Raw genomic sequence first — 57,671 nt, forward strand, 5'->3', positions numbered from 1 at the left:
CTGTTAGAAAAATTAACACCGCTACCGCTGCAAGCCTAATCGACGTTTCCATAACATATCCCCTTTGTATCATTGTTGGTGATGATAGCGTCACCATTTCTTATTTTACAGTAAATGAAGTTACTTTTCTATTTTTGTGATTAGTTTCAAAACTATTCAAGTATCGTAATTAAAGGATTTGTGAAGAGACGATATAAAAAAACACCCAGGGAATGGGTGCATCCTTCGTTCAATCGTTTATTATTCTTCCTCTTCGTTAAACCAAAGTGGGGAGTCGTTCTCAACCTCACCATTATAGTTAATGAAGATTTCTTCCCCTGCTTTAATATCTTTATACGCGTAGAAATCGAACGAGTCGTTCTCGAAGTTAACCCTGTAATCAGCATTAGGATGGTACGAATGGTTGAACATCATCCCATACCCTAAAAGAAATGCCGTGTGGTTACTTCCATACTCAAATGCGTAATCAGCAAGGTACGTTTTCTCAATATGCTTATGTTCCTCATTTGGATAAGGAAGCACTGGTGCTTCATGAATGAGTTCATTTTTTGCAATATCGCGAGTGGCGAATACGCCTTTATTTAATTCGTCATCAGTAATTGTGGAAGTTCTAACTTCTATCAATATTTCACCTTCATCCTCTTGTCAGTGTGTCTTTCGCTTTTTAGTTTGACAGGTTATAGGGAAGAAATCAATTGTCGCAATATTCGATTTGTAAGTTGGTTAACGCTAACTTCTTTGTTATCTCTTATAATCACTACTTAACGTCGTTCCATTTTTAGTGTAAATCGATGATCTTTTCTTAAAATTATACTACCAGAGGCTGAACTAGAAGGAGAAACGGCTGTTAATCTTGAATAGAGTTAGAACGATAACCAGTAGAGGAGTGGTTTTAAATGAGCGGGATTTGATAGAAAAAATGAACAAAGGGATACAACACTACCGGCCAATCGAAAAAAACTTTTATCTTCCATTGAAAAAGACCTATTACACGACGAAAATGTTGTGGCTTTATTTTATGGTGGTTCTCTTGGCAATGGGAACACCGATGTTTATTCTGATATCGACGTAAGAGTGGTTGTGAAACCTGAAAAGCTAAAGGAGTATATTTTGAACAAAGCGGTTCGACCCCAAAAATGGGGAAAAATCCTTTTTGTTGAAGACATAAACCCATCATCAATTTACACAGTTGCTCATTATGATTGCTTTATAAAAGTGGACACTTTTTATTATAAGCCAGAGGATATACAACCTTCAATTTGGTTGAAGAACATAAAAATAATGAAGGATACGGATGAACTAATGACACGTACTTTGGGTAAATCGATGGCTTTATATTATGAACCAACGATTGACGAAATAGAGTCTTGGAGAGTTAAGTTTTTTGCTTATTTACATGAAGCATACCGGAGAGTTATGAGAAAAGAGTACTATTATGCCATAAATTGTATTGATAAATTACGCTTATCAGTGGCAATGGGCTGGTACATGGAGAAAGGAATCCAGCCCAATAGTTTTGGAGATTGGGCAAAATATGAAGGAGAAAGAAGTAAATTAGATAATTGGCAGCAGACGCTTCTTAGTAATTGGGATTGCGGAAGAGATGGCTTAGAAATTTCAGATGTCATGAAAGGTATCGTTTGTGAGTTTAAAAAGGTTCATCATTCCCTTTGTAAGAAAGCTGGTTTGAAAGAAGACCGTGCCTGGATTAATAAAATAGTTGAGATGGTTTATTGATGAACAGTACTAAAAGTTCTTAAACAATGAATGGGCTAAAAAGCAGTCCATTCATTCTCTTATTTTCAACTGGCTTAAAAGTTATTGAAAGGAAGCGAATTCATGCGGCAGATTATTGCGTTAGGTGGCGGGGGCTTTTCGATGGAACCGGAAAACCCTTTGTTAGATACATATATATTACATCAAGTCAATAAAACAATCCCTAAGATATGTTTTATTCCTACCGCTAGTGGAGATTCAGATCATTACATAACAAGGTTTTATAACTTTTTTAAGAATCAATCGTGTGAACCTTCTCATCTTTCTTTATATAATCCACCTACTAGAGACTTAGAAACTTTTATTCTAGAGAAGGACATTATTTATGTTGGGGGAGGAAACACGAAAAACCTATTAGCTCTATGGAGAGAGTGGAAGCTGGATAACATGTTGAGACAAGCATGGAAACAAGGTATTGTCTTAGCCGGCATTAGTGCTGGATCTATTTGTTGGTTCGAGCAAGGAATAACAGACTCATACGGTACTGGTCTTGAACCGATTACATGTTTAGGGTTGCTAAAAGGTAGTAACTGTCCTCATTACGATGGAGAACCGGAAAGAAGAACGATGTACAAAAAATTTATTAAAGAGAAGAGGTTGCATGGGGGTATAGCTGCAGATGATGGAGTTGCTATTCATTATATTGATCAAGAAATAAATAAAGTTGTAAGTTCAAGGAAAAATGCTAAAGCTTATAGAGTTAACTCTGGTAGTGACAAGGTATTGCCAACACATTTTCTCGGCTCTAATTAGGCTTAACCCATACATCAACGGTTCTCCTGAGTTTTTCCTTTGTGGGAGGGAGAAAGAGAAGATATGAAGAAGGGGAAAATAATATTCTTTGGGGCCGAAATATGTATGCTCTGTGGAATTCTTATTGTATTTAATTATTTTTCTTTTGGAAACTACAATGTTCCTTTTGGGGTTAATATTGAAGATATGGAAAGTAGAATCATTATTGAAAGATATGACTGGAAAGGCAGTGTGTCCAGTCAATATATATTAAATGAATCACGCTTGGACATTCCTAACGATACACTAGTCGCAGCTAAGGTAATGGAATCTGAATTTAAAAAACGTTTGCTTCAGTAGTGGTTTTAGTTTTGGCTCTACTATTTAGCATTTGTTTAAAAGTTATCTCAGTGAAATTTGATATTCCACTCAAGCGTGTACATATATCAGCCACCTGGTCTCGGATATTTCTCATTTTAATAATGGTGGTCTTTGTGGCTATATCGGTTCGGACAGGAATTGATTATAAAAATATGATAGTGGAGAGTGGGAAGTTACTAAATGAACTAAAAACGTAATAGTTACTTTTGAAGCCGTCGCAAGTAAAGAGTAGAATTTTATTATCAAGGGCCGATGAGAGCTCACAATCGAACACTGCAAGCAAGGAATTTTTATGAAAGGGAGATGCCCATGGATACTACACAACACAACAGTAATGCTTGGGACAAGAAAGTTGAAGAAGGTGCGGCCTATACTAAACCTGTAAGCAGCGAAGTCATTGAAAAAAGTAAAGCTGGTGATTGGGAAATAACTGTAACAACGGAAAAATCAGTACCGAGAAATTGGTTTCCGAAATCATTAAATGGGTTGAAAATTCTTTGTCTGGCTTCAGGTGGTGGGCAACAAGCTCCGGTTCTAGCCGCTGCAGGTGCGGATGTTACTGTGACCGATATTTCTATCAAGCAGCTGGAGCAGGATGAAGAGGTTGCTAAGCGTGATCAGTTAACCTTGAAAACTGTTCAAGGGGATATGTCTGATTTGAGTGATTTTGATGATGAATATTTTGATCTCATCGTCCATCCAGTTTCTAATTTGTTTGTAAAAGATGTGTGTCCTGTCTGGAGAGAGGCGTCGAGAGTTTTAAAAAATAACGGAATACTGATTTCAGGGTTTACGAATCCTCTTCTATGGATTTTTGACGATAGCCAGGAGAGAAAAGGTATTCTTGATGTAAAACATCCTATCCCTTCATCTACGTTAGATTATTTGTTAGAAGAGGAGGTTCAGGAGTTTATTAATTCTGATCAAACCATTGAATATGCTCATACTTTGGAAGACCAACTTCAAGGTCAATTGGATGCAGGGTTTGTCATTTCGGGTTTTTACGAGGACGACTTTGGCGGAAGTAGGGTTTTGGATAAGTATATTAAAACGTTCATGGCAACAAGGGCAATAAAATTAGACCAGTAGTTGTGGCTCTAACAAAGAAATGAGCTTTACATGTAAGAATTCTAATGAGTTATGTCAGAATCATCGCCTCAACCACTCAATAATCAAACATCCACTCCAACTAGAGCTGAAGTGGATGTTTTTAAAATTACTCCATTGTCTCCTTCAATTCATACAAAGGAACTTCCTGATAAACGTTCGGCTGATCAACAGGATGAATGCGGGCGGTTTCGCTTCTTTCAATCACTTCTTCAATATAGATTTGGCGCTCCTCGTGAGTCACATCAATCATCTCAGGGGAGTGGAAGATTTCTTTGGCGCGTTCTTTGTTCATTAGTAAAAGTCCTCCTTTTGGTTTGAGGTTAATTTTTGCTTGAAGTGACATTTGTATGCACATAGTTTAGCGGCTTACCTTTTAACTAATCGATGTAGCGCTCAATTCGGATTGCTTCAAAGAAATGGTTATGAGCGTTATAATTTTTTACATAGAAAAAGGAGGTTGACGGTGTTGGATCGAACAGGTTTAGTATTAGAAGGAGGAGGAATGCGCGGGGCTTATACGGCGGGAGTTCTTGATTTTTTTCTTGATGAAGCCATCCATTTTCCTTATGTGGTAGGGGCTTCAGCAGGTGCTTGTAATGGCAGTTCTTATGTGGCTGCGCAGCGGGGCAGGAATTATGAAGTGATGGTAAATTATGGGGATCACCCCGAGTACATATCGTTCAAGCGAATGTTCACAGAGCGCCAGTTGTTTGGGATGGACTTTATTTTTGATAAGCTCCCTAATCAGCTTGTGCCGTTTGATTATGACGCCTTTTTATCCAGGACGACGGAGTTTGTAGTGGGTACGACGAATATGCGAACGGGTGAGCCGCAATTTTTCAACCATTTTCCTGACCGGACAAGCTTACTTAAAGTGATGAGGGCGTCAAGCTCGCTGCCGCTCTTAGCTCCAAGTATTTCTTATTTAGGGGAAGAGCTTATGGACGGTGGAATAGCTGATCCGATTCCGATCAATCCGTCAATTGAATCGGGAAATAAGAAGCATGTGATCGTGCTGACGAGGAATGACGGTTATATTAAAAAAAAGATGAAAATGGATTGGTATTTCACCCGCAAATACAAAAACTTCCCGAAGTTTGCCCATGCTTTACGAATTCGTCATCAAAAATACAATGCGACCTTGAGAAAAATTCAGCAGATGGAAGAAGCTGGCGAGGTGTTTGTATTACGCCCTCAATCCCCATTGCAAGTAAGCCGCATTGAGAAAAATAGACAGCGTCTGCATCAGCTTTATATGCAAGGCTACCAGGAGGCTGAGCAGCAAAGTGATCAGCTTGCAAAATTTATTCAAACGTAAATTAAGGAGGCTCATATGGAACAAACTCAACAGGTCAAGGCCGCGATTGTGAACGAATTTAAGGCTCATCGGAATCCTGGTCAACACGAGGCGATGGAGAAGTATATGAAAAATCAGTTCCCTTTTTACGGCATCAAGACACCGGAGCGCTCGAAGCTTGTGAAGCAATGGCTGAAATCTTATGCTTCAATCACCTATAGTGAACGTGTTGATACGGCTTTATTACTTTTTCAAGAAGAAGAAAGGGAATGTCATTATGCAGCTCTCGCGTTACTTGAAAAAGTCTCTAAACAGCCCTCTGTCTCAGCTATTGCGGTTTATAAGCAATTATTGACGTTAAAGCCCTGGTGGGACACGGTTGATATGATTTCCTCCAATTTGTGCGGAAACTATTTGCTGCATTATAGGGAGGAGTTACCAGCGATTACGGAAAGCTGGGCCAGCTCGGAGCATCTGTGGGTAAGAAGAGCGAGTCTGCTGAATCAACTTAAATTTAAGGATCAGACAGACGAGGAGCTGCTGTATCAAACGATCCATACATTAAAACATGAGAAGGAATTTTTCATTGAAAAAGCAATCGGGTGGATCTTGCGTGAGTACAGTAAAACAGCTCCAGAATCTGTGATTGCTTTTATCGAATCGACAGAGTTACGTCCTTTAAGCAGGAGAGAAGGGCTGAAGTGGATGAAAAATAAGGGATTATATCCTGTGGGTGAAAAGGTATAGATTGGAAACTCAACGATCATAATGGGGATAATTACACAAAAGTGAGGGTCCTATTATGAATCAATGGGTAGATGTTTCTTTCTTGGATCGAGTCATTCAATGGCTTGATCAGGACGTATTGCAAATATTTGGGTTGAACGGCTTGCATATTCAATTTGTCCTCGTCTTTCTGCTGACAGCCAGCATCATGTTTGTGATCAAACCGATTATGGAATGGCTGCTTGTTAAACAATGGTTCACGCTGCTCGGGTATAGCATCACGGCTGTTCTGGCATTTTGTTTTCTGCAAATGGTCGATCGATATGCGATGGGCACCGAATCAACCTTTCTGCCATCCTATTATTGGTCTGTCAGCTTGCTTGCGATCAGCAGTTACGGCGCGGTTCGAGTGATTGCTGGAATATCGAAGGTGATTATGGTGAGATGGAGAGTTCGCTCTAAGAAACGCGTGGCTTAAAAATATGACTTTTGCTGTGAAAATTCGTTCGTTCCTTTCTTTAGTTGTGGTATAATTTACCTAACTAGAAGTTTTATAGAGAGGGAAGGGAAGCGGATGCAGAAAGATCAAGGGATTTTATTAGAAAGTGGTACAAATGAACTGGAAATTGTAGAGTTCAGTGTCGCAGAAAGCCGGTTTGGGATCAATGTGATTAAGGTAAAGGAAATCTTAAATCCAGTACCGATTACGAAAATTCCTCACTCTCATCCAGCCGTTGAGGGGATCATTGATATTAGAGGTGAGGTTGTGCCGGTTGTGGACGTTGCTCACGCCCTAGGTTTTGAAGACTCTTTCAATCCACACCAGGACAAGTTTATTCTTGCTGAGTTTAATCAGACCAAAATCGTTTTTCACGTTCATACAGTTACACAAATTCATCGTATTTCCTGGGAATCGATTGAAAAGCCAGGAACAATGGGAACAATGTATCAAGGGTTAGAGACGGAAATTACCGGAGTCATTAAAAAAGAGGGCGACATGTTGCTGTTGCTGGATTTTGAGAAGATTGTGGCGGATATTAGTCCGGAATCAAGCTTAAACAAAGCTGATATTCGCGTCCTGGGTGCACGGGAGCGTTCTGACAAAAAGATTCTTATTGTCGAGGATTCAGGATTGCTGCGCGGGCTGCTGCAAGAAACGCTGGAGGAAGCTGGTTACATACATACGACATCATTTGAAGATGGAAAAGCTGCCTATGATCATCTGGCTGAAATGGCAGCTGACGGGAGGACGATACAGGAAGAGTATCAATTAGTGATCACAGACATTGAAATGCCGCGGATGGACGGTCACCATTTAACCCGTCGAATTAAGGAAGATCCGCAGCTTCAACAACTTCCGGTCGTCATTTTTTCTTCCTTAATTACGAATGACCTGAAGCATAAAGGGGAGATCGCAGGGGCCGATGCCCAGATCTCAAAACCGGAAATAGTGGAACTAATCAAGATCATTGACCAGCATATAAAATGAAAAGCCGCTCCACTTAGGAGCGGCTTTTTTCATTTTCCACCTTTTTAAACAGCGTATCATGCCAGTTGTAAGCTTGTTGAGTGATCGTTTCTGGTTCAGAGCCATACGGGTGAGATTCGCGGATGATGCTTTTCTCATGTTCTGTTAGATGTTCATAGGAAGATCTCAATTCCGTAGAATACTCCACATATTTATTAAGCTGATACAGAAAATCGTCCATAGGATTCATGGTCATAAATAATCACCCCTCCTAAAGGTACCTATACCTTATTTGGAAGGCCTTGAAACATGGGTCGTCAAAAGAAAAAAGAGAGTCAGGGCTGCTGCCTGGCTCTCTTTTTATCTCTAAGTTATCGTTTGGGACGCTGGTTCCACGGGGCAATATGCTGCTGTCCAAGCATGGACAGGTTAGGATGGGAGGAAGGTGAGTAAGAAGTGGGGGCCTTTTCGTGGTCCCAACCTAAATAGTTGTACAGCGTTCGCTTTGCTCTCGACAAGGAGAGTTTTGGTTTCGGATTGCGATACGATTGGTCTACCTTGCCAAGGTGCTTTAACTGATTGAAATCTTTCTTTTCAGCTGGAATGTGAAAATAGTATCCGCCGACCTCTATAAGAAGCGTGGAATGCTGTTTACTCAGTTTAGGATGGTCTGAAAAATGCAAACCAATTTTTTTCGCTCTTCGTTCCTTTAATAATTTAGTAATGGTTGATTTTTTAATTTCATAGAGATGTTTAGGCTCAGGGGCGGTCTTCGCGTGCCGATTGACGATAAATAGTGATTCGGCAATTTCACGGTTGGACAACTGTTTTTCTCTCATTCATGTTCTCCTTTCTAGACGTCTGCATGACCATTGTATGAATATCATGGCTGAATGGTCTATTTTGCAAAATGATCTATGACTTTAATTTCTTTAAATCTGCTATAATTTGATCGATCTCGGCCGCTTTCATCCCGCTGTACTGTTTAATCACGTCACCCTCAGGTGTGACTAAATAAAAGCTTGTCCCATGGGCCACTTGGTCAGAACCTTCCATCTTAGAGACTGGAGACTGGAACGATTTTATCGATAATTCCTTAACTTCATGGAATGTATAGCCGGTTAGAAAGCTCCACTGATCGTAATCGGGCTGATAGGCATCCGCAAACTCCTTGAGTTTCTCTTGAGTATCGTGCTTGGGATCAACGGAAAATGATACAAGTTTTACATCATCAAGATTTTCTTGTTTCAAACGCTGCTGTAAATGCGACATATTCCCTGTCATCGGCGGACATACGGTTTCACAACTTGTGAAAATAAAATCAGCTATCCAATAGTCGCCTTTTAGATCCTCGGGTAAGTTCATCTTTTCACCACTTTGCGTCGTAGCGGTAAATTCGCCTACTTCCCGGGACATATTTTCTTCAATTGGAGAGCCGCATGATGTTAGGAGCAACAGTCCTCCTAAAACACCGATCAATATGATATTCTTCATGATTTATCCTCCATCAACTGGTAGTTCTTTTATTCTATCATGTACCGAGCTTCTTTCAGGTAATGTCACAAAAATGTTAAAGCTTCGCTTGGAGGTGAAAAACTGAGTATTCAGGACGGCACATAAATCGATACGGCAGGCGGGTTGTTCCAATCCCCCTGCTTACGTAGAGCGTGAGAAGCTCACTGATCGTATATTTTCCTTCAATGTAGGTCTCTGCATAAGGCGGAGTTACGAGCGCTCCTACGAATGGAAGTTGAATCTGACCGCCATGACTATGGCCGGACAGCTGGATATCAATCCCATGTTGCTGCATTTGGTCTGCTACATCAGGCTCATGTACGAGCAGCATTGTAAAAGGATCCCCCTTAATTTGAGCAGTAGTTGCTGAAATATTGGGCGACCCAAGCATGACATCATCTAAACCCGCCAGTGCAAAGGTATCCTGGCCATTATCGACCATGGATACACTATTTTGCAGCAGTTGGAACCCTCCATCCTCCATAACTGCTTTGACTGTCTCTGTTCCATATCCACCATGATCATGGTTGCCGTAAATCCAGTACTTTCCATAACGTGTCTTCAATCTCCGAAGCAGCTGTGGAATCCTCTGGTCAAATCGATACGTGTGCGGCTTATCTACAAGGTCACCGGTAAAAACGATTAAATCTGCATTTTCAGCATTTATGGTATCAATTAATTGCTCAAACTCTGTTAAATCATAATTAAAACCAATATGAGTATCAGAAAATTGGACAATCTTAAAATTATTAAACGAACGCGGTATGTTTGAATGGCTGATCGTGTACTCTTTTCTATCAAGCATGTGTGGTTCAATATGACGGGCATAGTAATAGCTACCGCCGCTCAATCCGAGCAGCCCTAATCCGCTTACTAGAAATTTTTTTATGAAGCTGCGTCGTGTTAATTTCATGTGAAGAATCCCTTCATATAATACTCCCGCCATTATACCACGTTCCATTCTGTTCGATAAGAATTAATAATCACGTGAAGGGGTGGCGCTCACCGCCGGTCTCGCCCGGCGGTGAGCGCCGATAAAAATCATAAGAAAAACCGCTGCATGGCACAGCGGCTTTTAGCAAATTCACAGGATATATAGAAATACGGTGAAAAAATGAAGGATTGATCCGCTGAGCACCATTAAGTGCCAGACCATATGGTGATAGGTAAAGCCTCTCCATACGTAAAAGATCGCACCTATTGAATAAACGAGTCCGCCTAACACGAGGAGAAGAATCCCGGTGGAGGAGACAGCCTCTGTGAGCGGCTCCCAGGCGAGCACAATCAGCCAGCCCATGAGCACGTAAAATACAGTCGAAAGTACGACGAATCGTTTAACGAAGAAGATTTTGAAGATGACTCCCGCAAGCGCAATTCCCCATACCACTCCAAATAACGTCCATCCGAGTGTACCCCTTAGCGGTACGAGAAGAAGGGGAGTATAGGTCCCTGCAATAAATAGGTAAATCGCTGAGTGGTCAAAGATTTCAAACAGGTCTTTGAATTTTCCCGGTGGAAAGCTATGAACAAGAGTGGAAGAAACATAAAGTACGAGCATAGTAATTCCGTAAATCGTCACGGAAACGATCTCCCATGCATTTCCTCCTAAGCTGGCAAATACAATAAGCAGAGTGAGCATAGCTATACTTAATATGGCCCCAACACCGTGAGTGATGGCGTTTGCGATTTCTTCACGTTTTGAAAAAATGTGTGTGCCCATGGTCCGTTCATCCTTACTTAAAGTCATTTTTAATTAGTATAGACGCTTCAGCTTATTTTATAAAGTTAAATTAATTTTAAGGTTTACCTCTATAAGAATTCTGGGTAATTGAAGGGTGAGCAAATCATGTTGAAAAGGTCAAATAATGTCGAATATTGCGTTAGTTTGACTCTCGTATCTATGTTACTATTAGATTACATGCGTGTGAGCGTTATTTCTTGCTCCTTCAATTGTTTGCTAAAAAGGAGTGGTGTTTATGGTAAGTGTAGAAAGTAAAAAGCTTGAAATTCCATTAGTTGAAGAGTTAATGATTCCAGCAGAGAAAGTCGCTCATGTTCAGATAGGGAATCCGTTAGATCATGCTTTGCTCGTTTTGGTGAAAACCGGCTATTCGGCTGTACCTGTCGTCGATAAAATGTACAAATTCAAGGGGACCATCAGCAAGACAATCATCCTTGAAGAAACGCTCGGGCTCGAACAGTTTGAATTGAATCGATTGAATGATATGACAGTGAATGAAGTGGTCGATGAAAGTGTTCCGTGTTTGCATCGAAATGATACGATGATTGATGCTTTACACAAGTTGATTGATCATCCCTTTATTTGTGTTACAAATGGTGAAGGAGAATTTGACGGGATAATTACGAGGAGAACCATTTTAAAACAATTCAGCAAACATTATCATGAATCATGGAAAAGAATATAGCGAATAAACAACTCAAATATATGGAAGATGGCGCCTCTTGCAGGCGTCTTCTGTTTGTCTGGGGATGATGGCGTATGGAGGAAGTTCAGCAACTACAACAAAAGCAAAAGCGCGGGCTCGTACTAGCCTCAATTATGCTGGCGATGTTTCTGGCGGCGATTGAGGCAACGATCGTGTCTACAGCTATGCCCAGCATTGTAGCGGATCTAGGCGGATTTAGCTTGTACAGCTGGGTCTTCTCCGCTTATTTGCTTACGAATGCTGCTACGGTATTACTGTTCGGAAGGCTCGCCGATATTGTAGGCCGCAAGCCGATATTTCTGATCGGAATCGGATTGTTTCTGACGGGGTCCACGATGGCCGCACTGTCCCAGACGATGTTATTTTTAATTGCGGCGCGGTTGGTTCAGGGGCTTGGAGCTGGTGCTTTAATGCCGATTGCCACGACGATCGTTGGTGATTTGTACACGAAGGAAGAGCGCGCCAAAATTCAAGGTTATTTGTCCAGCGTCTGGGGGATTTCAGCTGTATCAGGACCGCTGCTAGGTGGTTTTTTTGTGGATGTATTAAGCTGGCCATACGTATTCTGGATGAATATTCCGCTTGGGTTACTTGCGATGATCGGGATTGTCTGGTTTTTTAAAGAAGACCGGACACAGGATAAACAATCGGTGGATTTAGTTGGTTCGTTGTTAACGATGGTCACAGTCAGTCTCTCCATGTTGATTCTGGTGGAAGGCGGCGTGGGCATTCCCTGGCTGTCCCGTGAAATGGGAATCTTAATCGTGCTGGCCATGAGCAGCTTTATCATCTTTTTGTTCCATGAAAAAAGGGCATCTTCGCCGATGATGCCCTTTGAAATTTGGCGGGTGCGTGCGATTAAATACGCCAATTTAACCTCACTGACTTCTGGAATGATCTTGATTGGCGTTTCCAGTTATTTGCCGGCCTTTGTGCAAGGTGTGATGGAGAAGTCGGCAACAGTGGCCGGGTTTACCCTGACGACGATGTCGATTGGCTGGCCGATTGCCTCAACATTAGCGGGAAGACTGGTCTTAACAATTGGTTTTCGGGCCACTTCTATTCTTGGAGGGGCTTCGCTCATTGTTGGCGGCGGGATTTTCTCCTTGTTGTCACCTGAACGAGGTCCGGTGTTTGCGGCCATGGGCTCCCTGTTTATTGGAATTGGGATGGGTCTTTCCACAACATCATTTATCGTTTCCATTCAGAATGCTGTGAAGTGGGAGATGCGAGGGATCGCTACTGCTACGAATATGTTTATGAGAACATTAGGCAGTGCGGTTGGAGCCGCGCTTTTAGGCGGGCTGCTCAATAACCGGATTCAGGCTGCTTTGAATGCCTCTCATTTAAATAATCAGTTCTCAGTGGATTCGACGAACTTGTTATTAAATCAGGAAAGCAGAAGGGAGTTAAGTGAACAGGCTTTGCACGTATTAAAAGAGGGACTGACGTCTGGTTTGCAGCTCGTCTATATCGGATTGCTCGTGTTAGCGATCATCAGCCTGATTTTAATTTTACAATTGCCAAAGGGAAATAAGACATAAATTCTTGTCACGATAACAGTGCTTTGATAAAGTAAAGAATGTAATTAACTACGTGCCTGAAGGAGGATACATATGAAACAAATGGATGCTAATGAGATTATCTCATTTATTTCAAATAGTGAAAAATCAACACCTGTTAAAGTTTATGTGAAAGGAAAGGACCTTTCGACACTGGATTTTGGCGAAGATGTACGAGACTTTATTACTGGTGATTCAGGGGTTCTTTTCGGAGAATGGAAAGCGATTGAACCGCTTCTTGAAAAATATAGTGATCAAATTGAGGATTACGTGCTTGAAAGTGACCGCCGAAACTCAGCGATTCCCTTGTTGGATACGAAAAAAGTAAACGCTCGTATTGAGCCGGGTGCTGTTATTCGTGACCAGGTGGAAATCGGTGACGGTGCGATCATCATGATTGGCGCTTCCATCAATATTGGTTCTGTCGTTGGAGAAGGAACGATGATCGATATGAACGTTGTTATGGGAGGTCGTGCAACTGTCGGAAAAGACTGCCATATTGGCGCTGGAGCTGTTTTAGCAGGCGTAATTGAACCACCTTCCGCACAACCTGTCGTAATAGAGGACGAAGTAGTCATCGGAGCTAACGCGGTCGTTCTTGAAGGAGTAACGGTTGGAAAAGGTTCAGTCGTTGCAGCCGGTGCGATTGTAACCGAAGACGTTCCTCCAAATACAGTAGTTGCCGGGACACCTGCTAAAGTCATTAAGAAGATTGATGATCAAACGAAATCCAAGACGGAGATTAAGAAGGAATTGCGAAAACTTGATCAGTAATTTTTTTAAGACCTTGCTCCTTAAAAAGCAAGGTCTTTCCTATAACAGGAGGCTTAGTGAATGTTAACAGAATCGGAACTCATCCAAATACGCAGAGATTTGCATCGAATCCCTGAGCTCGGCTTTCAAGAGGTGAAAACACAGACATACTTACTATCGTTTATAAACGAATTACCTCAAGAGCATATAACGGTGGAAACGTGGAAAACAGGTGTTTTTGTAAAAGTAGAAGGGCAGGCGCCGCAAAAAACAATCGGCTATCGTACTGACATCGATGGGCTGCCTCTAACAGAAGAAACAGGTTACCCCTATGCTTCCACTCACAATGGTCAGATGCATGCATGCGGCCATGATTTTCATATGACGATTGCACTGGCTGCTCTAGAATCGTTAGCTCATCAGCCTGCGGACCATCACGTTGTATTTATGTTTCAGCCGGCAGAGGAAGGCCCTGGCGGCGCAGAGCCGATGTTGCGTTCGGAACCAATGAAACGATTTAAGCCTGACGTTATATTTGCTCTTCATATCGCTCCAGAGCTGCCATCAGGAGTCGTTTCATCCAGGCCAGGCTTGCTGTTTGCCAACACGAGTGAATTGTTTATTGACTTAACAGGCAAAGGCGGACATGCGGCGTATCCGCATTTAACGAAGGATATGATCGTGGCCGGAAGTTTTCTCGTGACTCAGCTGCAGCAAATTGTTGCCCGCCGTGTTGATCCGCTCGATAGTGCTGTGATTACGGTCGGCAAAATTACGGGCGGCAGTGTGCAAAATATTATTGCCGAGCAGGCGAGGCTTGAAGGAACCGTCCGGACAATGTCACCGCAAGCTATGGAACGTGTAAAAGCTGAAATTGAAAAGGTTGTTCAGGGGATAGAGATAGCTCATGATTGTTCGGCCACGATTGACTATGGTTCGAACTATTATCAAGTCGAGAATGATCCTGATTACGTGGAAAAATTTGCAGCGATCGCAAACGATTCCGGCGTCACTTATCGAGAGGCGAGTGCAGCGATGACAGGGGAAGATTTCGGCTACATGTTAAAAGAGATTCCAGGTTTCATGTTCTGGCTCGGCGTGGATTCGCAGTCAGGCCTTCACACCTCACAATTGGCCCCTAAAGAAGAAGCGTTAGCAATTGGAGCGCGACTCGTAGTTAACGGACTGCGCCAATTATAAAAGCTGTGCATAATCCCGGTTCCTTTGGCAATAATAACCACGTGATTCTTATAAATAAGGAGGATTTCACGTGAAAAAAGTAGCCATTGAGGAAAATTTAAGTGACATTCGTTCTGCGCTGCAGCAAAAAGGGTATGACCTTGTGACCTTACAAAACAGTCAAGATGCTGAAGGCTGTGATTGCTGCGTGATCTCTGGACAAGATCGTGACGTTATGGGAATTCAGAACGCTGCCACAAATGGTGTGGTCATTGATGCCCGAGGCCGTACAGCCGATGATGTGTGTCAGGAAGTAGACAACTGTTTTTCATTATAACTATAGAGGGGAGACCCCTCTATACATAGAAAATCCCGGGCTCCTAAAGAGTCCGGGATTTTTATCTTAATTTGCTTTTGGCTGCTTGTCCACGTTGACTTGATGTGGATATGGAATATCAATGCCTGCTGCATCGAGTGCTTCTTTAATCGCTTTTCTCATATCTCGTTCCACGCCCCACTGTTCCATGTTGGCTGTTTTACCTAAGATTCTAAGGACGATATCAGATGAGCCGATGCTTTGGACCCCAAGTACGTCCGGGCCTTCTTTAAACCGAGGGTCCTCTGCAAAGTCTTCGGCCACTTTTGAAAGAACTTCAATGGCTTCGTCAATGTTGTCTTCGTAGCTGATGCCAATATCGACAAGTGCGCGCATATTTCCGCGTGAATGGTTGCTGACTCCTGCAATATTACGGTTTGGAATATAATGAAGTGTTCCGTCAAAGCCTCTAAGCTTCGTCGTACGAATTCCAACTTCCTCTACGATTCCATCATAACCCGCGGCGGTTACATAGTCATCCACTTCGATTTGACGTTCTAGTAGAATGAAGAAACCCGTAACGATATCTGAAACTAACCCTTGAGCTCCAAATCCAATCGCCAGTCCAACAATTCCAGCTCCAGCCAGAAGTGGTCCGATGTTAATGTTGATCGCACTTAATATCATAACGATTAGGACGAATAACAGCACATAGCTGAAGAGGTTTACTGAAATTTTCTCCAGTGTTTTCGTGCGTGATTCACTTAGTTTACGCTGCTTTCCCATTCTGCCAATCGCAGCTTCGATCGCTTTTTTTCCAATGGGACTAATGATTGCAAATGCAATCAGGATAACTAGAATCTCCAATCCGCCTGTAATTAGCCACTCCACTAATACAGAAGGATTGAATTTAAATCCTTCTTCAAACAAATTCATAAGCAAACTCCTTTCATGTGCATCCAGTTCTTTCTATATGATAGCGGAAAGTTACGAGTTGTTTCAATGATTTTCGTTTTTTACATGAGATTTTGTCGAAATACTAGATAAGCTTATTAGTTTACTTTCCTCAACAAATCATGTTTAATGAGAACTGTGAAGGCACATATTAGTAATATATGTCCTTTTATTGGAGATCTAAACTAGTTTAGATTTATTATTACTTTAGATTGACTCTAATGAAATATCTAGTTATACTATATTATGTGCTAGATAGCAGATCACTTATAACAATGCTATAAAACATTTTGGAGGGATTTACAATGGCAGAACGCATGGTAGCAAAACAAGCACCTCGCTTTGAAATGGATGCAGTACTACCGAACAAGGAATTTGGGAAAGTTTCACTAGAAGAAAACATGAAAAACGATAAGTGGACGGTTCTATTTTTCTATCCAATGGATTTCACATTCGTGTGCCCGACAGAAATTACAGCTGTTTCTGATCGCTTCGATGAATTCGAAGATCTTGATGCAGAAGTAGTAGGGGTTTCTACAGATACAATCCATACTCACCTGGCATGGATTAACACGTCTCGTGAAGACAATGGTCTTGGCGATCTAGAGTATTCTCTAGCAGCGGATACTAACCATCAGGTTGCGAAAGACTACGGAGTATTAATCGAAGAAGAAGGGGTTGCTCTTCGCGGTCTATTCATCATCAGCCCTGAAGGCGAACTTCAGTACCAAGTGGTGAACCACAACAACATCGGCCGTGACGTTGATGAAACACTTCGCGTCCTGCAAGCTCTTCAAACTGGCGGACTTTGCCCAGCAAACTGGAAGCCAGGTCAAGAAACGCTTTAAGTTGAAATAAGGTCAAAAAGGTCTAACTTAAGTGTTAGACCTTTTTCGATAAAAGTATAGATAGGAGGAAGAACAAATGCGCTTAAGAACACCTATGCCTGAACTTCCTGAAGCAACAGAGTGGTATAATAGTGATGCACTCACAAAGGAAGACTTAACAGGTGATAAACCGACATTGATTCACTTCTGGTCTGTAAGCTGCGGACTATGTAAAGAAGCAATGCCAAATGTGAACGAATTTAGAGATGAATACAGTGATGATTTAAATGTGATAGCTGTTCACATGCCTCGTTCTGAGAAAGACTTAGACCTTGAACAGATAAAAGAGGTCGCTGAAGAACATGGCATTACGCAGCCGATCTACGTGGATAATCAGCATGCTTTAACAGATGCTTTTGAAAATCAATATGTACCGGCTTATTACGTATTTGATGAAGAAGGCAACTTGAGACACTTTCAAGCAGGCGGCGGCGGTATGAAAATGCTGCGCAAGCGTGTGAACCGTGTGCTTGGCGTCAATCAGAAATAACTGTCATAATGAGCAATTCCCTTCGTAAAATGGGGAGTTGCTTTTTTATTGAGTTCATTACCAGAGCGAGTGCAATTCGGCCCAAGCATACGATTATTCTCCCCAAGCGAAAGAAGATTCGGCCCAAACTCTCGTGCATTCTCCCCAAACCAAAAAAGATTCGACCCCAACAGCTCCGTATTCATAGAATTACTTCAATTACTAGCAAACACCACTCTCCAGCCGAACAAAAAATTAAATTTGAAGAAATTTTTAAAAATTTCTTCAAATAGGTGGAAATTTATTTCGATTGCCGATATATTATTAATTACGTAAAAAAGAAAGGGAGGGACATCATGGAAACGTTTAAAAAGTTAAAGCAATTTTATTGGCCGTTTAAATCCTTCTTTTTATGGTCATTATTTGCCCTTCTATTTGTCACTGGCATAACCGTTGTTTATCCAATTGTGCTGCAAATTACAATTGATGAAGTCGTACGGGGAGAAAGGTATAATCTTATCCCGTATATCGGAGCTGCTTTTATTTTACTTATGATTGTAAAAGGTGTCGCGACATACTTTCACCAGTATCTTGGTGATTACTTCGGGATTAGGTCTGTTTATACGATGCGTGATGCACTTTATAAAAAACTGCAGCGTTTGTCGTTTAAGTACTATGACAACGCGAAGACAGGTGACATCATGTCACGATTGACAGCAGATGTAGAAGGATTTCGGTTCTTCCTATCGGTCGGCTTTTCCGAACTTATTCGCATTGTGTTGTTGATTTTAATCAGTCTAACTGTCATGTTTTATTACTCAGTTCCACTGGCTCTGGTCACGATGGCTGCTATGCCGTTTCTAACGGTTGTGGTGTTTAAGTTTGATAAGCAAGTTCATCCGGCTTTTCGTAAAATTAGAAAGTCATTTGGTAAGCTCAACACTCGTGTTCAGGAAAACATCAGTGGTATGAATACGGTGAAATCGCTTTCGAGAGAAGAGTTCGAAGTGGGGCGGTTCTTAAACCGCAGCGATGATTATCGGAAGAAATACATTGATACGTCTAATATTTGGTCGCGTTTCTTCCCTCTTATGGAATTCATCGGCAACGTGAGTGTTATAGCGCTGCTCGCTTATGGCGGCTATCTCGTCATCAATGGGTCCTTGCAATTAGGGGAGCTTGTCGCCTTCTTCAGCCTGGTTTGGTATATTTTAGGGCCATTAATGAATTTTGGCTTTGTCATTAACCTTTTTTCTCAATCAAAAGCCTCTGGAGAACGCTTGCTCGAGATTTTAGAAGCGAAGGAAGACATTACGGAACGAGATCAACCTCTTGTGCTCGATCGATTGCAGGGACATGTGACGTTTGATGATGTCACCCTTACGTACACAGAAGATGATGATTCGGCTTTGAAACATATTAGCTTTGATGCCCCTCCAGGAAAAACAATCGGACTTATTGGAGCAACCGGTTCTGGGAAAACGAGTATTACCCAGTTAATCACTCGCTTTTATGAACCGGAACAGGGATGCGTACTCGTTGATGGGAAACCAGTCGATGAGTATGGGTTAAAAACGTTACGTAAAAATATCGGCTTCGTACTGCAAGAGTCATTCTTATTTTCTACGTCCATTAAAGAAAACATTTCCTACGGTAACCCTGATGCAACCCTCGATGACGTAATGGCTGCAGCTAAAAGAGCGCAGGCCCATGAGTTTATTATGGATATGCCAGAAGGATATGACACTTTGCTTGGTGAAAGAGGAATGGGCTTATCTGGCGGACAGAAACAGCGAATTGCCATTGCCAGGGCCATTTTAATTGATCCAGCCATTCTCGTCCTTGATGATGCGACTTCGGCCGTTGATATGGAAACAGAGTTTAAGATTCAACAAGCATTGCGAGAGGTGATGGAAGGCCGCACGACATTCATCATTGCCCACCGGATTTCCTCTTTAAAACATGCTGATGAAATCATCGTGCTGGAAGACGGCCTCGTTAAAGAACGCGGCGTTCACGAGGACTTGCTTCTCAACGGGGGACCCTATCAACGAATTTACGATATTCAGTATCAAGATAAAGAGAAAATCTTAAATTCTTCCATTTCATAATCAGAATGTAAAACTACCTTTTTCAAAAGGAGGGGAGAGCATGGCTCGCAAACCCAAACATAGACCTGAAACGAATAAACATTTAAACCGGTTTAAATACACGCAGGACCAGGCGATTGAAAAACCGTTCAACTGGACGCAAATGCTTCGTTTACTCTCATACGTTAAGCCGTACACAAGGCGTCTGCTGCCGATATCGATTATTGCCATGTTAGTTTCGACGATCGTACGGCTAGTGGTTCCTATTTTAATTGGTAAAGTAGCCATCGATATCGCCATCGCAGAAAGCAATGTGAGTTTACTTATACAGCTCGTAGTCGGCATCGCCATTATGTACGTGCTCAGTTATATCGGTAATGCGTTACGAATTAAATATGTTAATATTTTGGGGCAAAATGTGATTTACGACTTGCGCCAGCACTTATTCTCGCATGTGCAGCGTCTTTCTCATAAATTTTTTGACTCACGATCAGCTGGTTCAATTCTTGTACGAATTATGAATGATATTAATTCCTTACAAGAGCTTTTTACCAACGGGATTATTAATCTTTTAATGGATGTTGTCATGTTGACAGGCATTATCGTCATCCTGTTTGCACTAAGTCCGAAGCTTGCCCTTGCGATACTAGTGATTATGCCAATCATGTTCTATATTTCAACGAAGCTGCGGCGGAATATTCGCCGCTCATGGCAGCAGGTTCGTATCCAACAATCGAGGCTGAACTCCCATTTAAATGAAAGTCTTCAAGGCGTGCGGATTACACAATCCTTTTCACAGGAAAATGAAAATGCCGAATACTTCAATGGAGTCAACACCGACAATTTTCAGTCGTGGAATACCGCAACAAGAAAAAGTGCGATGTTCCGTCCGTTTGTAGAAATGAGTAATGCAGTCGGAACGGTCATCCTCGTGGCATACGGGGCACACCTTATTTTACAAGGGGATATTGAAATTGGTACATTCGTGTCGTTCGCTTTTTTCCTAGGTATGTTCTGGGAGCCGATTTCCCGTCTTGGCCAAATGTATAACCAGCTTCTGATGGCGATGGCTGCCTCAGAGCGTATTTTTGAATTTCTCGATGAGCAGCCAAATGTTCAGGAAAAGCAAAATGCCCAAGAGCTTACAGATATGAAAGGGCATATTGAATTTGATCATGTCCAATTTGCCTATGATGAAAAGCGAATCGCCCTGCATGATATCTCACTTGAGATGAAACAGGGAGAAACGGTAGCTTTAGTCGGGCATACAGGATCGGGCAAATCAACCATTGCTAACTTAATCAGCCGTTTTTACGACCCTACCAAAGGGGCTGTGAAGATTGATGGAACGGACTTGCGCGATGCCACTATTGATAGTGTACGTCAGCAAATCAGTGTTGTTCTGCAAGACACGTTTATTTTCTCAGGTACGATCATGGAAAATATACGGTTTGGCCGGCCAACCGCCTCTGATCAAGAAGTAATGGAAGCAGCCAAAGTTGTCGGAGCTGATGATTTCATCCAGCGATTGAGTGATGGATATGCAACAGAAGTAGAGGAACGCGGCAATATTTTATCAGCCGGTGAACGGCAGCTGCTGTCCTTCGCGAGGGCGCTACTCGCTAATCCTAAAATCTTGATTCTAGATGAAGCGACCGCAAGTATTGACACGGAAACCGAAATGAAAATCCAGCAAGCCTTGCAACGATTGTTGAAAGGCAGAACAGCTATTATCATTGCTCACAGACTGTCGACGATTCGGGAAGCGGATACGATTTATGTGCTCGAACACGGTAAGATTCTGGAGCATGGGTCCCATGATCGATTGATGGATCAAAAAGGCGAGTACTTTGAATTAGTGAAAGCACAGTTTCAAATGCTCGACGCCATCTGATTTTGTTAAGGAAAACAGTGATTTCCCATCACAGCCAAGCGGCCGTGATGGGTTTTTTGTGCTTTGCCCATAAATCTTCATCGATCAGGATTGACTGATCCACAATAGGGTAATGTATAGGAGAATACATCTACATAAAGGTAAATATTGTGTGAAGGATGTTTAGGAATAGAAAGTTTGTGAAGTTCGTCACAAAATCTTCATTAACCATCTACACAGGAACCGTTTGCACGATTTATAATTAAGGTAAGAATAAGTAACATTCACATTATTTTCGTTAGGGGGAAATCGTATATGTTCTTTGAAGACAGCGTCCTGATGAGCCGGCTGCTTACCTTCTTAACCCTCGGATTTCATGTCATCTTTGCAACTGTTGGTGTTGGAATTCCGATCATGATTTCGATCGCTGAGGGGATCGGTATTAAGAAAAAAGACCCGCACTATACCTTATTAGCGAGGCGGTGGACGAGAGGGCTGACCATCACGGTAGCTGTTGGTGTGGTAACCGGAACAGCGATCGGTTTGCAGCTTTCCTTGTTGTGGCCCAGCTTTATGAAAGTAGCGGGAAATGTAATCAGCCTTCCATTATTCATGGAGGTATTCGCTTTTTTCTTTGAAGCCATTTTTCTTGGGGCTTATTTATATACGTGGGATCGTTTTAAGAATCCGATTTATCACTGGCTGCTGTCGATTCCAGTCGTCATCGGGTCTACTTTATCTGCCTTCTTTATTACAACCGTCAATGCGTTTATGAATGCCCCGCAGGGATTTGAAACGGAAGGAGACAAGCTGATCGCTGTCGATCCGTTTGCGGCGATGTTCAATCCGGCCACACCCACGAAAGTAGCTCATGTGATCAGTTCGTCTTATTTAACGTCGGCAGCTATTTTAGCTACAATCGCTGCGTTTATTATGCTCGTTCGGAAAAGTACGATTTATCATAAAAAAGCATTAAAACTAACCGTTGCTGCTACATTCATTTTTGCTGTGGCAACAGCCGTCGCTGGAGATTCGTCTGCTAAATACCTTGCCGAATACCAGCCGGAAAAACTGGCGGCCGGCGAGTGGCATTTTGAAACAGAGAAGAATGCCGATCTTATTATATTTGGTACGTTAAACGAAAATAATGAAGTGGAGAATGCGATCCGTATTCCCGGGGCCTTGAGCTTTCTGGCACATGGAGATTTTAATGCTCTCGTGGAAGGATTGAATGAAACACCGGAAGATGAGCGGCCGCCGCTTTGGATTCATTACATGTTCGACTTTATGGTGATGATCGGTTTTTATTTAGTCGGCATCTCGTTTCTATTCTTGATTTTCTGGAAAATGAAACGCTGGAATGAGTATAACAGGTGGTTACTAACAGGTCTTGCCGCCGTAGGACCGTTAGCGATGCTCGCTATTGAGTTTGGCTGGATCTTTGCTGAAGTCGGACGCCAGCCATGGATTCTACGAGGATTTATGACCGTGGCGGAAGGGGCTACTACTTCGCCGCACGTAGGCTTAATGTTTTTACTATTTCTAGGATTGTATATTGTCTTAGGTACTGGGTGTTTAGTTGTTCTCAGGAAAATATTTAAGAACAATCCAGCGGAACTGGAATTGGAAAGTCGCTACCCTCATGTAAAGGAGAGTGACAAAGAATGAGCTATGAATATATTGGAATCACGGTCCTTTGGCTGTTCTTATACGGATACTTGATTGTGGCTTCTATCGATTTCGGAGCCGGATTTTTTGCTTATTATGCTAAGCTAACGAAGCAAGACCATATTATAAATAAACTGATTTCAAGGTACCTTTCACCCGTTTGGGAAGTGACCAACGTATTCTTCGTCTTTTTCTTCGTTGGTCTAGTCGGTTTTTTTCCGGACACGGCTTATTACTTTGGTCAATCTCTGCTCGTGCCAGGCAGTATAGCGATCGTCCTGCTTGCGATCCGAGGTTCCTTCTATGCGTTTGAAAGTTACGGGTCAAAAGATAATCACGTGTATATGTTTCTATATGGGGCAACAGGGTTATTAATTCCCGCTTCGCTGGCTACCGCGATGACCATCTCTGAAGGCGGATTTATTGAGGAAACGGCCAATGGAGTCCATCTGATGATTGGTAAATTACTGACCAGTCCGTATTCCTGGAGTGTCGTTCTGCTTGCGATTGTATCTGTTTTATATATAAGTTCGACATTTCTCACCTATTATGCACACCGGGCGGATGACGAGCCAGCACTGGCCATCGTTCGGAAATACGCCTTGTTTTGGAGTTCGCCGACCATTATCGCCAGTTTAACAACCTTCATCGCATTAAGTCAGCATAACTTCGATCATTTTCAAAAAGCGATTGAGCTTTGGTGGATTTTTGGGCTTTCGGTTGCCTTCTTTATGATCGGCTTATTTCTTATCTATCAAGGGAAGTATTATGGTTGGGCATTCCTTGCGGTGATGTTCCAGTTTTTCTTTGCCTTCTTCGGTTATGGAGCCTCCCATTTACCTTATATTATCAAGCCGTTTGTAACGATTACGAGCGGCGCTACGAATGAAACGATGGGCATCACCTTGATTATTGCTTTTATAGGCGGACTGTTGTTGTTAGTCCCATCACTGATCATGCTCCTGCGTATGTTTTTATTCGATGCAGATTATGTTCAGGGGAAAAAATAGCGCCTGGAAGGAACGTTTTCACATCGAAACGAATTCGATCTGTTCTTATCGGTGAATTATGATAGAATATGAATACATTGATTTGAAAAGTTGGAGGATGAAGCATGAAAAAGGACTATGCAGTCGTAGGGCTGGGCCGCTTCGGCGGCAGTATTTGCCGGGAACTTAATAATGAAGGCATGGAAGTATTAGCCTTGGACTTGGATGAAGATAAAGTAAATGAATATAGAGATATTGCTGCACATGCTGTCATAGCAGACTCGACAGATGAAAGTGTGTTAAAAGAACTGGGATTAGGTAACTTTGATCATGTGATTGTTGCGATTGGTGACAACATTTTATCCAGTATTCTAACGACGGTGATTCTTAAGGAACTAGGGATTGCCACGGTAACCGTCAAAGCACAAAATGATTATCATGAGAAAATTTTACGAAAAATAGGGGCGGACCATGTCGTTCACCCTGAACGTGATATGGGGAAACGAATTGCTCATAACATCATCTCCAATAACATTCTTGATTACATTGAATTATCAGATGACCACAGTGTCGTAGAGGTAAAAGCTGGCGAACGAATGAGTGGACAAACACTCGTTGACCTCGACATCCGCGCTGAATACGGCTGTAACGTTGTAGCAATCAAACGCGACAAAGACGTGATCGTTTTGCCAATGGCTACCGAGGAGATTCAGCATAGAGATGTATTAATTGTTATTGGTGCCGATAAAGATATCAGCCGATTTGAGAAAAATTTAGTAGTGGAAGATGAGTGAAACACCTTGCTTCAGATGACGTAGAGAAATAGCAAAACCAGCATAGGAAATCGAGTATGAAATCGCACAGATTTTATACTCGATTTTTTTATGGACAAGATGAGTGATTACATGACTTTAATGTGGTTAAAACCTGGGGGAATTTATCAGGATTTACTCGTTACTTGAGAATACTGGTTAGTTATTTCAGAATCGTGCTGGTTATTTAAGAAACACGAGTCGTTATTTCAGGATCAATGTGGCGGGCGAAAGCAACTCTTTACTTTTTCTGCTGTGATCACTATAATGAAAGTTAACTTCAATAAAAGGAGGATTATTAAAAAATGTATTCGATAAGATTGCGTTTCCCAACTTTGAACTCGTAATTTAATACGTTCAAAGGCTCTGTTATTATGAACAGAGTAAACGGGAGCAGTCTGTCCTTTTTTAATAATCTTCATAACGTATAGAAATATATCCAAATGGAGAAAGGCGGATCACTCTGCCTTTCTTTTATTTATGTTCAATTTACTTTCTTCTTTTGCATGACAGAAGGAGGGCTGTTTGGTGTGGTGTGGTTTTTTGCACATGACACCCAGGATCGATTTCTCTCCGTTTACTCTGAAATCATAGGCAGATGCCTGTGTTTTTTTATGCAGAAAAAGTAAGCGGGAGGAAGATGATCATGGAACAATTAAACTTAGAACTTATAAAAATTGAAGTAACCTTTTTGGATCAATTAGTCCTGGATGTCCCAAAGTTATCGGTGCATCAATTCGATCGTATTGGGATCGTCGGAAAAAATGGCGGAGGTAAAAGTACCTTGCTTAAGGTGATGAATGGAAGTCTAAAACCTAGTAAAGGACATGTCCATCGACTTGTTGATTTTGGGTATTTTGATCAGACAATGAAACCTGAAGAGGGAGAAGTGGACTTTGAGCTGCTCGGAAAACTATCGGTTCAACAACTAGATCTAGAGAAACTGAGTGGTGGTGAGCAAACAAGGCTGAGGTTAGCGCAATTTCTTTCCACCTATCACGAAGGTCTGCTGATCGATGAGCCGACTACACATTTGGATGCTGACGGTAAAGATTTTTTCATAGAGGAATTAAACTATTACTATGGTGCGCTGGTTCTTGTTAGTCATGATCGGTATGTTTTGGACCAGTTGGTAGAGAAGATTTGGGAAGTAGAAGATGGACAAGTGACAGAGTACACAGGGAACTTTTCAGATTATATAGAAACGAAGGAGTTAGAGAAAAGGCAGCAGCAAGAACAACATGACAACTATGTAAAAGAGAAAAACAGACTATTGCAAGCAGCGGAAGACAAAAAGAAAAAAGCGGAGAGAGTAACCCAGGCAAATCAACAAATGACTAAGAAGGAAACGAAAGCAAAGGCAAACAAAATGTTTATGACAAAATCGAAGGATACCAGCCAGAAATCCGTTCACCGTGCGGCTAAAGCTATCGAGCAGCGAGTGGATCAGTTGGACGTTGTAGAGGCGCCGCAAGAACAGGTGCCTATTCATTTCCATCAATCACCCGCTCTTCAATTGCACAATAAGTTTCCAATCATGGGCGACCGCATGTCTCTGACTAAAGGAGGCAGGACCTTACTTCAGGAAGCCAGCTTTCAATTTCCTTTAGGGGAGACGATTGCGATTACGGGAAGTAATGGAACAGGTAAAACAAGCCTTCTGAAGCACATTATGAATGAAGGGAAAGGAATCGACCTTTCTCCAAAAGTGGTTTTTGGACTGTATGAGCAATTGGATTATCGTTTCACGAAATCGGAGACGGTGCACGTTTATATGCAAAACAGGAGTGACTATAACGAGAGTAAGATTCGTGCAGTCCTTCATGCCATGGATTTTACAGGGAATGACCTGAAAAAAGATGTCCAGGATTTAAGTGGCGGAGAAACCATTCGGCTTATCCTGTGCGAACTTTTCTTAGGAAGATATAACGTGCTGGTACTGGATGAACCGACCACATTTCTGGATGTTCATTGTATTGAAGCGTTAGAAAAGTTTCTAAAGTCCTATCATGGAACAGTATTGTTTGTATCCCATGACAAGATGTTTATCGAGCGTGCAGCTGACCGTGTGTACGTATTGGAAGACCAGCAGCTTAAATTGAAAAAAGATTAAACGAAAAAAAAACCTCCAGGGAACTGAACAATCAATTTTAAACAGAGCACCTATGGTTTATCCGTAAGTATTTTAGGATAAAGTGAGATATAGCCTAACTTGGGAAGGATGATAGAATGTCTGCACAACGAACAGGTCAAACACTAGTAGAACAACTCATAGACTGGGAAGTCAATCATGTATATGGACTTCCTGGGGACTCGATTAACGAATTCATAGATGATTTAAGAAAAGAACAGGACAGAATCAAATTCTTTCAAGTACGGCATGAAGAAACAGGTGCTCTTGCAGCATCGGCTTATGCGAAATTGACAGGTAAATTGGGAGTTTGTTTGTCCATTGCCGGTCCAGGCGGAATTCATCTTCTAAATGGTCTGTATGACGCTAAAGGAGACGGTGCGCCAGTACTGGCCATTGTCGGACAGGTAAGCAGTGAAGCAGTGGGAACAGGTGCCTTTCAAGAAGTGAACCTGGAGCGGCTGTTTGATGATGTCGCCGTCTTCAATGAACGAGCTGAAACAGAAACTCAGCTGCCTGATCTATTAAACCAGGCCATTCGTGAAGCTTACGCTAAAAAAGGGGTGGCTGTGTTAGTCGTGCCAGATGATATTTTCTCGAGGAAGCAAAAGAGCGAAGAAAGGCTGACGGCACAAGACTATTATAAGCCGATGATTACCCCAAGGGATGAGCAGCTAAAGGAAGCTCGACAATTGATCGAGCAGTCTGAAAATCCGGTGATCTTAGCTGGGAAGGGAACGAGTGCGGCTCAAACTGAACTTATCGAATTTGCTGAAACGATTAAAGCTCCAATTGTCCTAAGCTTACTTGCAAAAGGAGTCATCCCCGATCACCATCCTTATTGTTTAGGGCACCATGGACAAATTGGCACAAAACCAGCCTATAAAGCGATTAAAGAATGTGATCTGCTTTTATTAATAGGTACACAGTTTCCATATCGAGATTTCCTGCCAGATCATGTGCAAGCGATTCAAATTGATAACGAGCCCGAACATCTTGGGAAATATTATCCGATTGAACTCGGAATTGCGGGTGATGCCAAACAGACGCTCAGCCGTCTCACTAAGTTGATGTCACCAAGAAGTGACAATTCAAACCTAGAAAGGTATCAGGACATGATGAATCAGTGGAGAGTTTCCTTGCAAAAGGAAAAGCGTTCTGAAGAAGATCCGCTGCACGCGCCTCAAGTCATGTTTGAGTTGGAAAAACATATGAAGTCACAAGCTATCGTATCGACAGATGTGGGGAATGTAACGGTGTGGGCATCACGGTTCCTGCCTTTAGTGGATCAGAAATTCTTAATTTCAGGCTGGCTGGCAACGATGGGAGTTGGATTACCAGGAGCCCTTGCCGCTCAAATTGCCCATCCTGATCGTCAAGTTATCGGAATTTGCGGCGATGGAGGTTTCTCCATGGGAATGCAGGATTTTGTAACAGCTGTCAAGTATGAGTTACCGATTAAGATGGTCGTCCTAAATAATAGTAAAATTGGGATGATCAAATATGAGCAAGCTCAAATGGGACACCTTACGTATGAAACATCACTAGGCGAGCTTGATTTTGCTAAATTTGCGGAAGCCTGCGGGGGGAAAGGTTATCGAATTGAGTCTTATGAGGATTTATCGACCCGGATGGAACAAGCATTTTTATCAGATAAGCCGGCGATTATTGATGTGGCGATTGAAGAACAAGCTCCACTGCCAGGGCATATCGACTATCAATCAGCTGTTAATTACTCGAAGTATGTAATTAAACATTTCTTCGAGACAGGTGACATGGACTTGCCTGACATGAGTAAATCCTGGGAACGTTTAAAATAAATATATAAAAAGGTCCGCTAACTTAGTTAGCGGACCTTTTTATGTTAAGTTGGCTAGCTGCAGCACCCAGACACTCAAGGTTTATCCTATTCGTGTCTACCGGGGCGCTTTCACTTTTCGTGTCATCATACTTCCATAATAATCGGAAGGATCATTGGACGGCGTTTCGTTTTCTCAAATAAGAATGGTGCAATCGTGTCAGTGATTTCATTCTTAATCTCAGACCACTGAGTAGTGCGGCGGTCCATAACTTTTTCTACATGAGTACTTACAAGCTTTTGCGCTTCTTTAATCAAGTCTTCTGACTCTCTCATATAAACAAAGCCGCGAGAGATAATGTCAGGACCAGAGGCGATCTTGAATTCCTTCATGTTAATGCTGACAACCACAATAACGAGTCCCTCTTCGGAAAGAATACGGCGGTCGCGCAGCACGATATTCCCAATATCACCGATGCCGCTGCCATCTACATAAACGGATCCGGATGGGATTTTACCTGCAACCATTGCTTCGTCTTTGCCAAGGGCCAGGACATCACCATTATCCATTACAAAGCAATTGCTCGGATCGATGCCGCATTCTTCGCTTAACTTCACATGTTCTTTTAACATCCGATATTCACCATGAATCGGCATGAAGAACTTAGGCTGAATTAAACGCAGCATAAGCTTCATTTCTTCCTGGCTTCCGTGACCGGACGTATGAATGTTATTTAAAGGACCGTGAATGACTTCGGCACCGGCACGGTAAAGTTTATTGATGGTTCGTCCTACACTGATCGTGTTACCAGGGATTGGGGAAGAGGAGAACACGACCGTGTCGCCAGGCATAATTTGAATTTGACGGTGAGTTCCATTAGCAATTCGTGATAGAGCTGCCATTGGTTCACCTTGGGAGCCGGTACATAGAATCACAACTTCGTGTGCCGGCAAACGGTTAAGCTGCTGGGCGTCAATAAACGTTTCCTTAGGTGCGCGGATGTACCCAAGTTCCTGTCCAATTCGAATCGATGATTCCATGCTTCGACCAAATACAGCCACCTTGCGATTATTTCTGACGGCTGCTTCAACGACTTGTTGAAGGCGGTGGATATTTGAAGCAAAGGTTGCAAAGATTAAACGACCATTCTCACGCGTAAATATATCTTGAATGCTTTGTCCGACTACTCGTTCAGACTTGGTGAATCCTGGTACTTCACTATTCGTGCTATCAGATAGTAAAGCGAGTACACCTTCCTTGCCGATCTCAGCCATTCTTGCTAAGTTTGCCGGTTCACCTACCGGGGTGAAATCGAATTTGAAGTCACCTGTATGGACGACGTTACCTGGCGGTGTTTTTACAACGATTCCATATGAATCCGGAATACTGTGCGTCGTACGGAAGAACGATACAGATGTTTTGCGGAATTTAATCACATCATCTTCCTGAATCGTGTGCATCTTCGTATTGCGCAATAATCCGTGCTCGTCTAATTTGTTGCGTAACAGTCCCGCTGCAAGCTTACCTGCATAAATAGGAATGTTAATTTCACGCAGCAAATAAGGAATTCCGCCAATGTGGTCTTCATGCCCATGGGTGATGAAGAGCCCTTTAATTTTGTCCTCATTTTGGACTAAATAGGTGTAATCAGGGATAACATAATCAATTCCTAACAATTCGTCTTCTGGAAATTTGATTCCAGCATCAATGAGGATGATTTCGTCCTGGAATTGAACAGCGTATGTGTTTTTGCCAATCTCACCGAGTCCGCCTAAGGCGAAAACAGCTGTTTGGTCATTTTTAACAAACTTCATTTGTTACACATTCTCCAGTTGAAAATCTTCAGACTGTTTCTCATAAGCCAAGTGATCCTCATCAAGCACCTGGATAAATTCAATATTAATATTATTATCGGCCAATTTTTTACGGACTTCTCTCTCTTTTTCCGCTTCAACGTACATGGCCTTTGTACGTTCACGAACAGGAACCTCTTGTGCGTGTTCCTGGTACAATACTTTAAAAATCATGTTTTTATCGCTCCTTACTAAGAATAGTTTTCTCGATCTTCTGTTGATTATGATAGCACGTTTATTATGAATATGGGAATTCATTCCAAGGTTGAATCAGTCACACTCCGCCATATGACTATTGGTTATTTACGCGTATTTTTTTCGTTCCAAAAGTTTTTTCCAACGTTTTCTAAGCTTTCTTCTAAGACGCTTCATCATGTGCAGCCATCTCCTTTCGTGATGAAGAAAGTCAGCAAAAAACGTTAAACCGCCCAATCCCTGTTATCTTTAGTATAATACGGTTTCGGTCAGAATGAAACAATTACCTTTCATCAATTTCAAATATGTTCCCGAAAAAAGTAACGAATTATGAATATCTTTCGTTTTTCTTCTCAATTATATCCACTCATGCTAAAGTATAGCCAGCGCAGAAAGTGGCTAAAAGTTAAATTACGTATCTTGTATCTTTAATTTGTAGTGAGAGGAATGATGAGTATGGGTAAAATAGCATTTTTTGATATAGACGGAACGCTGTTAAATCATAAGAAAGAACTGCCGGAGAGCACGATTAAAGCAGTAAAGGATCTACAAAAGCAAGGGGTGTACTGTGCGATTGCGACAGGGCGAGCCCCGTTTATGTATAAAGAATTGAGGGAAACCCTCGGCATAAATTCTTATGTTAGCTTTAATGGACAGTATGTGGTATTTGAAGGTAAACCAGTATATGAAAATCCATTACCGAAAGATCACTTAGAAAAACTCTACATGGATGCAGAAGAAAATAACCATCCGATGGTGTTTATGAACCAGGATGAAATGAAAGCATCAGATCGTGAACAAATGTACATTAAAGAAAGTCTTGCCACTTTACATTTTGACTATCCAGCGATTGATGCGACCTTTTACAACGACTCAGAAATTTATCAGTCGTTGCTGTTCTGCGAAGGTGATGAACTGAAATACTATAAATCGAAATATGATGCTTTTGACTTTATACGCTGGCATCCTTATTCTTGTGATGTTCTGCCTAAAGGCGGTTCAAAAGCAGAAGGGATTAAGCAATTAATTGATGCTGCCGGGCTTAAGATTGAGGATACGTATGCATTTGGGGATGGGTTGAATGATATAGAAATGATTCGCGAGGTAGGAACTGGCGTTGCTATGGGCAATGCCGTGGATGAAACAAAAGCTGTTAGTGATCATATCACTGCAGACGTTGATGATGATGGCCTTGTAAAAGCGATCTATGATATCAACTTATTATCTAAATAAAGAAACGCCTGCACTTGCGGGCGTTTCTTTTATTTGGGGTAATTATTGATTTCTGTACCTTTTAGGCATCAGCCGGTTTGGCATTTTCAGGTTCTTTAAAGGGTTGATCCTGATCAATGTGATCGTAAAACATAATGCCATGGAGATGGTCAATTTCATGCTGAAAAACAATTGCAGCATAATCTTTCAGGCGCAGCTTGACTTCATTACCTTCCAAATCAACGGCTTTCACCGTAATCCTCCGATATCTTGGAACATAGCCGGGAACTTCCCGGTCCACAGATAAACAGCCTTCTCCAGAAGAAAGGTAGGTGCGTTCCACAGAGTGACTAATAATGCGCGGATTAAATAACCCATAACTGTAAAACTTATCATTTAAATCAGTGAAATGAACCGCAAGCATCCGTTTATTCACATTAATTTGCGGGGCGGCCAGCCCGACACCCGGACGCAGACCGTAGCGTTCACAAACCTGTTCATCCTGACTATTCTTTAAGTACTCCAGCATATCTGTAAGAATTCGCTTGTCTTCTTCATTTGGCGGAATCTCTACTTCTTCGGTTACTTTTCTAAGAGCGGGGTGCCCCTCGCGTATAATATCGTCCATTGTAATCATCCAATTCATCCTTTCTGAACACCAACATCTAATTCGTATTTTATTTTAACATAGAAAGACCAATGATTATGGTTATGGCAAAACTGGAAAGAAAAAGAAGTCTTTCAATTTAATTTTATTTATTATACTATTGTACATATGATAAAAAAGTCAGCAAGACACCAGTTAGAGGGGGAGAAATTGTGCGTTTGACTAAGGTTGTCTCGTTGCTAGCGGCAACGATTTTTATTTTGTCTGCGTGTTCTGGCCAATCGGCTCAGGAAAAAATATACGATCATTTAGAAAAAGCAGTATCGCTCGAAGATGAGTTTCGGAAGCAGCAAGAACCGCTAAAGAAATTAGAGCAACAAGAACAAGAGTTATACAATCAAATCATTGACTTAAGTATGGACGAGTTCGACCAAATAAAAAAGTTGTCTAAGGAAGCGGCAGCACTAGTCGAAGAGCGAGAAGAAAAACTGAAGCTTGAGAAGGAAAGCATAGACGCTGCCAAAGAGGAATTTGATAAGATTAAACCTTTGATTGAGGATCTGGACGAAGAGCAAGCCGAAGCTAAAAAAATTGCTGAACAGCTTGTGGAAACGATGAATAGCCGTTATAACGCCTATCAGGATTTATATAAGGCCTATCAGAAGGCGCTCGATTTAGATAAGGAATTGTATGAAATGCTTCAGCAGAAGGATTTAACACAAGAAGAACTGCAGCAGCAAGTAAAAAGTATTAATGAAAGTTACAGCGCTGTAATCGAAGCTAACGAACAGTTCAATACCTATACAAAAGAATATAATGAACTTAAGAAACAATTTTATGAAGCGGTTGGACTCGATGTCACTTATGAGGATTCCGCTGAGAGTGAATCAAAAGATAATAAAAATAAGTCAGAAGAAGCAGAATAGAAATAGCGGCCCTAACAAAGGGTCGCTTTTTTCTTGAGTAAAATAATTTGCATCCTCAATCGAAAAAAAGTAAAATTAATACAGCCTTAATAAAATAATGGTACAGAATTCATCATTCGTTTTTAAGGAATTTCAAGAATTAGGTAGTGAATGCTCAACATTAGCAACTATTCGTTGCAGAGTGTTTGACGAATCCCTTCCCCTTGAGCTAAACTACATATGAAAATATTATTGTACCAATAAACATTGCTTTGACAATATAACAGTTTGACTAATTTCGCGCTTATGATTAATCAAGATGTGTTCAGGGTAAAACGTAGTAGAGCAAATAGGTACAGTTTTTTTCGGAGTTTTGGGAATGCTACTCAACAGCATCTATTTTAAATGGAGAAAGGAAGAGGTGAGTGACTTTGAAACGAGTGCTTGAAAATATCGAAAATCAGTTCGAAACGTTTCAAATCCTTAATGAAGAAGGTAAGATCGTAAACGAAGATGCGATGCCTGACCTATCTGATGAAGATTTAAAAGAAATTATGCGCCGCATGGTGTATACACGAATTCTAGACCAGCGTTCTATTGCCCTTAACAGACAGGGACGCCTTGGATTCTATGCACCAACTGCCGGTCAAGAAGCTTCCCAATTAGGAAGCCATTTTGCCCTGGAAAAAGAAGATTTCATTCTGCCAGGATATCGTGATGTACCACAGTTAATTTGGCATGGTCTTCCGCTAACGCAGGCTTTCCTATTTTCCCGTGGCCACTTCAAAGGGAACCAAATGCCTGAAGGAGTGAATGCTGTCAGCCCTCAGATCATCATTGGTGCCCAAATTACACAGGCAGCCGGTGTAGGGTTTGGATATAAGAAGCGCGGAAAAGATGCAGTTGCGATCACTTATACAGGTGACGGCGGTGCTTCTCAAGGTGACTTCTACGAAGGAATCAACTTCGCCGGAGCTTATGGCGCCCAAACGATTTTTGTAGTACAAAATAACCGCTTTGCTATCTCTGTACCTGTTGAGAAGCAATCTGCAGCTGAAACCATTGCACAGAAAGCCGTTGCGGCAGGTATTGAAGGTATTCAAGTAGACGGAATGGATGTTCTTGCTGTCTATGCCGCTACTAAAGAAGCGCGCAAACGTGCTATTGACGGAGAAGGTCCAACGTTAATCGAAACGTTGACGTACCGTTATGGACCGCACACAATGGCTGGTGACGATCCAACAAGATATCGTACAGAAGATATGGATAACGAATGGGAAAAACAAGATCCAATCGTGCGTTTCCGTACATTCCTTGAAGAGAAAGGCCTTTGGTCTGAAGAGGAAGAAAATAAGGTGATTGAAGAAGCTAAAGATGAAATTAAAGCAGCTATCAAAGAAGCAGACAATACACCTAAACAAAAAGTAACGGATCTAATCGAAAACATGTACGAAGAACTTCCATCCAATCTTCAAGAGCAAATGGAAGAATATAAGGAAAAGGAGTCGAAGTAGATCATGGCACAAATGACAATGATTCAAGCCATCACAGACGCGATGCGCACAGAACTTAAGAACGACGAGAACGTGCTCGTCTTTGGTGAAGACGTTGGCCAGAACGGCGGCGTATTCCGTGCAACAGAAGGTCTTCAAGATGAATTCGGCGAAGACCGTGTGTTCGATACACCACTAGCTGAGTCAGGAATCGGTGGTTTGTCCATAGGTCTTGCACTTACTGACTTCCGTCCCGTTCCTGAAATTCAGTTTTTCGGATTTGTTTATGAGACGATGGACGCCATTAACGGTCAAATGGCTCGTTACCGTTACCGTACAGGAAACACGAAAAACATGCCGATTACAGTCCGTTCTCCTTTTGGCGGCGGTGTTCATACACCAGAACTTCACGCTGACAGTCTGGAAGGATTAATGGCTCAACAGCCTGGTTTGAAGGTTGTCATTCCTTCCAACCCATACGATGCTAAAGGCCTGCTTATCCAGTCCATCCGTGATAACGATCCGGTTATTTTCTTAGAACACATGAAACTGTACCGTTCATTCCGTGAAGAAGTTCCTGAAGAAGAATATACCGTGGATCTTGGAAAAGCTAATGTGAAGCGTGAAGGTACAGATGTAACCCTTATTGCCTATGGTGCAATGGTACATTCTTGCCTGAAAGCAGCTGACGCATTGGAAGAAGACGGCATCAGTGCAGAAGTCATCGACTTGCGTACGGTAAGTCCTGTAGATTACGAGACTATTCTCGCTTCTGTTGAGAAAACTAATCGTGCCGTTATGGTTCAGGAAGCTCAGAAACAAGCTGGTATTGCTGCCAATGTCGTTTCTGAAATTCAAGAAAAAGCTATTCTGCATCTTGAAGCACCAGTTCTGCGCGTGACTGCACCTGATACAGTCTATGCCTTCACCCAAGCAGAAGAAGTATGGCTTCCAGACCACAACGATATTGTTGAAAAAGTAAATAAAGTAATGAATTTCTAAACATCTCTACTAATAGGAGGTAATAACCGTGGCGTTCGAATTTAAACTGCCCGATATCGGTGAAGGGATCCACGAAGGTGAAATCGCCAAGTGGTTCGTCAAACCCGGTGATGAAGTAAAAGAAGACGATGTACTTTGTGAAGTGCAAAATGACAAAGCAGTAGTAGAAATCCCTTCCCAAGTTGATGGTACTGTTAAAGAACTGCATGTTGAAGAAGGCGAAACAACAACTGTAGGGACAGTCATTATTACCATTGATGACGGTTCAGAAGACTCAGGCGATGATTCTGCGGAAGAGTCAAAAGACGAGTCCAAAGAGGAATCAAAAGAAGAACCTAAGAAAGATAAACAAGAGTCTTCAAAGAAAGAGAAGAAGGAAGAGAAATCCGAGCAGCCTGCTGCACAAACTGATGACAGCGATGTAGATGAAGATAAACGTGTTATTGCCATGCCGTCTGTTAGAAAATATGCACGTGATAACGACGTTGACATCCGTAAAGTACAAGGCTCAGGGAAAAATGGCCGCGTCTTAAAAGACGATGTGGACAGCTTCCTTGATGGTGGACAAACACAAGCATCTGAAGACAGTGCTGACGAAACAGCAACCGAAGAAACAACAGCTCAAGAGGCGCCGGCAGCTGGTGAAGCTTATCCTGAAACTCGTGAGAAGATGAGCGGTATGCGTAAAGCGATTGCGAAAGCGATGGTCAACTCTAAACATACAGCTCCGCATGTTACGCTAATGGATGAAGTGGATGTATCAGAACTTGTTGCTCACCGTAAGAAATTCAAAGCTGTCGCAGCAGAGCAGGACATTAAGCTGACATACCTTCCTTATGTAGTCAAAGCATTAGTGTCAACACTGAAGAAATATCCAGTCCTAAATACTTCTTTAGATGACGAAACGGATGAAATTATTCAAAAACACTATTATAATATTGGTATTGCAGCTGATACAGATAAAGGATTACTTGTGCCTGTTGTTAAAGATGCAGATCGTAAATCGATCTTCTCCATTTCAAGTGAAGTAAATGAGTTAGCTGTGAAAGCACGTGACGGCAAACTTTCTTCCGCTGAAATGAAAGGTGCATCTACAACGATTACAAATATCGGTTCCGCTGGAGGACAGTGGTTTACTCCAGTTATTAACCATCCAGAAGTAGCAATCCTTGGAATTGGACGTATTGCCGAAAAGCCGGTTGTACGTGACGGCGAAGTTGTCGTTGCTCCAGTACTAGCTATTTCATTAAGCTTTGATCACCGTATGATCGACGGTGCTACAGCACAGCATGCAATGAATAACATCAAGCGTTTACTGAACGATCCACAATTAATCATGATGGAGGCGTAAAGTATGGTAGTAGGAGATTTTCCAATTGAATTAGACACATTAGTAGTAGGTGCGGGGCCTGGCGGTTATGTAGCCGCCATCCGTGCCGCACAAACAGGTCAAAAGGTTACCATCGTAGACAAAGGAAACCTGGGCGGTGTTTGTCTGAACGTTGGCTGTGTACCTTCTAAGGCACTTATTCAAGCAGGTCATCGTTTTGAACATGCCAAAGGTGCAGAAGACATGGGGATTCAGTCTGAAAACACTACTGTTGACTTTTCCAAAGTACAAGAATGGAAAGGCGGCGTTGTTAAAAAGCTGACTGGTGGTGTAGAAGGCTTACTTAAAGGCAATAAGGTTGACATCGTTAAAGGCGAAGTTTATTTCGTGGACAAAAATACAGTCCGCGTCATGGATGAAAAGAACTCTCAAACGTACACGTTCAACAATTGCATCATTGCGACAGGTTCTCGTCCAATCGAGCTTCCGTCCTTTAAATTCTCTGACCGTGTACTAGATTCTACAGGAGCTCTTGATTTAAAAGAAGTTCCTAAGAAGCTGGTTGTAATTGGCGGCGGATACATTGGAACAGAGCTTGGTACGGCTTACGCGAACTTCGATACAGAAGTAACTATTCTTGAAGGCACAAAAGATATTCTTGGCGGTTTCGAGAAACAAATGTCCACACTTGTTAAACGCCGTTTGAAGAAAAAAGGTGTTGAAGTCGTAACGAACGCTATGGCTCAAGGTGTTGAGGAAACCAAAGATGGTGTGACAGTTAAATATGAAGTGAAAGGCGAGGAGAAATCCATTGAAGCCGATTACGTTCTTGTCACAGTCGGACGTCGTCCAAACACCGATGAGATTGGTCTTGAGGAACTTGGAATCGAAATGAGTGATAAAGGAGTCATTCAAACCGATAAACAATCCCGTACAAACATCGATAACATTTATGCAATCGGTGATATTGTTGAAGGATTGCCGCTTGCTCACAAAGCTTCTTATGAAGGTAAAATTGCTGCTGAAGCGATTGCTGGAGAGAAATCTGAGATTGATTACTTAGGAATTCCTGAAGTGGTATTTTCAGATCCAGAATTAGCTTCTGTAGGGTACAGAGAGCAAGAAGCGAAGGATGCAGGATATGATGTACAAGCATCTAAATTCCCATTCGGAGCTAATGGCCGTGCGCTATCTCTTAACGACAGTGATGGTTTCTTGAAGCTGATTACTCGTAAAGAGGATGGTCTGGTCCTTGGCGCTCAAATCGCAGGTCCAAACGCCAGTGATATGATTGCTGAACTTGGTCTTGCCGTTGAATCAGGCATGACTGCTGAAGACTTGGCTCTAACCATTCATGCTCACCCAACTCTAGGTGAGATTACAATGGAAGCGGCTGAGGTTGCAATGGGACAGCCTATTCATATCGTTAAATAATTAGTTATTGTCAGCTCCTAACTCAAATCGTGAGTTAGGAGCTTTTTTATTTTATAGAATTTATAAGTATCCAAGGATGTGAATTTGTACTGTATGTCACATACCGTATCAAACGAAAGATAGTTCGGTGTTGTAGCTTAAGACCCTACAGGAGCATCGAGATTCGCTTAATTAAGCACAAAAACCCCCGTATCACTTGTTTGGATACGGGGGTTTTTGTTGTGTTCATCGGTTGACTGAACGATAGCTATTATTATCTTTTCTTTTTCAGATCTACATTTTTGGCTTCTGATTGAAATTCTTTCATAAGCGAGAAGCACATGAAAATCATAATAAATGTGAACGGGAAGGCTGAGATAATAGCAGCCGTCTGTAAGGCAGTCAGACCGCCTTGCCACAGTAGTACAGCTGCAGCACCTGCTTGAATAAGTCCCCATACAAACTTCACTTGATTGTTTGGGTTAAGGCTGCCGTTTGTAGTCTGCATCCCTAGAACGAAAGTAGCAGAATCGGCAGAAGTAATAAAGAAGGTACTAATAAGCAACAACCCGACAACTGTCATAAATCCGCCAAGCGGAATATGTTGCAGCATAGAGAAAAGGGCTACTTCTGTCCCAAGGTTTTGGACATCTGAGATAATGTCAATCCCATCAAAGAACTCTAATGAAATGGCCGTACCGCCAAATACTGAGAACCATAATGCCCCAAAGATTGTTGGTACTAACAAGACACCTGTAATGAATTCTCTAATCGTTCTACCTTTGGAAACCCTGGCGATAAATGTTCCGACAAATGGTGCCCAGGAAATCCACCAGGCCCAATAGAAGATTGTCCAGTCTTTAATCCACGTGTCGTCCTCAATGAATGGTGTCAGTCTAAAACTCATATAAGGAAGATCCCGCACATATGAACCAAGTGTAGTCGTAAAGAGATCCATTATAAAGCCGGTTGGGCCGATGAGTAATAGCGAGAACATAAGCAGCAAGGCCAAAACGATATTGGCATTACTTAAATATTTGATCCCTTTATTCAAACCGGTCATGGCCGAAGTCATAAATAATACGGTAACAACGACAATTATGATCAGTTGCAGTCCGAATGTGTCCTCAAGTCCATCAATCGAAAAGGAAAGGCCACTTGAGATCTGTAAAGCACCTAAGCCAAGGGATGTGGCTACACCAAAGATTGTAGCAAATACGGCGATAAAGTCGATGAAGGTTCCAAGTCCGCCCTTGATTCGTTTTTCACCAAAGAGAGGAACAAGAGCTGCACTAATAACCCCTGGCGCACCCTTTCTAAACTTGAAGTAAGCGAGAGCTAACGCGAGTACGGCGTAAATTCCCCATGGGTGTAATCCCCAGTGAAAGAAACTATACTTCATGGCAGCTCTGGCAGATTCCTGAGAAGCTGGCTCCATGCCGGGAACTGGTGTTGTGTGGAAGTGGGAAAGCGGCTCGGCTGCCCCCCAGAAAACAAGTCCTATCCCCATACCTGCACTAAATAACATAGCAAACCAAGTAATGTACGAATACTCAGGCTCATCATCCGGTTTTCCCAATTTAAGTTTCCCGTACTTAGAAAAAATTAAATAAATGGCAAAAATTAAAAAGCCAGTTGCTGATAGTAAGTAAAACCATCCAAATTTTTCTGTGAGAAATCCTTGTACATTTGAGGTTATGTTGGATAAATTCCATGTAGGCAGTACTTCTTTAGGAATTACACCCCAAATGATAAAAAGTACAGATACAACTAAAGAAATGTAAAACACTTTAGATACCTGTTTCACAATGATCATCCTTTCTATTCATATGATGTCTTACGTAGAATCACTTGATATGACAGTCTCTTTGTACTTGACCGATATTCTCTCCAATTCCTCCAACACATCGTGAAAACAAAGTAATTCGTACATAAGAATGGTTTGAGGCGGAAGCTGGTGCTTAAAGTTGCCGGAGTACTCTACATGTAACTCCTTCCACCTCCAAAATAAGTTATCGAGTTTCTCAACTTTTTCGTATTGGGCTTCACTTATTTTGTGATCCTGATTTTCCAATGTCTCCGCAAAGGACTCGACAATCTCCTTGAGCAGTGTTCTTTCTTTTGTATTAAAATCATCAGGTTGAACACGTGCATACTGTAAATTGCCTAGGTGGTAAGTTATTTGTTGAAGAGCGGCCAGCTTTTTTTGCGAAAGCTGGAAAGCTCTCATTTGCTCAATTGTATGACGGTGATATTTCCACTCTTCCCTTTGATATTGCGACAACTGAAACGCCTTTTCCAGTCTTGCTGTTAACTGACGATAAGACCGTGAAATATTACGAGTGTTTTCGTTAGATTCTCCCTTATTGATTGAAATTATGCGAGTGGTTAATTGTGATGTGTGAGAAAACAAATCGTAAATAATTTTATCGATAACAGGAAAATAGTTAGGTGGCATCAGGAAAAAGTTAACAAAAGTTGAGACGATGATACCAATAGATGTAGTACCCAGTCTGGTAATAAATGAAACAAAATAATGATCCTGAAATTCCGGAATCATGGCTGTAGCTGTAATAGCAGCAACAATAATTCCATCATCTAGTTTTAATTTGTGACAGATAGCTATCGTTAGCATAGCCGCCAGAGCATAAGTAATCGCTTCTTTTCCCAGGAGGGCATAAAAGCTTGTTGCTAATAACGCTCCTATTGCTGATGCAGGAAAGCGAACCATAGCTTTTTTGATGGAATCTGCCGCTGTATGTTCGATTGTAACAATTGCCGTTATAACTGCAAAAATTATCGGGAAATTAAAAAAACCACAAATAAGTGCGGTTATGAACACGGAAACACCTGTTTTAATTGTCCGACCACCTAATAAATTGAAATCTTTAAAAGGTCTGAGCATTCTTATCACCTGTAGCTTTCAAGTGGTTGCCAAGTCACAATATGTAATTATATCTTAAAATTTATCAAAACGATAGTAAAAATGGAAAACAATATACTATAATATAGAAAGTGGAAATACATAACAGCTTTGGGGGTCTTTTTTTATGAAACAAATGGTAGGGGTATTGTTGTTGGCCTTATTACTTACGGCTTGTGCGGGTGGACAGGCCGAAGAAACACAGGGAAGTAAGCAGCCGGAGACGTCCGAAACAGACGAAAAGGCTGCTGAACAACGTAATGGGGAGAGTGATAAGGAAACTGATGAAGAATCAGAAGATAAGAACTCTCAATCAGAAGCTGATGAGCATAAAAAAGATGAAACAGTGGTAGCTAATGCCGTAGAACCTAAATACGAAATTACAGATACTTGGTCGTTTAAGCCAATTGATCAGGCAAATGAACAAGTTGCGCTGCTAACCTTTGATGATGCACCTGATGAGCATGCGTTGGAAATAGCTAAAACATTAAAAGAGCTGGAGGCACCAGCGATCTTTTTTGTAAATGGGCATTTTCTGGACACATCAGAAGAGAAGAAGGTTTTAAAGCAGATCCATGAGCTTGGTTTTGCCATCGGAAATCATACAGCAACTCATACATCACTGCCTACGTTGTCTAAGGAGCAGCAAAAGCAGGAGATTGTTGGACTTAACGATAAGGTAGAAGAAATTATTGGTGAAAGACCGCAGTTTTTCCGGGCTCCTCATGGACAAAACACAGAGTATTCCAAACAGCTGGCAGCTGAGGAAGGAATGCTTGTGATGAATTGGACCTATGGATACGATTGGAATGCAGAATATCAGGATGCCGAACGACTGGCCGATATTATGGTCAACACAGAACTTCTTTACAACGGAGCAAATTTATTAATGCATGATCGGGAATGGACCGCGAAAGCAGTGCCGGAAATCGTGAAAGGCTTGAGAGGAAAAGGGTATGAATTATTAGACCCTTCCTTAATTAAAACTCCTTAAATCACAGGAAGAACCAGAGATGAAGGTTGTCTTTGGTTCTTTTTTTTTACGGAATTTCGTAAACTAAAAGGGGAGTTTATTAGTATGACACATTTAATAAAAAGTTATACTTTTGGGGTTGATTTTTTTAATGTGTCATATTAAAATAAATGTACAGTGAAACCGATTACAAAAAAGGTGGGGATACAATATGGGTACAATCGTATGTCAGAACTGTCAAAAGGTTATTGAGCATTTTGAGAATGAAAAGGTATCAACCCTTTACAGTAAGTGTCCTTCTTGTGATAAAGCCAAGAAAAAGTAACAGAAAAATCCACTCACCTCAAAGGAGAGTGGATTTTTTATTGAAACAATCGTATGATATCAAACAGTTGCCAGGCTCAACTCAGCCGCAATGGAAGGAGATTCGGCCCATAGTGAAAGACCAAAGGATCGTTTATTCTACCGAAAGTCTAAACTTTTCTAACATAACCGGGGTTGTTGTACCCGTAAACGGATGGATTCTTACTTTAAGAAATTCACACAAAAAACGTGCCTGCTCAACCTGAGCGGCACGTTTCTTTAATAGATCGCTTTGTGTTCCTTAATTACCCGCAGGGTTTCTAGTGTATCATCTTCCGGTCCCTGAACAGGCAAGCCGGCTTTGACATTTTCACGAATATAGTGGAGGTTATCGTCTGTAATAATTTCACCAGGAATAAAAATGGGGATCCCAGGCGGGTAGACCATAATGAATTCAGCACTGATTCTCCCGACCGATTCTGCAAACGGCACAATTTCCGTTGCTGCATAGAAGGCATCGCGGGGAGTTAAAGCCAGTAACGGAATCTCGGGCACTTGAACCGGGACATGCTTGTACTCAAATGATTGCGGATGGCTTGTTACAAGCTCTTCTAAGGCCGCGATGAGGCGGTGGATATCCCGCTCCTGATCTCCTGGAGTTATGATACATAGAATGTTATAAAGATCTGATAGCTCTACTTCAATATGATGATTTTCCCGCAGCCACACTTCAACATCGTATCCTGACAGTCCAAGGTTCTTTACTGAAATAATCAGCTTAGTTGGGTCGAAATCAAACGTGGCATCACTTCCTAACAATTCTTCCCCTGGACAATGGAGAGCTGTGAGTTTGTTAATTTCATTTCTTGCGTAATCAGCGAGCCGAATTGCTTCTTCCAGCAGTTCCTCCCCTTTTACTGCTAACTGACGCCTCGCTGTATCAAGGGAAGCAAGTAACAAATAGGAAGTGGAGGTCGTTGTCAGCATAGACAGTACAGCTTGAACGCGTTCACGAGAAACGAGCCCTTCACGCAGGTTGAGGACAGAACTTTGGGTTAGTGCCCCTCCCAGCTTATGAACACTTGTCGCTGCCAAGTCAGCACCCGCTTGCATCGCTGAAGCTGGGAGTCGTTCGTGAAAATGAATGTGAACTCCATGGGCTTCATCTACCAGGACAGGTATATCAAAGGAGTGGGCGATTTGCACAATTTGAGTTAAGTCCGCTGATATTCCAAAATAGGTTGGGTTGATTACGAGCAAAGCCTTAGCATCCGGGTGCGCACCACACGCTTTTTGAACGGCCTCGGGAGTGATTCCGTGTGAAATTCCTAACTGCTCATCCAGTTCAGGATGAATAAAAATTGGTGTTGCGCCAGAAAAAATGATAGCTGTCGTCACAGACTTATGAACATTACGCGGTACAATGATTTTGTCACCAGGCTGGCACACACTCATGACCATCGTCATGATCGCGCCGGATGTCCCTTGTACAGAGAAAAAGGTATAATCGGCACCGAAGGCTTCGGCAGCAAGAGTCTGGGCCTCATCTATAATTCCATGAGGGTGGTGTAAATCGTCTAATGGTTCAATATTTATTAAATCAATAGAGAGCGCATGGTCTCCCATAAAATGGGCAAATTCCTGATCCATTCCCTGTCCCTTTTTGTGACCAGGGATATGAAATTGAGTTGGGTTCTTTTCAGCATGCTGCTTGAGCCCTGTAAATAAAGGCGTAAGATTTTGATTCAAGATAATCACCTCTTTAGTAAGCATGAAAGCAAATGAATTATAGCAGAGGAAAGCCGTTGTGGCTAGTTTTTTTATAAGGGGAAGGGGAGCTGGAAAAGACAGACAGTTTTCTAGAAAGTCTGATTCCATACATGGTAAGATAAAATGAGGAGGGGATGAAATGATGGAGTGGAATAATCGTGTCACCGAAACATTAGGCATTACTTACCCTATTATTCAAGGGGGTCTGGCGCATTTAGCGTACGCTGAATTAGCGGCTGCTGTTTCCAATGCTGGAGGACTTGGCCAGATCACGGCTATGAGTATAGGGCAGCCTGAAGAGCTTCGTGGGGAAATACATAAATTAAGACAGTTGACCGACCAGCCGTTTGGCGTTAATTTCGCTATTGGCCAGCACGGTCGTCCATTTGAAGACATGGTGCAAGTCGCGATCAATGAAGAAGTGCCGGTTATTTCCGTGACCGGGGGGAATCCTAAACCTGTCATCGATATGGTGAAAGAAACACCGATTAAGGTATTAGTGTTAGTAGCTGCCAAACGACAGGCAGTGAAAGCGGAAGAACTTGGCGCAGATGCTGTGATGGTGGTAGGTCACGAGGGCGGTGGACACTTAGGAAGGGCAGACACGAGTACGCTTATCCTTACCCCGCAAGTTGTTGAAGCGGTATCCATACCTGTGATTGCATCGGGCGGAATCAGTGACGGGAAAGGTTTAATGGCTGCTCTGGCGTTAGGTGCTGAAGGAATTGAAATGGGAACCCGATTTATTGCAACGAAAGAATGTGTGCATGCTAATGAAGCCTACAAGCGTGCTTTAGTTGAATCCAATGAAAGTTCTACTGTTGTCATTAAGCGTTCAATAGGGGCACCAGCAAGGGCTTTGAAAAATTCCTGGACAGAACAAATTTTAGAGTTGGAAAAAGACAATCCTGGTTATGAAGGTTTAAAGTCGTACATTAGCGGAGAAGCCAATAAACGCTATATTCATAAAGGCGAAGAGGATGGTTTTGCCTGGGCCGGCCAGGTGGCTGCTCGTATTGACGATGTGCCTTCTGTAGCAGAGTTAATGGACAGAATCATAACCGAAGCAGAGGCTATTCGAGGCAAATGGTCTAAATAGAAAGGGGGGCTGACCGTGAGTTATAACTACCCTATAGATGAGATCTACTGGTCAAAAGAAGAAATCATTGATGTGGTAAATTTTTATTCATTAGTGGAACAGGCTTACGAGTCAAGCGTTAAGCAGGATGAGTTGTTACTTGCTTATACGAGGTTTAAGCAAATTGTGCCATCTAAAAGTGAGGAAAAACAACTCTGCGGCAAGTTTGAGAAAGAGTCTGGCTATTCCTGTTATCGAACAATCAAGCAGGCTAAGTCAGCGTCAGCGGGCGAGAAGATCAACATGTCATAGCAATCATAAAGAACGGCGAGGGGTAAAGCTGCCCCCGCCGTTCTGTTCGTCTAATAAGAGTCTTTAGCATATTGATAAAGCGGCTGCAGTGTCTGGAAAGTATCGCGGCACAGGTGGATAAACGCATCGGGATCTGTGATGTGTTCATCATCCCGGCTAAGGTGAAGCCCACAGAGAATCTCAGCTTTTTTCACCTGCTTCAGCCTTGTAAACATCTCATCAAATTTTTCATCGGTTATGCTCTCTTGTACAAAAGCATCCGGTTTTGTATGGTCAATCGACCAGACAAAATGGTCGGGGATGAAGCTTTTGATCTCCTCTTTATGTTGAAGCAGCTTTTCGCCAAACGCTTCTTTTATAGGACTTTCATAAATCACTGCAAACCAAATAAACACATGACTTTCCCACATTCCGATTTGAAAGTGGGGAAGTTTCTTGTACCCCCGATTATTTGAAGCAAGGGCTGCCCACGTATCATTTGGCGGGTTTGTTGTCCTCCTGGCGTGTTTAGCCACGTGAACGAACATTTCATCGCCAGTCATCGCGGTAACATCGGGCGCCAGCTCCGTAGCAATGGTATCAAGCTTAGGTGATATTCGTTCCCTTAATGCTTCCATCCTATCCTCTAGTCCTGGAATGGAAAATACGTCAAAATCTTTTTGATTAAAACCAGTAAAGTCACTCATGTTTTCACTCCTCTATAGTCTAATGAAATTTTATCATATAAGCGGAAGATGTCTAAGCAAAGCGTTTAAATGGTTTGGATTATAGTAAATTGGGTTATTTATAGAGTAAACTTACAGTGCTCATGGACATATATATAATTAAGGATTAGAAGGGGAGGAAAGGGCAGTGAAATATGTAATGGAAGCGTTGCGTAAAAAAGAAGCTGAAGAAAGGCTCCCAGTCATCCGTTTAGAAATTGATTATGAATTAGTTACCTTGCATGATGCGATGCTTGCTCAAGACCAGGAGCAGATCGATGCATGCAAAGTAAGACTAGCTAAACTGCGTCAACAGTTACTGGATTGGTCCACTTAGAAAGAGCAGCGGAGCCGTTGTTCTCAGCTTGTAGAGAAACTCCTTGCTTTCTCTACAAGCTTTTTTGTGTGTGCGGCGGGGGATAAGGTTTTCTGGACTTTTCAGCCATCCAGACTCATCAAATGATAGAGGGCACTTTTATCTTCGAAAGATGACTGCTAGTTTTTGCTAATTATGTGCAGTTCATGCATGGATCTGATACGATATAGGGATACTACCATTTGAAGGAGCTTTCCAAGATGGATAAATTACAACGAACAAACTTATATAAGCAGGCAAAAGAATGGGTCCTTGAAGCAGGCCAGCGCATACGAGAAAAAATTGATGATCCGAGAACGATTCAAACTAAGTCCAATGCGAACGACCTTGTGACGGAAATGGATCAACAAACGGAGCAATTCTTCGCTGACAAGATAAGAAAACAATACCCTGACCATTTTGTGTTTGGGGAAGAAGGTTTTGGGGATGAAATTAACAGCTTAGAGGGGACGATTTGGATCATTGATCCGATCGATGGAACGATGAATTTCGTTCATCAGAAACGAAATTTTGCCATCTCTGTTGGAGTTTATGTGGATGGAGTAGGCGAGATCGGTCTGATTTACAATGTGATGGAAGATACGATTTACACAGCTATTCGCGGAGAAGGGGCGTATAAGAATCATCATCGTCTTCCTCGGCTCCCTGAGGAAAAGCAGTTAAATCAGTCGATCTTTGCTTTAAATACAACGTGGATGCTGCCTGAGAACCCTTATATTTCACATGAAGGTGTCCACGATTTTGTCAAAACAATAAGAAGTACGCGTACTTACGGCTCCGCCGCATTAGAGTTCGCCTTTGTGGCCGAGGGAATCATCGATGGCTATTTAACGATGACGCTCATGCCATGGGATATCGCAGCCGGTGTGGTTATTTTAAAAGAAGTCGGAGGCTCGGTGACGACAGCCGATGGGCAAAATATCGATATGCTTCATCAAACGACGGTCTTAGCCTGTCACCCTCAACTTCATAGCGAAGTCATTAAAGATTTTGTTGATTTGAAGTAATAGAAAAAGCTGCCCAGTTAGGCAGCTTTTTCTTATGCGTTTTGTTGCTTTCTTTTTTTCGATAAGCCAAAGCCCATAATGGCAAAGCCGGCTAGGAATAATAACCCGGCCAACCAGAACACCTGCTGGCCGATGGCGAAACCGACCAGTACAAAAGATAAAATGACCAAGAAGGCAAGTCCAAACATATTCCAGTTCATGATCTATGTTCACCCCATTCTCTCTCATTATAATAGAAAATGGATGGAAAGAAAATGATTGAGGAAATGAAACCTTCGAGAAAAGAACAGTGGCATTGATAGGAATGATTTAGTATGATGGATGGGGAGAAGAGAAAGATGGTAAAGGGGGTCCATCCATATGGAGAATACGTCCACATTAACGGTGCCAGCTGATTTATGGCCGGTGGCTGACTTCTTTTTTAGAGGACTGGGAAGTGAAGTGAATTTGAATAACGAGTCGGAAGTGGCTGTATTATTTCGCTCGTTTTTTCTCTTATATTTAACGGTTGTAGTCTTAGCGATTGTTACGTTTAAGCTGGGTTTTGCCAGAAAACTGCCCCTCGCAAAATCGATTGTGGTTTACGCGGTGCTTGTTGTAGGGACATTCATACTTACCTTGATTTTAGGCTTGAATTTGCCGATTGCCGAAAGTTTAATGGTGGCAGCGTTAATTTTAGGTACTTACCGAGTGCGGCTTCATAAAGAACGGAGCGGCCGTGAAAGCCGCCAATCCTAAACAAAAGCCCTGACTATTTTGAAGTCAGGGCTTTTGTTTGATCTAAGATTATGATAAATGTTTCTCGCGTTTTCTTTCCCGATTGAAACGGAATTCACCTGTTTGCAGGCGTTTCTCTGTATTTTCTTTAATTCGATCGTGGCAGGACGGACACATATACGTGTGAATCCTGCGGTTTCGTAATCGCTTAGCCTGTAAAGAATAACTGTCAATTTTCTCAATAGTATCACATAGTACACATTTTACACGCATGTCCTCACCTCAAGTCCTTATCACTATGCCTATATCATAACACGTTAAGCTCGATCACGCATTTTTCTGAATCTATATGTTTCAATTAAATAATTTGAGGGAACATAAGTGCTAGTAGAACATGAAAGGATGATTTGATGAAGAAACGTTGGTTATTTACTGCAGTAGGAGCAGCAGCTGGAGGAACATTAGCTTATTTTATGAAAGACGAGGATAATCGTCAGCGGTTCAAGGATAAAGCGAAGACGGTGCAGGCTAATTTCATGCAGGATGGGCAAAAGGCTGATATGCCTGTAGAAGAAGCTGGGCAGCCAGAAGGAGTTTCTAACATGGAAAATTCCAAAATGGTTTCTGAGGGATCCCAATTTGGCGTCCAATACTACAATGAACTGACTGAAAAAGAACGGGAAATTCTAGAAAAAAGTAACAGCTAAATCCTCATGGATTTAGCTGTTTTTGGTCATGAACTAACTTGTAAGGTGATTTACTGTTCTTTAGACTGTTCCTTTTCAAGTTGTTTAAGCTTTTCCTTATCTTTTTCAGGAATAGACCCTTTGTTTGAATCCTGAGATTCAGGCTGGTCCTCTATCGGTCGCTCCGGCATATAACGGGCAACAATTTGACTCAGTTCTTCGGTTACGGCCTGGACCGGGTGTCCTTGTGAAATTTTTTCACCGATGCCGCGCAGACGTTCGACCCCATCTGCATCTGCAATGATAACGGCTTCTTTTCCATATGGGTCGTGTTTCAAGGCTTCAGCTACAGAAAATTTAATCATCCCAACACGTCCACGGTCCAGGTCCTTATCGACATCGATGCCCACAGCTGCATATGACCCAAGAACAACTGCTGTCGCATCATGCACGCCAGGTTCTTCCACAGCTATTTTAGCTAAGTGACTAGCCGTTTTCTGGTTTGACATATTTGGTTCCTCGACAGGGTCTGAATCGGTTACATATTTCATTTCCGAGTCATTGCCCTGACGCTCTTGAAGCAGTTGTTTTTCACCTGTTTGCTGACATGCCGTCAAGCAGAGCAGGCCGAGTACTAATAGTATTGTTTTCATACGAAACACTCACTTTTTTTAGTTAGCTTGTGGATAATGGGAGTGTTTTATACAAAAAAGGACAGCTTGTCTGCTGTCCTTTTAGCCATCATTCAAAAATAATTTTTTTAATCCCTGTAATGGGAGCATCTTTATTTGATCCGTCCTTGAAATACAGGTGGACTGGTCCATCTTCTTTTAATGGCTTTCCTGCTTTTGAGAATAATAATAGCGACTCGCCTAATTCGTCAGCATCGATCGCATGATCGCCGCCATCTGTTACTAATACGGCTGAAGTCACCTTCGGATCCGGTTCACTCGTATGAATAAACGGTTTGATCGGCATTAAAAACGTTTCTGTTTTAATGAGTTCTTTCTCAGCTCGAGTGAGACTTTTGTTTACCGGCGGGTTGATTTTCTGTTGATACATTTCGCGATCGAAGCGAAGTGATTTTCTTTTTAACTCGTCTTCCGCTTCCTCTTTACGGGAAGAAGCTTGTGAATTATGGAACACTTCATCATAAGTAAGTTTTCGGTCATCGAAAATCCAGACGGTTGGATCGAGGGTTATTGGGAATTTCACCTGACCAGATATTTGTACTATCAAGTGATGCGCCACCTTTCCTATTAAAAATCTTGCCTTATCAATCATAGCAAAAAATGAGAATGTTTTCATTGCTGGGAGGTTTACCTATGGATGAAAAAATATCAACGACTACATTGGAAGAATGGCTTGAGAACGTCAAACCGTTCGCTTACGATGGTCAGATTGCTGATTATATACCGGCGCTGGCTAAACAAAACCCGGAAGAATTAGCGGTTTCGATCTTGTATTTAGACGGTGATTGTGTCTACGCAGGCGATGTGGAGACTTGTTTTACCTTGCAAAGTATATCAAAAGTCATTGCGCTTGCCCTTGCATTAATTGATAATGGGGAAGATTATGTATTCGAACGGGTAGGCATGGAACCGACTGGTGATCCGTTTCATTCGATTTACCGGCTGGAACAGCATCGGCCTTCAAAGCCGTTGAACCCGATGATTAATGCTGGAGCGTTAGCTGTGTCGAATATGATTCACGGCCAGACTCCGGATGAGAAAGTAGGCAGGCTGCTGAGTTTCATTCATGAAATGACAGATGATCATTCCATTCGGTTCAACAGTGAAGTGGCTTCCTCCGAATTTGAAACAGCGTTCTTAAATCGATCCTTACTTTATTATTTAAAGCAGCATAAAGTTGTCACAGGAAGTGTAGAAGAGACTTTGGATGCCTATACAAAGCAATGTTCGGTGGAACTGAATGTGCTCCATTTATCAAAGATTGGAGCATTGTTTGCCAATGAAGGCAGAGATTTGAATTCAGGCAGGCAAATTATTCCTAAACATTTTGCCAGAATATGCAAGACATTCATGGTCACGTGTGGGATGTATGATGCGTCCGGCTCGTTTGCGATCAAAGTGGGCATACCAGCAAAAAGTGGGGTATCTGGCGGAGTAATGGGTTCTCTAAATGGTTTTGGCGGCATTGCCGTTTATGGTCCCTCCCTTGATTCAAAAGGTAATAGTGTCGTTGGATTAAAGCTGCTTGAAATGTTGTCGAACCGTTACGACCTTTCGATTTTTTAGTCAAATCCCTAATAGTTTGTTGCAATTTTTTAAATGAAACGATACTATTAATAGAAGAAAGTTTGTTACTGGAGGGGATCTTAATGTTGTCTGATGTGGCTGTGGATCATCGTGAAAAGGCCTACGCCCTTCTAAAAGCTGATGCTGATAAAATTTTACGATTAATAAAAGTACAAATGGACAACTTGACTATGCCTCAGTGTCCTTTATATGAGGAAGTTCTAGATACACAGATGTTTGGGTTGTCACGTGAGATACATTTTGCTGTGCGCTTGCACTTAATCAGTGAAGAAGAAGGCAAAGCAATACTGGATAACTTAGAAAAACAACTCAATGTTTTACATGAAGCTGCTCAGAATTCGTGACGGAAGAACTCAAATTGCGACGTACTTGTTGTAATTTGAGTTTTTTTATACCCGTTAGCGCTTTCATGTAGCTTGGAGTATGTAAATAATCAGAATTGTCATATAAGAAGGAATTGTGACAACTTTTATAGAAAATATACATAGTAGGGATGAATGATATGTTACAACGATTGAAAACCTTTGACTTCACATTGCTTTTTGCCCCTATTGCCTTAGTAGCCTTTGGCACTGTCATGGTTTATAGTGCGAGTATGGTATACGGGCCGGTTGTTCTTGACGTATCCAGTAATCATTATTTGGTCAAGCAGCTACAATGGATGGTTCTAGGAATTATCCTTTTATTCTTTATGTCCGCTTTCCCATATCGTCACTTTAAACGATTGGCCAAAGCGACCGTACTGCTAATGGTCGTTTTATTAGTCGGGTTGTTCGCCTTTGGGACAGCGGTCAATAATTCGTTATCCTGGTATGACCTTGGGCCGTTAAGTTTCCAGCCGGCAGAGTTCGTCAAAATTGGCATTATTATTTACCTGTCATCTGTGTATGCCAACAAGCAGAAGTATATTGGGAATTTTCCTAAAGCTGTACTGCCGCCCCTTGTGATCATTTCAGTACTGCTCGGGTTAATTATTATGCAGCCTGATATTGGTTCGGCGGCGATTATTGGAATGCTGGCTAGTGTGATTATTATGTGTTCAGGGATAAAAGGGAAACATATCCTGCTGCTCGTTGTAGTGACGGCAGGTATTCTAATCATGGCAGGTTCACAACTCGTAACTGATGAAAGAATTAACCGGTTTACTGGTGCTTATCAGCCATTTGAAGCCCCGCAAAGTGACGGGTATCATTTGATCCAATCGTATGTTGCGATTGCGACAGGTGGACTAACGGGTGTTGGACTGGGACAAGGTGTACAGAAACTGGGTTATCTACCAGAACCGCATACCGATTTTATTATGGCAGTTATTGCGGAAGAACTGGGCTTCATAGGTGTTGTGATCACAGTGGGGTTATTAGCCACCATTGTATTAAGAGGATTGTACATATCGTGGCGATGTAAGGATGCATTTGGATCTTTACTTGCCCTCGGGATTTCATCGTTATTTGCTATACAGTCTTTTATTAATTTAGGGGCTATGAGTGGTCTCTTGCCTATTACAGGTGTGACGCTGCCACTTGTAAGCTATGGGGGATCCTCACTGGTTATTATGATGTTTTCTTTGGGGATTCTTAATAACATTGCAAGAACGGTCAAAGTCAAAGAGGAAGAAAGAGCAGAAACGTACGAACCAGAACGGGAGCCCGTACATCGGACTAGACAACAAGGAGTGAGATCATGGAACTAAAGAAAATTGACAAGGTTTTAGTAGCCAATCGTGGAGAAATTGCTATTCGTGTTTTCCGTGCTTGTACTGAGTTAAATATCCGTACAGTAGCTGTGTACTCACAAGAAGATACAGGGTCCTACCACAGGTATAAGGCGGATGAAGCTTATTTGGTCGGGGAGGGGAAGAAGCCGATCGATGCTTACCTCGATATCGAAGGGATCATTGAAACAGCTAAAAGTGTCGGAGTTGACGCTATCCATCCTGGCTACGGTTTTCTGTCTGAGAATATAGATTTTGCCAGAAGGTGTGAAGAAGAAGGGATTATCTTTATCGGACCGACCAGCGAGCACCTTAATATGTTCGGTGATAAGGTCAAAGCGAGAGATCAGGCAGTCCAGGCGGACATTCCAGTCATCCCGGGAAGTGACGGTCCGGTGGCAGGCCTCCAGGAAGTCCGGGATTTCGGTGACAAGAATGGCTATCCTTTAATGATTAAAGCAGCGATGGGAGGCGGAGGCCGCGGCATGCGGATTGTCCGTAGTGCCGAGAACCTTCAAGACGCTTATGACCGTGCCCGTTCGGAGGCTAAAGCAGCTTTTGGAAGTGATGAAGTTTATGTTGAGAAGCTTGTAGAAGAGCCTAAACATATTGAAGTGCAGATCCTAGGGGATTTTGAAGGACAGTTTGTTCACTTATATGAGCGGGATTGTTCTGTACAGCGCCGCCATCAGAAGGTTGTAGAAGTGGCGCCTAGTGTATCACTTCCTGAGGGATTAAGAGAAAAAATATGTGATGCTGCCGTTACCCTTATGAAAAACGTGAACTACGTAAATGCGGGAACCGTAGAGTTCCTCGTCTCTAATGATGAGTTTTATTTCATTGAAGTTAATCCGCGTGTACAAGTTGAACATACCATTACGGAAATGATCACAGGTGTTGATATTGTCCAGACCCAAATTTTAATCGCAGAAGGTCACCACCTTCATAGTAAACAAATAGGAATTCCGGGTCAGGAAAATATCCGTACACACGGGTATGCGATTCAATCGCGTGTAACGACAGAGGACCCGCTTAACAATTTCATGCCGGACACCGGAAAAATTATGGCCTACCGGACTGGTGGTGGATTTGGCGTACGTCTTGACGCTGGTAATGGATTCCAAGGGGCAGTTATTTCACCCTATTACGATTCCTTGCTTGTGAAACTATCAACTTGGGCGCTGACTTTTGATCAGGCTGCTCATAAAATGGTACGTAACTTGAAAGAGTTTAGAATTCGCGGGATTAAAACGAACATCCCGTTTTTACAAAATGTCATTCAGCACAGCCAGTTTCAATCAGGAGTTTACAATACGACGTTTATTGATCGTTCACCGGAACTGTTTGTTTTTCCGAAGCGAAAAGACCGTGGGACGAAGATGCTGAGCTATATTGCTGATCGCACGGTTAATGGCTTTGAAGGTCAAGGAAGCAGAAAGAAACCGACACTGCCTAACCCGCGTATTCCTCAAGTCAAGTATTCAGATGACATTCCTGGGGGAACGAAACAGATCTTAGATGAAAGAGGTCCGGATGGTCTGGCCAAATGGTTGAAAGAGCAGAAAGAAGTCCTGCTGACAGATACAACGTTCCGTGATGCTCATCAATCACTGCTGGCAACAAGGGTAAGAACAAAAGATTTACAAACAATCGCTGAACCAACATCCCGATTGCTTCCTGACTTATTCTCACTTGAAATGTGGGGCGGGGCGACCTTTGATGTTTCGTATCGATTCCTAAATGAAGATCCGTGGGAGAGGCTGCTGACATTACGGAAGAAATCTCCTAATGTACTTTTCCAAATGCTGTTACGTGCTTCCAATGCAGTAGGGTATAAAAATTATCCTGATAACCTGATTCGCGAATTTGTGGAGAAGAGTTCCAACGCTGGGATTGATGTCTTTAGAATCTTTGATAGTTTAAACTGGGTTGAAGGAATGAAATTAACAATTGAAGCGGTCCGGGAAAACAATAAGATTGCTGAAGCAGCGATGTGTTATACAGGTGACATACTGGATTCATCAAGGCCTAAATATGATCTGAAGTATTATCAAAACTTAGCTAAAGAACTTCAGGACGCTGGCGCACACATCCTTGGCATTAAGGATATGGCCGGGTTGCTTAAGCCTGAAGCGGCATATCAGCTTATTTCAAGCTTGAAAGAAACGATTGATATTCCGATCCATCTTCATACCCATGATACGAGCGGCAATGGCATCTTTACTTACGCACGAGCCGTTGAAGCAGGAGTCGATGTAGTGGACGTGGCAACAGGTTCCATGGCCGGACTAACTTCTCAGCCTAGTGCCAATACGCTGTACTATGCATTAGAAGGAAGCGAACGCAAACCGAATGTCGATATTGTTGCATACGAACAATTAGGACATTATTGGGAGGACATCAGGAAGTACTATACCGACTTTGAAAGTGGCATGAAGGCTCCACATACTGAAGTTTATCATCATGAAATGCCTGGGGGCCAATATAGTAACCTGCAGCAGCAGGCACGAGCCGTTGGTTTAGCAGACCGCTGGGATGAAGTGAAGCGAATGTACCGCAGGGTAAATGACATGTTCGGAGATATTGTTAAAGTTACACCGTCTTCCAAAGTGGTTGGCGATATGGCCTTATTCATGGTTCAGAACGAATTGAATGAAGATGATGTTTATGAAAAAGGCGAATCACTAGCTTTTCCAGATAGTGTTGTAGAACTTTTTCAGGGGTATTTAGGACAGCCTTATGAAGGATTTCCTTCAGAGCTGCAGCGAATTGTATTAAAAGGCAGACAGCCGATTAACGAACGCCCAGGTGAACTGCTGGACCCAGTCGATTTCAAGGATTTAAAGGAAACATTGTTCCATAAGCTAGATCGCCAGGTTACTAGTTTTGATATGATCAGCCATGCTCTGTATCCTAAAGTGTTTATGGATTATCACAAATTTACTGAACAATATGGCGACATGTCAGTTCTGGATACACCGACTTTCTTCTATGGTATGCGTCTTGGGGAAGAGATTGAAGTGGAGATTGAACAAGGGAAGACGTTGATCGTCAAACTCGTTTCGATTGGAGAACCTCAAGTCGATGCAACGAGAACGGTCTACTTTGAATTGAACGGTCAGCCTCGTGAGGTAGTTATTAAAGACCTGAATGTGAAAGCTACGGTTCAACAACGGCCAAAGGCAGACAAATCAAATGTTAAACATATTGGAGCGAGTATGCCAGGAACGGTCATTAAGGTCCTTTCCGAAAAAGGCGACAAAGTTCAAAAAGGAGATCATCTCATGATTACCGAGGCCATGAAGATGGAAACAACAGTTCAAGCACCTTTTGATGGTGTGATCAAAGAGATTTATGTCGGTAATAATGAAGCGATTCATGTAGAGGACTTACTCATCGAATTCGAATAGAATAGTAAAGACCTGGCACAGTAATAAGTGTCAGGTCTTTTTCTAATAAAAGAAAGAAATAGAATTCCTATTGTCAAGCCCTTGCATTGTAGCTCGTAATTTGCTAGAACTATAAAGGTGTCGATTTATTTTTTTCCTACATAGAAGATAGGGAAAGCCTTTGCGAAAAATGTGTCACATATTTGTCACATTTAAATAAAATTGTAAAGGAAAAATAGATTGAAGAGAAATTCCATGATACAATTATTTTGATGTTTCCATGAATTGCATATGTTTGTGGAGAATGATGACTGATTTATAGCAAACTTGCCAATGCTATAAAAGAAAGAAGGAGGGAAGATATTTCGATGGACAACCCTAGAACAGTTGAGCCTGGCGCTTCACATGTTGTGAACAATTCAACTGTCCGTGAAACTTCAATGATAGCTGATATAAAAAGCTTAATTAAAGTCGGAATAATAAACTCCAATCTGATTAC

61 protein-coding genes (2 of these 61 cut by a window edge) are annotated in these 57,671 nt (G+C 42.1%); 41 read left to right on the forward strand and 20 right to left on the reverse strand.

Annotated elements, in window-relative coordinates:
* A protein-coding gene (locus B5354_RS15245; protein WP_079529664.1) for a hemolysin family protein crosses the window boundary here: on the reverse strand, positions 1-52 show its 5' portion. Its footprint begins 1,241 nt before the window's first position; the window shows 52 of its 1,293 coding nt (coding positions 1-52); the start codon lies at positions 50-52; its stop codon lies off the left edge, out of view.
* 188 nt (positions 53-240) lie between these two features.
* Positions 241-624 (reverse strand): SET domain-containing protein, encoded by a 384-nt coding sequence (locus B5354_RS15250; protein WP_079529665.1) that lies wholly within the window; start codon positions 622-624, stop codon positions 241-243.
* 348 nt (positions 625-972) lie between these two features.
* On the opposite strand from B5354_RS15250, the gene B5354_RS15255 reads away from it, so the two are divergent.
* The 4 genes from B5354_RS15255 (at position 973) to B5354_RS15270 (ending at position 3,978) form a co-directional block, all read left to right on the forward strand.
* Positions 973-1,737 (forward strand): nucleotidyltransferase domain-containing protein, encoded by a 765-nt coding sequence (locus tag B5354_RS15255; protein ID WP_139377150.1) that lies wholly within the window; start codon positions 973-975, stop codon positions 1,735-1,737.
* Positions 1,738-1,839: 102 nt separating this feature from the next.
* The gene (locus B5354_RS15260; protein WP_079529666.1) at positions 1,840-2,529 is read left to right on the forward strand and encodes a Type 1 glutamine amidotransferase-like domain-containing protein; all 690 of its coding nucleotides are present in this window, start codon (positions 1,840-1,842) and stop codon (positions 2,527-2,529) included.
* A 63-nt stretch (positions 2,530-2,592) separates the two neighbouring features.
* Entirely contained in the window at positions 2,593-2,868 is a 276-nt protein-coding gene (locus B5354_RS15265) for a hypothetical protein (RefSeq protein ID WP_079529667.1), read from the forward strand.
* Between the two features lie 330 nt (positions 2,869-3,198).
* Entirely contained in the window at positions 3,199-3,978 is a 780-nt protein-coding gene (locus B5354_RS15270; RefSeq protein ID WP_079529668.1) for a class I SAM-dependent methyltransferase, read from the forward strand.
* A gap of 127 nt (positions 3,979-4,105) precedes the next feature.
* On the opposite strand, the gene B5354_RS15275 is transcribed toward B5354_RS15270, so the two are convergent.
* Positions 4,106-4,291 carry an H-type small acid-soluble spore protein gene (locus B5354_RS15275; RefSeq protein ID WP_079529669.1) on the reverse strand — a complete coding sequence of 62 codons (186 nt, stop codon included), beginning with the start codon at positions 4,289-4,291 and terminating at the stop codon, positions 4,106-4,108.
* A 171-nt stretch (positions 4,292-4,462) separates the two neighbouring features.
* On the opposite strand from B5354_RS15275, the gene B5354_RS15280 reads away from it, so the two are divergent.
* The 4 genes from B5354_RS15280 to B5354_RS15295 all read left to right on the forward strand — a co-directional run bounded on the left by B5354_RS15280 (position 4,463) and on the right by B5354_RS15295 (position 7,511).
* Entirely contained in the window at positions 4,463-5,317 is an 855-nt protein-coding gene (locus B5354_RS15280; protein WP_342743017.1) for a patatin-like phospholipase family protein, read from the forward strand.
* A gap of 15 nt (positions 5,318-5,332) precedes the next feature.
* Positions 5,333-6,043: a DNA alkylation repair protein gene (locus B5354_RS15285; RefSeq protein ID WP_079529670.1), complete on the forward strand. Its 711-nt coding sequence runs from the start codon at positions 5,333-5,335 to the stop codon at positions 6,041-6,043.
* A 55-nt stretch (positions 6,044-6,098) separates the two neighbouring features.
* Positions 6,099-6,500, forward strand: a complete 402-nt coding sequence (locus B5354_RS15290; protein ID WP_079529671.1) for a hypothetical protein — start codon at positions 6,099-6,101, stop codon at positions 6,498-6,500.
* Between the two features lie 96 nt (positions 6,501-6,596).
* Positions 6,597-7,511 (forward strand): chemotaxis protein, encoded by a 915-nt coding sequence (locus tag B5354_RS15295; RefSeq protein ID WP_079529672.1) that lies wholly within the window; start codon positions 6,597-6,599, stop codon positions 7,509-7,511.
* A 13-nt stretch (positions 7,512-7,524) separates the two neighbouring features.
* Here the strand turns inward: B5354_RS15295 and B5354_RS15300 are convergent, their stop codons facing one another.
* From B5354_RS15300 to trhA, 5 genes are all read right to left on the reverse strand, one after another.
* Complete coding sequence (locus B5354_RS15300; RefSeq protein ID WP_079529673.1) at positions 7,525-7,746, reverse strand: hypothetical protein; 222 nt, start codon at positions 7,744-7,746, stop codon at positions 7,525-7,527.
* Between the two features lie 115 nt (positions 7,747-7,861).
* A complete protein-coding gene (locus tag B5354_RS15305; RefSeq protein WP_079529674.1) occupies positions 7,862-8,329 on the reverse strand; it encodes a YkyB family protein in 468 nt (155 codons plus the stop codon).
* Between the two features lie 76 nt (positions 8,330-8,405).
* Positions 8,406-8,984 (reverse strand): SCO family protein, encoded by a 579-nt coding sequence (locus B5354_RS15310; protein ID WP_079529675.1) that lies wholly within the window; start codon positions 8,982-8,984, stop codon positions 8,406-8,408.
* 76 nt (positions 8,985-9,060) lie between these two features.
* Complete coding sequence (locus tag B5354_RS15315; RefSeq protein WP_079530602.1) at positions 9,061-9,918, reverse strand: metallophosphoesterase; 858 nt, start codon at positions 9,916-9,918, stop codon at positions 9,061-9,063.
* 171 nt (positions 9,919-10,089) lie between these two features.
* Positions 10,090-10,725, reverse strand: a complete 636-nt coding sequence (trhA, locus tag B5354_RS15320) for a PAQR family membrane homeostasis protein TrhA (RefSeq protein WP_079529676.1) — start codon at positions 10,723-10,725, stop codon at positions 10,090-10,092.
* Between the two features lie 256 nt (positions 10,726-10,981).
* On the opposite strand from trhA, the gene cbpB reads away from it, so the two are divergent.
* From cbpB to B5354_RS15345, 5 genes are all read left to right on the forward strand, one after another.
* On the forward strand, positions 10,982-11,431 hold the full coding sequence (gene cbpB, locus B5354_RS15325; RefSeq protein ID WP_079529677.1) for a cyclic-di-AMP-binding protein CbpB: 450 nt from the start codon (positions 10,982-10,984) through the stop codon (positions 11,429-11,431).
* Positions 11,432-11,505: 74 nt separating this feature from the next.
* On the forward strand, positions 11,506-12,996 hold the full coding sequence (locus B5354_RS15330) for an MDR family MFS transporter (RefSeq protein ID WP_079529678.1): 1,491 nt from the start codon (positions 11,506-11,508) through the stop codon (positions 12,994-12,996).
* A gap of 72 nt (positions 12,997-13,068) precedes the next feature.
* Positions 13,069-13,788, forward strand: a complete 720-nt coding sequence (dapD, locus tag B5354_RS15335) for a 2,3,4,5-tetrahydropyridine-2,6-dicarboxylate N-acetyltransferase (protein ID WP_079529679.1) — start codon at positions 13,069-13,071, stop codon at positions 13,786-13,788.
* Between the two features lie 60 nt (positions 13,789-13,848).
* Positions 13,849-14,967, forward strand: a complete 1,119-nt coding sequence (locus tag B5354_RS15340) for an N-acetyldiaminopimelate deacetylase (RefSeq protein WP_079529680.1) — start codon at positions 13,849-13,851, stop codon at positions 14,965-14,967.
* 70 nt (positions 14,968-15,037) lie between these two features.
* Entirely contained in the window at positions 15,038-15,283 is a 246-nt protein-coding gene (locus B5354_RS15345) for a YkuS family protein (protein WP_079529681.1), read from the forward strand.
* A gap of 66 nt (positions 15,284-15,349) precedes the next feature.
* Here the strand turns inward: B5354_RS15345 and B5354_RS15350 are convergent, their stop codons facing one another.
* A complete protein-coding gene (locus B5354_RS15350) occupies positions 15,350-16,198 on the reverse strand; it encodes a mechanosensitive ion channel family protein (protein ID WP_079529682.1) in 849 nt (282 codons plus the stop codon).
* 323 nt (positions 16,199-16,521) lie between these two features.
* On the opposite strand from B5354_RS15350, the gene B5354_RS15355 reads away from it, so the two are divergent.
* From B5354_RS15355 to B5354_RS15405, 9 genes are all read left to right on the forward strand, one after another.
* The gene (locus B5354_RS15355) at positions 16,522-17,064 is read left to right on the forward strand and encodes a peroxiredoxin (RefSeq protein WP_079529683.1); all 543 of its coding nucleotides are present in this window, start codon (positions 16,522-16,524) and stop codon (positions 17,062-17,064) included.
* A gap of 76 nt (positions 17,065-17,140) precedes the next feature.
* The gene (locus B5354_RS15360; protein WP_079529684.1) at positions 17,141-17,593 is read left to right on the forward strand and encodes a redoxin domain-containing protein; all 453 of its coding nucleotides are present in this window, start codon (positions 17,141-17,143) and stop codon (positions 17,591-17,593) included.
* Between the two features lie 335 nt (positions 17,594-17,928).
* Positions 17,929-19,683: an ABC transporter ATP-binding protein gene (locus B5354_RS15370; RefSeq protein WP_079529686.1), complete on the forward strand. Its 1,755-nt coding sequence runs from the start codon at positions 17,929-17,931 to the stop codon at positions 19,681-19,683.
* A 40-nt stretch (positions 19,684-19,723) separates the two neighbouring features.
* Positions 19,724-21,556, forward strand: coding sequence for an ABC transporter ATP-binding protein (locus tag B5354_RS15375; RefSeq protein ID WP_079529687.1), 1,833 nt, complete (start codon positions 19,724-19,726; stop codon positions 21,554-21,556).
* Between the two features lie 294 nt (positions 21,557-21,850).
* On the forward strand, positions 21,851-23,203 hold the full coding sequence (locus B5354_RS15380) for a cytochrome ubiquinol oxidase subunit I (protein WP_079529688.1): 1,353 nt from the start codon (positions 21,851-21,853) through the stop codon (positions 23,201-23,203).
* Positions 23,200-24,213: a cytochrome d ubiquinol oxidase subunit II gene (locus tag B5354_RS15385; RefSeq protein ID WP_079529689.1), complete on the forward strand. Its 1,014-nt coding sequence runs from the start codon at positions 23,200-23,202 to the stop codon at positions 24,211-24,213. Before B5354_RS15380 ends, B5354_RS15385 begins: the two co-directional genes overlap by 4 nt.
* A 104-nt stretch (positions 24,214-24,317) precedes the next feature.
* Positions 24,318-24,986 (forward strand): potassium channel family protein, encoded by a 669-nt coding sequence (locus B5354_RS15390; protein WP_079529690.1) that lies wholly within the window; start codon positions 24,318-24,320, stop codon positions 24,984-24,986.
* A gap of 664 nt (positions 24,987-25,650) precedes the next feature.
* Positions 25,651-27,117 carry an Msr family ABC-F type ribosomal protection protein gene (locus B5354_RS15400; RefSeq protein ID WP_079529691.1) on the forward strand — a complete coding sequence of 489 codons (1,467 nt, stop codon included), beginning with the start codon at positions 25,651-25,653 and terminating at the stop codon, positions 27,115-27,117.
* A 116-nt stretch (positions 27,118-27,233) separates the two neighbouring features.
* Entirely contained in the window at positions 27,234-28,955 is a 1,722-nt protein-coding gene (locus B5354_RS15405) for a pyruvate oxidase (protein ID WP_079529692.1), read from the forward strand.
* A gap of 125 nt (positions 28,956-29,080) precedes the next feature.
* Here the strand turns inward: B5354_RS15405 and rnjA are convergent, their stop codons facing one another.
* Together rnjA and B5354_RS15415 are read right to left on the reverse strand one after the other, a co-directional pair.
* Positions 29,081-30,748 (reverse strand): ribonuclease J1, encoded by a 1,668-nt coding sequence (gene rnjA, locus B5354_RS15410; RefSeq protein ID WP_079529693.1) that lies wholly within the window; start codon positions 30,746-30,748, stop codon positions 29,081-29,083.
* Positions 30,749-30,751: 3 nt separating this feature from the next.
* Positions 30,752-30,961 carry a DNA-dependent RNA polymerase subunit epsilon gene (locus tag B5354_RS15415; protein WP_079529694.1) on the reverse strand — a complete coding sequence of 70 codons (210 nt, stop codon included), beginning with the start codon at positions 30,959-30,961 and terminating at the stop codon, positions 30,752-30,754.
* A 477-nt stretch (positions 30,962-31,438) separates the two neighbouring features.
* Here B5354_RS15415 and B5354_RS15420 point away from each other — a divergent pair, with 477 nt between their 5' ends.
* Positions 31,439-32,215, forward strand: coding sequence for a Cof-type HAD-IIB family hydrolase (locus B5354_RS15420; protein ID WP_079529695.1), 777 nt, complete (start codon positions 31,439-31,441; stop codon positions 32,213-32,215).
* Between the two features lie 61 nt (positions 32,216-32,276).
* On the opposite strand, the gene def is transcribed toward B5354_RS15420, so the two are convergent.
* Entirely contained in the window at positions 32,277-32,831 is a 555-nt protein-coding gene (gene def / locus B5354_RS15425; RefSeq protein ID WP_079529696.1) for a peptide deformylase, read from the reverse strand.
* A 182-nt stretch (positions 32,832-33,013) separates the two neighbouring features.
* Between def and B5354_RS15430 the strand changes: the two genes are divergently transcribed.
* The 5 genes from B5354_RS15430 (at position 33,014) to lpdA (ending at position 38,965) form a co-directional block, all read left to right on the forward strand.
* Positions 33,014-33,727, forward strand: coding sequence for a YkyA family protein (locus B5354_RS15430; protein ID WP_079529697.1), 714 nt, complete (start codon positions 33,014-33,016; stop codon positions 33,725-33,727).
* A 410-nt stretch (positions 33,728-34,137) separates the two neighbouring features.
* Positions 34,138-35,220, forward strand: coding sequence for a pyruvate dehydrogenase (acetyl-transferring) E1 component subunit alpha (gene pdhA, locus B5354_RS15435; RefSeq protein WP_079530603.1), 1,083 nt, complete (start codon positions 34,138-34,140; stop codon positions 35,218-35,220).
* A 3-nt stretch (positions 35,221-35,223) separates the two neighbouring features.
* On the forward strand, positions 35,224-36,201 hold the full coding sequence (locus B5354_RS15440; RefSeq protein ID WP_079529698.1) for an alpha-ketoacid dehydrogenase subunit beta: 978 nt from the start codon (positions 35,224-35,226) through the stop codon (positions 36,199-36,201).
* A 28-nt stretch (positions 36,202-36,229) separates the two neighbouring features.
* A complete protein-coding gene (locus B5354_RS15445; RefSeq protein ID WP_079529699.1) occupies positions 36,230-37,552 on the forward strand; it encodes a dihydrolipoamide acetyltransferase family protein in 1,323 nt (440 codons plus the stop codon).
* 3 nt (positions 37,553-37,555) lie between these two features.
* Positions 37,556-38,965 (forward strand): dihydrolipoyl dehydrogenase, encoded by a 1,410-nt coding sequence (lpdA, locus tag B5354_RS15450; protein WP_079529700.1) that lies wholly within the window; start codon positions 37,556-37,558, stop codon positions 38,963-38,965.
* A 253-nt stretch (positions 38,966-39,218) separates the two neighbouring features.
* On the opposite strand, the gene B5354_RS15455 is transcribed toward lpdA, so the two are convergent.
* Positions 39,219-40,751 (reverse strand): glycine betaine uptake BCCT transporter, encoded by a 1,533-nt coding sequence (locus B5354_RS15455; RefSeq protein ID WP_079529701.1) that lies wholly within the window; start codon positions 40,749-40,751, stop codon positions 39,219-39,221.
* 30 nt (positions 40,752-40,781) lie between these two features.
* Entirely contained in the window at positions 40,782-41,849 is a 1,068-nt protein-coding gene (locus B5354_RS15460) for an FUSC family protein (protein ID WP_079529702.1), read from the reverse strand.
* A gap of 145 nt (positions 41,850-41,994) precedes the next feature.
* Between B5354_RS15460 and B5354_RS15465 the strand changes: the two genes are divergently transcribed.
* Together B5354_RS15465 and B5354_RS15470 are read left to right on the forward strand one after the other, a co-directional pair.
* The gene (locus B5354_RS15465) at positions 41,995-42,861 is read left to right on the forward strand and encodes a polysaccharide deacetylase family protein (RefSeq protein WP_079529703.1); all 867 of its coding nucleotides are present in this window, start codon (positions 41,995-41,997) and stop codon (positions 42,859-42,861) included.
* A 190-nt stretch (positions 42,862-43,051) separates the two neighbouring features.
* Positions 43,052-43,165 carry a GapA-binding peptide SR1P gene (locus B5354_RS15470; protein WP_079529704.1) on the forward strand — a complete coding sequence of 38 codons (114 nt, stop codon included), beginning with the start codon at positions 43,052-43,054 and terminating at the stop codon, positions 43,163-43,165.
* Positions 43,166-43,422: 257 nt separating this feature from the next.
* On the opposite strand, the gene B5354_RS15475 is transcribed toward B5354_RS15470, so the two are convergent.
* Positions 43,423-44,892, reverse strand: coding sequence for an aminotransferase class I/II-fold pyridoxal phosphate-dependent enzyme (locus B5354_RS15475; RefSeq protein ID WP_079529705.1), 1,470 nt, complete (start codon positions 44,890-44,892; stop codon positions 43,423-43,425).
* 163 nt (positions 44,893-45,055) lie between these two features.
* Between B5354_RS15475 and B5354_RS15480 the strand changes: the two genes are divergently transcribed.
* Positions 45,056-46,012: an NAD(P)H-dependent flavin oxidoreductase gene (locus B5354_RS15480; RefSeq protein ID WP_079530604.1), complete on the forward strand. Its 957-nt coding sequence runs from the start codon at positions 45,056-45,058 to the stop codon at positions 46,010-46,012.
* Positions 46,013-46,027: 15 nt separating this feature from the next.
* Entirely contained in the window at positions 46,028-46,303 is a 276-nt protein-coding gene (locus B5354_RS15485) for a UPF0223 family protein (RefSeq protein ID WP_079529706.1), read from the forward strand.
* A 50-nt stretch (positions 46,304-46,353) separates the two neighbouring features.
* On the opposite strand, the gene B5354_RS15490 is transcribed toward B5354_RS15485, so the two are convergent.
* Positions 46,354-46,989 (reverse strand): YktB family protein, encoded by a 636-nt coding sequence (locus B5354_RS15490; protein ID WP_079529707.1) that lies wholly within the window; start codon positions 46,987-46,989, stop codon positions 46,354-46,356.
* Positions 46,990-47,155: 166 nt separating this feature from the next.
* On the opposite strand from B5354_RS15490, the gene B5354_RS15495 reads away from it, so the two are divergent.
* Together B5354_RS15495 and B5354_RS15500 are read left to right on the forward strand one after the other, a co-directional pair.
* Positions 47,156-47,344: a hypothetical protein gene (locus tag B5354_RS15495; protein WP_079529708.1), complete on the forward strand. Its 189-nt coding sequence runs from the start codon at positions 47,156-47,158 to the stop codon at positions 47,342-47,344.
* 239 nt (positions 47,345-47,583) lie between these two features.
* Positions 47,584-48,390 carry an inositol monophosphatase family protein gene (locus B5354_RS15500; RefSeq protein WP_079529709.1) on the forward strand — a complete coding sequence of 269 codons (807 nt, stop codon included), beginning with the start codon at positions 47,584-47,586 and terminating at the stop codon, positions 48,388-48,390.
* Between the two features lie 32 nt (positions 48,391-48,422).
* Here the strand turns inward: B5354_RS15500 and B5354_RS20565 are convergent, their stop codons facing one another.
* Positions 48,423-48,590 carry a DUF5325 family protein gene (locus B5354_RS20565; RefSeq protein WP_176142512.1) on the reverse strand — a complete coding sequence of 56 codons (168 nt, stop codon included), beginning with the start codon at positions 48,588-48,590 and terminating at the stop codon, positions 48,423-48,425.
* A gap of 160 nt (positions 48,591-48,750) precedes the next feature.
* On the opposite strand from B5354_RS20565, the gene B5354_RS15505 reads away from it, so the two are divergent.
* A complete protein-coding gene (locus B5354_RS15505; protein ID WP_079529710.1) occupies positions 48,751-49,128 on the forward strand; it encodes a YlaH-like family protein in 378 nt (125 codons plus the stop codon).
* A gap of 48 nt (positions 49,129-49,176) precedes the next feature.
* On the opposite strand, the gene B5354_RS15510 is transcribed toward B5354_RS15505, so the two are convergent.
* Positions 49,177-49,380, reverse strand: coding sequence for a YlaI family protein (locus B5354_RS15510; RefSeq protein WP_079529711.1), 204 nt, complete (start codon positions 49,378-49,380; stop codon positions 49,177-49,179).
* A gap of 137 nt (positions 49,381-49,517) precedes the next feature.
* On the opposite strand from B5354_RS15510, the gene B5354_RS15515 reads away from it, so the two are divergent.
* On the forward strand, positions 49,518-49,814 hold the full coding sequence (locus B5354_RS15515) for a hypothetical protein (protein WP_079529712.1): 297 nt from the start codon (positions 49,518-49,520) through the stop codon (positions 49,812-49,814).
* A 50-nt stretch (positions 49,815-49,864) separates the two neighbouring features.
* Here the strand turns inward: B5354_RS15515 and B5354_RS15520 are convergent, their stop codons facing one another.
* On the reverse strand, positions 49,865-50,446 hold the full coding sequence (locus B5354_RS15520; RefSeq protein ID WP_079529713.1) for a YhcN/YlaJ family sporulation lipoprotein: 582 nt from the start codon (positions 50,444-50,446) through the stop codon (positions 49,865-49,867).
* Positions 50,447-50,534: 88 nt separating this feature from the next.
* On the reverse strand, positions 50,535-51,032 hold the full coding sequence (locus B5354_RS15525) for a hypothetical protein (protein ID WP_079529714.1): 498 nt from the start codon (positions 51,030-51,032) through the stop codon (positions 50,535-50,537).
* 86 nt (positions 51,033-51,118) lie between these two features.
* Here B5354_RS15525 and glsA point away from each other — a divergent pair, with 86 nt between their 5' ends.
* The 5 genes from glsA to cyoE form a co-directional block, all read left to right on the forward strand.
* On the forward strand, positions 51,119-52,051 hold the full coding sequence (gene glsA / locus B5354_RS15530; RefSeq protein ID WP_079529715.1) for a glutaminase A: 933 nt from the start codon (positions 51,119-51,121) through the stop codon (positions 52,049-52,051).
* 83 nt (positions 52,052-52,134) lie between these two features.
* On the forward strand, positions 52,135-52,416 hold the full coding sequence (locus tag B5354_RS15535; protein ID WP_079529716.1) for an Fpa/YlaN family protein: 282 nt from the start codon (positions 52,135-52,137) through the stop codon (positions 52,414-52,416).
* A 158-nt stretch (positions 52,417-52,574) separates the two neighbouring features.
* Complete coding sequence (locus B5354_RS15540) at positions 52,575-53,762, forward strand: FtsW/RodA/SpoVE family cell cycle protein (RefSeq protein ID WP_079529717.1); 1,188 nt, start codon at positions 52,575-52,577, stop codon at positions 53,760-53,762.
* The gene (gene pyc, locus B5354_RS15545; RefSeq protein ID WP_079529718.1) at positions 53,753-57,193 is read left to right on the forward strand and encodes a pyruvate carboxylase; all 3,441 of its coding nucleotides are present in this window, start codon (positions 53,753-53,755) and stop codon (positions 57,191-57,193) included. Before B5354_RS15540 ends, pyc begins: the two co-directional genes overlap by 10 nt.
* A 347-nt stretch (positions 57,194-57,540) precedes the next feature.
* Positions 57,541-57,671 carry the start of a heme o synthase gene (cyoE, locus tag B5354_RS15550; RefSeq protein ID WP_079529719.1) on the forward strand. Its footprint extends 808 nt past the window's final position, so 131 of the gene's 939 nt are visible here — the first part of the coding sequence; the start codon lies at positions 57,541-57,543; the stop codon falls past the right edge of the window.

The sequence above is a fragment of the Halobacillus hunanensis genome (genome assembly GCF_900166655.1).
In the GTDB taxonomy this organism is placed as follows: Bacteria; Bacillota; Bacilli; order Bacillales; family Halobacillaceae; genus Halobacillus_A; species Halobacillus_A hunanensis.

Bases quoted from the DNA above. Each gene is read 5' to 3' on its own strand.
- B5354_RS15270 (WP_079529668.1), top strand. From the start codon at position 3,199: ATGGATACTACACAACACAACAGTAATGCTTGGGACAAGAAAGTTGAA.
- B5354_RS15385 (WP_079529689.1), top strand. From the start codon at position 23,200: ATGAGCTATGAATATATTGGAATCACGGTCCTTTGGCTGTTCTTATAC.
- B5354_RS15290 (WP_079529671.1), top strand. From the start codon at position 6,099: ATGAATCAATGGGTAGATGTTTCTTTCTTGGATCGAGTCATTCAATGG.
- B5354_RS15300 (WP_079529673.1), bottom strand. From the start codon at position 7,746: ATGACCATGAATCCTATGGACGATTTTCTGTATCAGCTTAATAAATAT.
- glsA (WP_079529715.1), top strand. From the start codon at position 51,119: ATGGATGAAAAAATATCAACGACTACATTGGAAGAATGGCTTGAGAAC.
- B5354_RS15305 (WP_079529674.1), bottom strand. From the start codon at position 8,329: ATGAGAGAAAAACAGTTGTCCAACCGTGAAATTGCCGAATCACTATTT.
- B5354_RS15355 (WP_079529683.1), top strand. From the start codon at position 16,522: ATGGCAGAACGCATGGTAGCAAAACAAGCACCTCGCTTTGAAATGGAT.
- B5354_RS15480 (WP_079530604.1), top strand. From the start codon at position 45,056: ATGGAGTGGAATAATCGTGTCACCGAAACATTAGGCATTACTTACCCT.
- B5354_RS15265 (WP_079529667.1), top strand. From the start codon at position 2,593: ATGAAGAAGGGGAAAATAATATTCTTTGGGGCCGAAATATGTATGCTC.
- B5354_RS15515 (WP_079529712.1), top strand. From the start codon at position 49,518: ATGAAGAAACGTTGGTTATTTACTGCAGTAGGAGCAGCAGCTGGAGGA.
- B5354_RS15500 (WP_079529709.1), top strand. From the start codon at position 47,584: ATGGATAAATTACAACGAACAAACTTATATAAGCAGGCAAAAGAATGG.
- B5354_RS15350 (WP_079529682.1), bottom strand. From the start codon at position 16,198: ATGAATTTGTTTGAAGAAGGATTTAAATTCAATCCTTCTGTATTAGTG.
- B5354_RS15415 (WP_079529694.1), bottom strand. From the start codon at position 30,961: ATGATTTTTAAAGTATTGTACCAGGAACACGCACAAGAGGTTCCTGTT.
- B5354_RS15465 (WP_079529703.1), top strand. From the start codon at position 41,995: ATGAAACAAATGGTAGGGGTATTGTTGTTGGCCTTATTACTTACGGCT.
- cbpB (WP_079529677.1), top strand. From the start codon at position 10,982: ATGGTAAGTGTAGAAAGTAAAAAGCTTGAAATTCCATTAGTTGAAGAG.
- dapD (WP_079529679.1), top strand. From the start codon at position 13,069: ATGAAACAAATGGATGCTAATGAGATTATCTCATTTATTTCAAATAGT.
- pyc (WP_079529718.1), top strand. From the start codon at position 53,753: ATGGAACTAAAGAAAATTGACAAGGTTTTAGTAGCCAATCGTGGAGAA.
- B5354_RS15420 (WP_079529695.1), top strand. From the start codon at position 31,439: ATGGGTAAAATAGCATTTTTTGATATAGACGGAACGCTGTTAAATCAT.
- B5354_RS15470 (WP_079529704.1), top strand. From the start codon at position 43,052: ATGGGTACAATCGTATGTCAGAACTGTCAAAAGGTTATTGAGCATTTT.
- B5354_RS15275 (WP_079529669.1), bottom strand. From the start codon at position 4,291: ATGAACAAAGAACGCGCCAAAGAAATCTTCCACTCCCCTGAGATGATT.
- B5354_RS15260 (WP_079529666.1), top strand. From the start codon at position 1,840: ATGCGGCAGATTATTGCGTTAGGTGGCGGGGGCTTTTCGATGGAACCG.
- B5354_RS20565 (WP_176142512.1), bottom strand. From the start codon at position 48,590: ATGAACTGGAATATGTTTGGACTTGCCTTCTTGGTCATTTTATCTTTT.
- B5354_RS15360 (WP_079529684.1), top strand. From the start codon at position 17,141: ATGCGCTTAAGAACACCTATGCCTGAACTTCCTGAAGCAACAGAGTGG.
- B5354_RS15405 (WP_079529692.1), top strand. From the start codon at position 27,234: ATGTCTGCACAACGAACAGGTCAAACACTAGTAGAACAACTCATAGAC.
- B5354_RS15375 (WP_079529687.1), top strand. From the start codon at position 19,724: ATGGCTCGCAAACCCAAACATAGACCTGAAACGAATAAACATTTAAAC.
- trhA (WP_079529676.1), bottom strand. From the start codon at position 10,725: ATGGGCACACACATTTTTTCAAAACGTGAAGAAATCGCAAACGCCATC.
- B5354_RS15400 (WP_079529691.1), top strand. From the start codon at position 25,651: ATGGAACAATTAAACTTAGAACTTATAAAAATTGAAGTAACCTTTTTG.
- B5354_RS15370 (WP_079529686.1), top strand. From the start codon at position 17,929: ATGGAAACGTTTAAAAAGTTAAAGCAATTTTATTGGCCGTTTAAATCC.
- B5354_RS15460 (WP_079529702.1), bottom strand. From the start codon at position 41,849: ATGCTCAGACCTTTTAAAGATTTCAATTTATTAGGTGGTCGGACAATT.
- rnjA (WP_079529693.1), bottom strand. From the start codon at position 30,748: ATGAAGTTTGTTAAAAATGACCAAACAGCTGTTTTCGCCTTAGGCGGA.
- B5354_RS15285 (WP_079529670.1), top strand. From the start codon at position 5,333: ATGGAACAAACTCAACAGGTCAAGGCCGCGATTGTGAACGAATTTAAG.
- def (WP_079529696.1), bottom strand. From the start codon at position 32,831: ATGATTACAATGGACGATATTATACGCGAGGGGCACCCCGCTCTTAGA.
- B5354_RS15535 (WP_079529716.1), top strand. From the start codon at position 52,135: ATGTTGTCTGATGTGGCTGTGGATCATCGTGAAAAGGCCTACGCCCTT.
- B5354_RS15540 (WP_079529717.1), top strand. From the start codon at position 52,575: ATGTTACAACGATTGAAAACCTTTGACTTCACATTGCTTTTTGCCCCT.
- B5354_RS15380 (WP_079529688.1), top strand. From the start codon at position 21,851: ATGTTCTTTGAAGACAGCGTCCTGATGAGCCGGCTGCTTACCTTCTTA.
- B5354_RS15330 (WP_079529678.1), top strand. From the start codon at position 11,506: ATGGAGGAAGTTCAGCAACTACAACAAAAGCAAAAGCGCGGGCTCGTA.
- B5354_RS15510 (WP_079529711.1), bottom strand. From the start codon at position 49,380: ATGCGTGTAAAATGTGTACTATGTGATACTATTGAGAAAATTGACAGT.
- B5354_RS15310 (WP_079529675.1), bottom strand. From the start codon at position 8,984: ATGAAGAATATCATATTGATCGGTGTTTTAGGAGGACTGTTGCTCCTA.
- B5354_RS15440 (WP_079529698.1), top strand. From the start codon at position 35,224: ATGGCACAAATGACAATGATTCAAGCCATCACAGACGCGATGCGCACA.
- B5354_RS15520 (WP_079529713.1), bottom strand. From the start codon at position 50,446: ATGAAAACAATACTATTAGTACTCGGCCTGCTCTGCTTGACGGCATGT.
- B5354_RS15490 (WP_079529707.1), bottom strand. From the start codon at position 46,989: ATGAGTGACTTTACTGGTTTTAATCAAAAAGATTTTGACGTATTTTCC.
- lpdA (WP_079529700.1), top strand. From the start codon at position 37,556: ATGGTAGTAGGAGATTTTCCAATTGAATTAGACACATTAGTAGTAGGT.
- B5354_RS15295 (WP_079529672.1), top strand. From the start codon at position 6,597: ATGCAGAAAGATCAAGGGATTTTATTAGAAAGTGGTACAAATGAACTG.
- B5354_RS15390 (WP_079529690.1), top strand. From the start codon at position 24,318: ATGAAAAAGGACTATGCAGTCGTAGGGCTGGGCCGCTTCGGCGGCAGT.
- B5354_RS15315 (WP_079530602.1), bottom strand. From the start codon at position 9,918: ATGAAATTAACACGACGCAGCTTCATAAAAAAATTTCTAGTAAGCGGA.
- B5354_RS15340 (WP_079529680.1), top strand. From the start codon at position 13,849: ATGTTAACAGAATCGGAACTCATCCAAATACGCAGAGATTTGCATCGA.
- B5354_RS15505 (WP_079529710.1), top strand. From the start codon at position 48,751: ATGGAGAATACGTCCACATTAACGGTGCCAGCTGATTTATGGCCGGTG.